Source organism: Microbacterium sp. IO18 (genome assembly GCF_049099505.1).
GTDB classification, from domain to species: Bacteria; Actinomycetota; Actinomycetes; order Actinomycetales; family Microbacteriaceae; genus Microbacterium; species Microbacterium aurugineum.
In genome coordinates this window covers 111,672-168,412 of the sequence record NZ_JBMJAF010000003.1, presented here as the reverse complement: position 1 = coordinate 168,412, position 56,741 = coordinate 111,672, and the positions used below count along the sequence as shown (strand labels likewise).

The 56,741-nt window shown below is 68.4% G+C and carries 51 protein-coding genes and 1 pseudogene (2 of these 52 cut by a window edge); 19 read left to right on the top strand and 33 right to left on the bottom strand.

The genetic code is table 11. From position 1 onward, the window contains the following. Nucleotides 1-433 carry the start of an alpha-mannosidase gene (locus ACLF6J_RS17220; protein ID WP_134352421.1) on the bottom strand. 2,588 nt of this gene lie to the left of the window's left edge, so 433 of the gene's 3,021 nt are visible here — the first part of the coding sequence; the start codon lies at nt 431-433; its stop codon lies off the left edge, out of view. Nucleotides 434-593: 160 nt separating this feature from the next. Between ACLF6J_RS17220 and ACLF6J_RS17215 the strand changes: the two genes are divergently transcribed. Then, nucleotides 594-1,625: a LacI family DNA-binding transcriptional regulator gene (locus ACLF6J_RS17215; RefSeq protein ID WP_134352422.1), complete on the top strand. Its 1,032-nt coding sequence runs from the start codon at nt 594-596 to the stop codon at nt 1,623-1,625. A 35-nt stretch (nt 1,626-1,660) separates the two neighbouring features. Here ACLF6J_RS17215 and ACLF6J_RS17210 read toward each other — a convergent pair whose 3' ends face one another. After that, nucleotides 1,661-2,971 (bottom strand): glycoside hydrolase 5 family protein, encoded by a 1,311-nt coding sequence (locus tag ACLF6J_RS17210; protein ID WP_134352423.1) that lies wholly within the window; start codon nt 2,969-2,971, stop codon nt 1,661-1,663. Nucleotides 2,972-3,147: 176 nt separating this feature from the next. Here ACLF6J_RS17210 and ACLF6J_RS17205 point away from each other — a divergent pair, with 176 nt between their 5' ends. The 4 genes from ACLF6J_RS17205 to ACLF6J_RS17190 are packed head-to-tail and all read left to right on the top strand — an operon-like array spanning nt 3,148 to nt 9,514. Further along, the gene (locus tag ACLF6J_RS17205) at nt 3,148-4,449 is read left to right on the top strand and encodes an ABC transporter substrate-binding protein (protein ID WP_134352424.1); all 1,302 of its coding nucleotides are present in this window, start codon (nt 3,148-3,150) and stop codon (nt 4,447-4,449) included. A gap of 3 nt (nt 4,450-4,452) precedes the next feature. Next, a complete protein-coding gene (locus tag ACLF6J_RS17200) occupies nt 4,453-5,379 on the top strand; it encodes a carbohydrate ABC transporter permease (protein ID WP_131493597.1) in 927 nt (308 codons plus the stop codon). Continuing rightward, complete coding sequence (locus ACLF6J_RS17195; RefSeq protein WP_134352425.1) at nt 5,376-6,311, top strand: carbohydrate ABC transporter permease; 936 nt, start codon at nt 5,376-5,378, stop codon at nt 6,309-6,311. Before ACLF6J_RS17200 ends, ACLF6J_RS17195 begins: the two co-directional genes overlap by 4 nt. Beyond that, nucleotides 6,308-9,514 carry a GH92 family glycosyl hydrolase gene (locus ACLF6J_RS17190; RefSeq protein ID WP_134352426.1) on the top strand — a complete coding sequence of 1,069 codons (3,207 nt, stop codon included), beginning with the start codon at nt 6,308-6,310 and terminating at the stop codon, nt 9,512-9,514. Before ACLF6J_RS17195 ends, ACLF6J_RS17190 begins: the two co-directional genes overlap by 4 nt. On the opposite strand, the gene ACLF6J_RS17185 is transcribed toward ACLF6J_RS17190, so the two are convergent. Then, entirely contained in the window at nt 9,515-10,648 is a 1,134-nt protein-coding gene (locus ACLF6J_RS17185) for an endo-beta-N-acetylglucosaminidase H (RefSeq protein WP_244093531.1), read from the bottom strand. Between the two features lie 301 nt (nt 10,649-10,949). On the opposite strand from ACLF6J_RS17185, the gene ACLF6J_RS17180 reads away from it, so the two are divergent. After that, nucleotides 10,950-11,195 carry a hypothetical protein gene (locus ACLF6J_RS17180; RefSeq protein ID WP_047524493.1) on the top strand — a complete coding sequence of 82 codons (246 nt, stop codon included), beginning with the start codon at nt 10,950-10,952 and terminating at the stop codon, nt 11,193-11,195. Between the two features lie 24 nt (nt 11,196-11,219). On the opposite strand, the gene ACLF6J_RS17175 is transcribed toward ACLF6J_RS17180, so the two are convergent. The 3 genes from ACLF6J_RS17175 to ACLF6J_RS17165 are packed head-to-tail and all read right to left on the bottom strand — an operon-like array spanning nt 11,220 to nt 16,908. Then, on the bottom strand, nt 11,220-12,854 hold the full coding sequence (locus tag ACLF6J_RS17175) for a fucose isomerase (RefSeq protein WP_134352427.1): 1,635 nt from the start codon (nt 12,852-12,854) through the stop codon (nt 11,220-11,222). Next, nucleotides 12,851-15,418: a GH116 family glycosyl-hydrolase gene (locus ACLF6J_RS17170; RefSeq protein WP_134352428.1), complete on the bottom strand. Its 2,568-nt coding sequence runs from the start codon at nt 15,416-15,418 to the stop codon at nt 12,851-12,853. The genes ACLF6J_RS17175 and ACLF6J_RS17170 overlap by 4 nt, the downstream gene beginning before the upstream one ends. Then, nucleotides 15,415-16,908, bottom strand: a complete 1,494-nt coding sequence (locus ACLF6J_RS17165) for an FGGY-family carbohydrate kinase (RefSeq protein WP_134352429.1) — start codon at nt 16,906-16,908, stop codon at nt 15,415-15,417. The genes ACLF6J_RS17170 and ACLF6J_RS17165 overlap by 4 nt, the downstream gene beginning before the upstream one ends. A gap of 194 nt (nt 16,909-17,102) precedes the next feature. Here ACLF6J_RS17165 and ACLF6J_RS17160 point away from each other — a divergent pair, with 194 nt between their 5' ends. Continuing rightward, complete coding sequence (locus ACLF6J_RS17160; protein ID WP_134352430.1) at nt 17,103-17,531, top strand: hypothetical protein; 429 nt, start codon at nt 17,103-17,105, stop codon at nt 17,529-17,531. 6 nt (nt 17,532-17,537) lie between these two features. On the opposite strand, the gene ACLF6J_RS17155 is transcribed toward ACLF6J_RS17160, so the two are convergent. Further along, nucleotides 17,538-18,521 (bottom strand): LacI family DNA-binding transcriptional regulator, encoded by a 984-nt coding sequence (locus tag ACLF6J_RS17155; protein WP_047519780.1) that lies wholly within the window; start codon nt 18,519-18,521, stop codon nt 17,538-17,540. 101 nt (nt 18,522-18,622) lie between these two features. On the opposite strand from ACLF6J_RS17155, the gene ACLF6J_RS17150 reads away from it, so the two are divergent. Beyond that, nucleotides 18,623-19,756, top strand: coding sequence for a glycoside hydrolase family 172 protein (locus ACLF6J_RS17150; protein ID WP_134352431.1), 1,134 nt, complete (start codon nt 18,623-18,625; stop codon nt 19,754-19,756). A 3-nt stretch (nt 19,757-19,759) separates the two neighbouring features. Here ACLF6J_RS17150 and ACLF6J_RS17145 read toward each other — a convergent pair whose 3' ends face one another. From ACLF6J_RS17145 to ACLF6J_RS17120, 6 genes are all read right to left on the bottom strand, one after another. Further along, on the bottom strand, nt 19,760-20,164 hold the full coding sequence (locus ACLF6J_RS17145) for a DoxX family protein (RefSeq protein WP_134352432.1): 405 nt from the start codon (nt 20,162-20,164) through the stop codon (nt 19,760-19,762). A 41-nt stretch (nt 20,165-20,205) separates the two neighbouring features. Continuing rightward, nucleotides 20,206-21,306: a DUF4185 domain-containing protein gene (locus tag ACLF6J_RS17140; RefSeq protein ID WP_134352433.1), complete on the bottom strand. Its 1,101-nt coding sequence runs from the start codon at nt 21,304-21,306 to the stop codon at nt 20,206-20,208. Nucleotides 21,307-21,336: 30 nt separating this feature from the next. Next, the gene (locus ACLF6J_RS17135; protein WP_134352434.1) at nt 21,337-22,233 is read right to left on the bottom strand and encodes a carbohydrate ABC transporter permease; all 897 of its coding nucleotides are present in this window, start codon (nt 22,231-22,233) and stop codon (nt 21,337-21,339) included. 1 nt (nt 22,234) lies between these two features. Beyond that, a complete protein-coding gene (locus ACLF6J_RS17130) occupies nt 22,235-23,161 on the bottom strand; it encodes a carbohydrate ABC transporter permease (RefSeq protein ID WP_134352435.1) in 927 nt (308 codons plus the stop codon). A gap of 70 nt (nt 23,162-23,231) precedes the next feature. Continuing rightward, complete coding sequence (locus ACLF6J_RS17125; protein WP_134352436.1) at nt 23,232-24,599, bottom strand: ABC transporter substrate-binding protein; 1,368 nt, start codon at nt 24,597-24,599, stop codon at nt 23,232-23,234. Between the two features lie 154 nt (nt 24,600-24,753). Further along, entirely contained in the window at nt 24,754-25,902 is a 1,149-nt protein-coding gene (locus tag ACLF6J_RS17120; protein ID WP_134352437.1) for a DUF4185 domain-containing protein, read from the bottom strand. 71 nt (nt 25,903-25,973) lie between these two features. Between ACLF6J_RS17120 and ACLF6J_RS17115 the strand changes: the two genes are divergently transcribed. Then, the gene (locus ACLF6J_RS17115; protein ID WP_244093532.1) at nt 25,974-26,906 is read left to right on the top strand and encodes a hypothetical protein; all 933 of its coding nucleotides are present in this window, start codon (nt 25,974-25,976) and stop codon (nt 26,904-26,906) included. Between the two features lie 66 nt (nt 26,907-26,972). On the opposite strand, the gene ACLF6J_RS17110 is transcribed toward ACLF6J_RS17115, so the two are convergent. The 10 genes from ACLF6J_RS17110 to ACLF6J_RS17065 all read right to left on the bottom strand — a co-directional run bounded on the left by ACLF6J_RS17110 (nt 26,973) and on the right by ACLF6J_RS17065 (nt 37,378). Continuing rightward, entirely contained in the window at nt 26,973-27,842 is an 870-nt protein-coding gene (locus ACLF6J_RS17110) for a dihydrodipicolinate synthase family protein (RefSeq protein ID WP_131493608.1), read from the bottom strand. Next, nucleotides 27,839-29,494 (bottom strand): tripartite tricarboxylate transporter permease, encoded by a 1,656-nt coding sequence (locus tag ACLF6J_RS17105; RefSeq protein WP_131493610.1) that lies wholly within the window; start codon nt 29,492-29,494, stop codon nt 27,839-27,841. Before ACLF6J_RS17105 ends, ACLF6J_RS17110 begins: the two co-directional genes overlap by 4 nt. Beyond that, nucleotides 29,491-30,054: a tripartite tricarboxylate transporter TctB family protein gene (locus ACLF6J_RS17100; protein WP_134352438.1), complete on the bottom strand. Its 564-nt coding sequence runs from the start codon at nt 30,052-30,054 to the stop codon at nt 29,491-29,493. The genes ACLF6J_RS17105 and ACLF6J_RS17100 overlap by 4 nt, the downstream gene beginning before the upstream one ends. A gap of 87 nt (nt 30,055-30,141) precedes the next feature. Further along, entirely contained in the window at nt 30,142-31,110 is a 969-nt protein-coding gene (locus ACLF6J_RS17095) for a tripartite tricarboxylate transporter substrate binding protein (protein WP_134352439.1), read from the bottom strand. Between the two features lie 121 nt (nt 31,111-31,231). Beyond that, nucleotides 31,232-31,894, bottom strand: coding sequence for a GntR family transcriptional regulator (locus ACLF6J_RS17090; RefSeq protein ID WP_047519800.1), 663 nt, complete (start codon nt 31,892-31,894; stop codon nt 31,232-31,234). Nucleotides 31,895-31,943: 49 nt separating this feature from the next. Next, complete coding sequence (locus ACLF6J_RS17085) at nt 31,944-32,357, bottom strand: heat shock protein transcriptional repressor HspR (protein WP_131493656.1); 414 nt, start codon at nt 32,355-32,357, stop codon at nt 31,944-31,946. Between the two features lie 40 nt (nt 32,358-32,397). Continuing rightward, entirely contained in the window at nt 32,398-33,381 is a 984-nt protein-coding gene (locus ACLF6J_RS17080) for a DnaJ C-terminal domain-containing protein (protein ID WP_131493616.1), read from the bottom strand. Between the two features lie 7 nt (nt 33,382-33,388). Next, nucleotides 33,389-34,042 (bottom strand): nucleotide exchange factor GrpE, encoded by a 654-nt coding sequence (locus tag ACLF6J_RS17075; protein ID WP_047519806.1) that lies wholly within the window; start codon nt 34,040-34,042, stop codon nt 33,389-33,391. A 2-nt stretch (nt 34,043-34,044) separates the two neighbouring features. Continuing rightward, nucleotides 34,045-35,910, bottom strand: coding sequence for a molecular chaperone DnaK (gene dnaK / locus ACLF6J_RS17070; RefSeq protein ID WP_047519808.1), 1,866 nt, complete (start codon nt 35,908-35,910; stop codon nt 34,045-34,047). Nucleotides 35,911-36,046: 136 nt separating this feature from the next. Beyond that, nucleotides 36,047-37,378, bottom strand: a complete 1,332-nt coding sequence (locus ACLF6J_RS17065) for an HNH endonuclease signature motif containing protein (protein WP_134352441.1) — start codon at nt 37,376-37,378, stop codon at nt 36,047-36,049. A 171-nt stretch (nt 37,379-37,549) separates the two neighbouring features. On the opposite strand from ACLF6J_RS17065, the gene ACLF6J_RS17060 reads away from it, so the two are divergent. Next, complete coding sequence (locus ACLF6J_RS17060; RefSeq protein ID WP_047519810.1) at nt 37,550-38,350, top strand: MerR family transcriptional regulator; 801 nt, start codon at nt 37,550-37,552, stop codon at nt 38,348-38,350. Nucleotides 38,351-38,379: 29 nt separating this feature from the next. On the opposite strand, the gene ACLF6J_RS17055 is transcribed toward ACLF6J_RS17060, so the two are convergent. Continuing rightward, a complete protein-coding gene (locus ACLF6J_RS17055) occupies nt 38,380-38,841 on the bottom strand; it encodes a DUF3817 domain-containing protein (RefSeq protein ID WP_134352442.1) in 462 nt (153 codons plus the stop codon). A 144-nt stretch (nt 38,842-38,985) separates the two neighbouring features. Between ACLF6J_RS17055 and ACLF6J_RS17050 the strand changes: the two genes are divergently transcribed. Then, complete coding sequence (locus ACLF6J_RS17050; protein WP_134352443.1) at nt 38,986-39,906, top strand: helix-turn-helix domain-containing protein; 921 nt, start codon at nt 38,986-38,988, stop codon at nt 39,904-39,906. Nucleotides 39,907-39,922: 16 nt separating this feature from the next. Here the strand turns inward: ACLF6J_RS17050 and ACLF6J_RS17045 are convergent, their stop codons facing one another. Beyond that, complete coding sequence (locus tag ACLF6J_RS17045) at nt 39,923-41,119, bottom strand: MFS transporter (protein ID WP_134352444.1); 1,197 nt, start codon at nt 41,117-41,119, stop codon at nt 39,923-39,925. A 283-nt stretch (nt 41,120-41,402) separates the two neighbouring features. Here ACLF6J_RS17045 and ACLF6J_RS17040 point away from each other — a divergent pair, with 283 nt between their 5' ends. Then, nucleotides 41,403-42,275, top strand: coding sequence for a serine protein kinase RIO (locus ACLF6J_RS17040; RefSeq protein WP_134352445.1), 873 nt, complete (start codon nt 41,403-41,405; stop codon nt 42,273-42,275). Here the strand turns inward: ACLF6J_RS17040 and speB are convergent. The 4 genes from speB to ACLF6J_RS17020 are packed head-to-tail and all read right to left on the bottom strand — an operon-like array spanning nt 42,269 to nt 47,902. Then, on the bottom strand, nt 42,269-43,225 hold the full coding sequence (speB, locus tag ACLF6J_RS17035) for an agmatinase (protein WP_047519816.1): 957 nt from the start codon (nt 43,223-43,225) through the stop codon (nt 42,269-42,271). The two genes, ACLF6J_RS17040 and speB, sit on opposite strands and share 7 nt — an antisense overlap. Nucleotides 43,226-43,273: 48 nt before the next feature. Further along, the gene (locus ACLF6J_RS17030; protein ID WP_134352446.1) at nt 43,274-44,890 is read right to left on the bottom strand and encodes a thiamine pyrophosphate-binding protein; all 1,617 of its coding nucleotides are present in this window, start codon (nt 44,888-44,890) and stop codon (nt 43,274-43,276) included. Nucleotides 44,891-44,900: 10 nt separating this feature from the next. Continuing rightward, nucleotides 44,901-46,568 (bottom strand): amidohydrolase, encoded by a 1,668-nt coding sequence (locus ACLF6J_RS17025; RefSeq protein ID WP_134352447.1) that lies wholly within the window; start codon nt 46,566-46,568, stop codon nt 44,901-44,903. Continuing rightward, nucleotides 46,565-47,902: an MFS transporter gene (locus tag ACLF6J_RS17020; RefSeq protein WP_047524243.1), complete on the bottom strand. Its 1,338-nt coding sequence runs from the start codon at nt 47,900-47,902 to the stop codon at nt 46,565-46,567. Before ACLF6J_RS17020 ends, ACLF6J_RS17025 begins: the two co-directional genes overlap by 4 nt. A 221-nt stretch (nt 47,903-48,123) precedes the next feature. Here ACLF6J_RS17020 and ACLF6J_RS17015 point away from each other — a divergent pair, with 221 nt between their 5' ends. Both ACLF6J_RS17015 and ACLF6J_RS17010 read left to right on the top strand, forming a co-directional pair. Then, the gene (locus ACLF6J_RS17015) at nt 48,124-49,020 is read left to right on the top strand and encodes an Lrp/AsnC family transcriptional regulator (RefSeq protein ID WP_047524242.1); all 897 of its coding nucleotides are present in this window, start codon (nt 48,124-48,126) and stop codon (nt 49,018-49,020) included. A gap of 145 nt (nt 49,021-49,165) precedes the next feature. After that, nucleotides 49,166-50,572 carry an MFS transporter gene (locus ACLF6J_RS17010; RefSeq protein ID WP_134352448.1) on the top strand — a complete coding sequence of 469 codons (1,407 nt, stop codon included), beginning with the start codon at nt 49,166-49,168 and terminating at the stop codon, nt 50,570-50,572. A 146-nt stretch (nt 50,573-50,718) separates the two neighbouring features. On the opposite strand, the gene ACLF6J_RS17005 is transcribed toward ACLF6J_RS17010, so the two are convergent. Continuing rightward, complete coding sequence (locus ACLF6J_RS17005) at nt 50,719-51,291, bottom strand: MarR family winged helix-turn-helix transcriptional regulator (protein ID WP_244093534.1); 573 nt, start codon at nt 51,289-51,291, stop codon at nt 50,719-50,721. Between the two features lie 103 nt (nt 51,292-51,394). Between ACLF6J_RS17005 and ACLF6J_RS17000 the strand changes: the two genes are divergently transcribed. Next, nucleotides 51,395-52,096, top strand: a complete 702-nt coding sequence (locus ACLF6J_RS17000) for a hypothetical protein (protein ID WP_134352449.1) — start codon at nt 51,395-51,397, stop codon at nt 52,094-52,096. A gap of 97 nt (nt 52,097-52,193) precedes the next feature. Here ACLF6J_RS17000 and ACLF6J_RS16995 read toward each other — a convergent pair whose 3' ends face one another. Continuing rightward, nucleotides 52,194-52,838: a TetR/AcrR family transcriptional regulator gene (locus ACLF6J_RS16995; protein WP_134352450.1), complete on the bottom strand. Its 645-nt coding sequence runs from the start codon at nt 52,836-52,838 to the stop codon at nt 52,194-52,196. Between the two features lie 73 nt (nt 52,839-52,911). Between ACLF6J_RS16995 and ACLF6J_RS16990 the strand changes: the two genes are divergently transcribed. Further along, entirely contained in the window at nt 52,912-53,973 is a 1,062-nt protein-coding gene (locus tag ACLF6J_RS16990) for an alpha/beta hydrolase family protein (RefSeq protein WP_134352451.1), read from the top strand. A 23-nt stretch (nt 53,974-53,996) separates the two neighbouring features. Here the strand turns inward: ACLF6J_RS16990 and ACLF6J_RS16985 are convergent. Further along, nucleotides 53,997-55,097 (bottom strand): annotated as a pseudogene (locus ACLF6J_RS16985) (MFS transporter); the annotation flags it as partial. Nucleotides 55,098-55,244: 147 nt separating this feature from the next. On the opposite strand from ACLF6J_RS16985, the gene ACLF6J_RS16980 reads away from it, so the two are divergent. Together ACLF6J_RS16980 and ACLF6J_RS16975 are read left to right on the top strand one after the other, a co-directional pair. Then, a complete protein-coding gene (locus tag ACLF6J_RS16980) occupies nt 55,245-55,607 on the top strand; it encodes a winged helix-turn-helix transcriptional regulator (protein WP_134352453.1) in 363 nt (120 codons plus the stop codon). Further along, complete coding sequence (locus ACLF6J_RS16975) at nt 55,604-55,918, top strand: NIPSNAP family protein (RefSeq protein WP_047524237.1); 315 nt, start codon at nt 55,604-55,606, stop codon at nt 55,916-55,918. The genes ACLF6J_RS16980 and ACLF6J_RS16975 overlap by 4 nt, the downstream gene beginning before the upstream one ends. A 63-nt stretch (nt 55,919-55,981) precedes the next feature. On the opposite strand, the gene soxR is transcribed toward ACLF6J_RS16975, so the two are convergent. Continuing rightward, on the bottom strand, nt 55,982-56,422 hold the full coding sequence (gene soxR / locus ACLF6J_RS16970) for a redox-sensitive transcriptional activator SoxR (RefSeq protein ID WP_047524236.1): 441 nt from the start codon (nt 56,420-56,422) through the stop codon (nt 55,982-55,984). A 115-nt stretch (nt 56,423-56,537) separates the two neighbouring features. On the opposite strand from soxR, the gene ACLF6J_RS16965 reads away from it, so the two are divergent. Next, nucleotides 56,538-56,741 carry the 5' portion of an MFS transporter gene (locus tag ACLF6J_RS16965; RefSeq protein WP_134352454.1) on the top strand. 1,245 nt of this gene lie beyond the right edge of the window, so 204 of the gene's 1,449 nt are visible here — the first part of the coding sequence; its start codon is at nt 56,538-56,540; its stop codon lies off the right edge, out of view.

Below are 56,741 nucleotides of genomic sequence, written 5' to 3'. Positions count from 1 at the left end.
ACAGCTCGACCGGCTCGTCGCCCGCTGCCGTCTCGACGATCGGGACCCACTGGTTTCGCGGGTTGATGCTCTTCACCGGGATCGGGTCGGACCCCGTGCCGCCCGGTCGGTAGGCGAGGGCCTCGCATTGGAAGCCCGTCATGTTCACGTCGAACCCGAGGTCGATCAGCGCCTCGACCTTGCGGCCGGCCCACTCGGACGGCACCCGCCCGGTGAGCTTGAACCAGGTGGTTCCCCAGGCCGGTCCCCACGGGGCGCCCACGGAACCGGCGGTGTAGTCGAGGGCGAGCCCTTCCGCCGGTGCGATCGGCTCCCCGGGCAGTTCGTGGATCTCGACCTGCAGCGGCACCGACGCCGAGTGGATCGACGGGCGGATGCGCTCCTCCAGCACACGCTTGACGCGGCCGACGGTGAGCGAGGTGTCGTCATGCATAGGGGATCTCCGACTCGACGGTGAGGGCAGGTTCGCGGGACGTCGCCGCGAACCCGTGTGATGAATGCTATCCGATTTACTAAAACGATCTAGTGAAGAGTCTAGAACACACCCGATCCGCCTTCCACGGGGCTAAACCGATCAAGTAGGGTGAGGGACTATGAGTCCGGCGAAGCGCGTCACGATCGCCGACATCGCGCGCATGGCCGGCGTCTCCCCCGGCGCCGTCTCCTTCGCCTTGAACGGGCGCCCCGGAGTGAGCGAGGAGACCCGGCAGCGGATCCTCGCCGTCGTCGAGGAGAACGGCTGGCAGCCGAGTTCGGCGGCCCGCGCCCTCGTCGGCGCGCGGGCGAACACCGTCGGCTTCGCACTCGCGCGCCCCGCCCGCTCCCTCGGATCGGAGGCCTTCTTCACCGACCTCATCGCCGGTATCGAATCGCGTCTCTCCGAGAGCAAGGTCAGTCTGCAGCTGCGTCTGGTGGCGGACATCGCGGAGGAGATGGAGGTGCATCGGCAGTGGCGCTCGTCCAACCAGGTCGACGGTTTCATCTTCATCGACCCGCGCGACGACGATCCCCGGGCCGACCGCATCGCCGCGCTCGACGCCCGCGCCGTGATGATCGGGTCGAAGCCGTCTCCCGACGGGACGGTGCCCAGCGTGTGGATCGGCGACGACACGGTGGCGGAGACGCTCTACTCCTATCTCGCCGCGCTCGGGCACGTGCACATCGCCTACGTGGCGGGACCGGCGGAGCTCGAACACACCCGGCTGCGGGCCGAGGTCTTGGAACGCCTGTCGGCCGATGGCGTGGAGGGCGATGTCATCACCACCGACTTCTCCCCCGCCCGCGCCTCCGCCGTCACGCGGGCGCTGCTCTCCGGACGGCGGCGACCCACCGCGATCGTCTACGACAACGATGTGATGGCGGTCGCCGGTCTCCGCGTCGCACAGGAGATGGGACGCAGGGTTCCCCGCGACGTCTCGCTGGCCTCCTTCGACGACTCGGTCATCGCGGGGCTCATCAACCCGTCGATCACGGCGATGACGCGCGACACCTTCGAACTCGGCGAGCGCGCGGCCACCCTGCTGCTCCAGCAGATCGAAGCGGGCGCGAACCTGCCGAGCGTCGAAGGCCCGACTCCCGTGCTCACGGCGCGCGAGAGCACGGCCCCGCCCACGCGCACCGACTGAACGTCAGGCGTCTTGAACGTCAGGCGTCCTGAACGTCAGGCGTCGACCACGGTGTTGACCGACCCGTAGGGATCGACCGCGCCCGCCCGCAGATCGGGGCGGATGAGCCGGCGGATGCCACGGGCCTCCCGCACGGCGGGATCGAGCGCGTCACGCGACGTGATCACGGCCGGGTCGAGCCCCGCGGCGCAGGCGTCGACCCAGGCCTGGAACACGGGACCACCCGGGCTCAGCGCCGCCCGGCTCACGGGCACCTCGCGCTCGTCGACCTCCACCACGATCGCCGTCTCCCGCGCCGGTGCCGCGACGCGCTGCCGCAGCTCGGGGATCACCTCGGCGAAGCGTCGGCCGAGGGGCTTCGCCGCACCGTTCTGATCGATCAGGCCGAGGGTGTACTCGAGTTCGGGAAAGTCACCCAGGTCGCGACTGACGTCGTGCGAGCACCACCACGTGACGCCCCAGAGGTTGTCGGTGCGCAGCGCGGAGCGCACGGTCGCCTCCAGGAAGTCCGGCATCTCGTCCTCCGTCAGGCAGTTCGACGGGGCGCCGACCTCCTGCAACCACACCACCCTGTCCGGATCGGTGGCGAACGCGCGGGAGAGCTCGATCAGGTACTCGGCGTGCCGGTCGGAGGCGATCGATCGTCCTCCGTAGCGCTGGGCGGTGCCGTTGAAGATCCAGGAGTGGATCGTGGTCATGGCGCCCAAGCGTGACGCGTGGGCCGGCGTGAAGCCGTGGCCGTCCATGTACCAGACGGCGTCGTACTCGCTGTGGACGTGCGGGAAGCCGGGCGCTGCGGCGTCGGCTGCCGACAGCAGGGCGGAGATCCAGCCGCCCGCCTCGTCCGGCGTCACCGGCCAGGGCGACGGATGGGTGTGCGCGGAGAACTGGTTCGTCTCGTTCCCGAGGGTGAGTCCGAGGAAGTTGGGGGCATCGCGCAGCGCCCGGCCGAGCCTGTCGACGAGCGCGACCTGACCCTCGAGCGCTCGGGGATCGGTGAACATGTTCTTGTCGTGCCACGTGTACAGCCACGACGGCACGAAGTCGAAGCTCGACAGATGGCCCTGGACCACGTCGATGCTCGCATCCATCCCGAACTCGCCCGCGATGTCGACCACCGCACGCACGTCGTCGACCGCCTTCTCGCGGATGAGGGTGCGATTCGGCTGCAGCACGGTCCACAGCGGGAAGACCCGGACGTGATCGAGCCCGAGCTCCGCGAGAGCCGCGAAGTCGCGACGCACATCGTCCGGGGTGAAGTCGAGCCAGGAGTGCATCCAGTTCTTCGACGGCGTGTAGTTCGCCCCGAATCTCAGGGGAGCATCGAGGGCGCCGCGCTGCGTCATGTAGGACCTTTCAGACAAGCCCCGAGGGGGACGGATCTGCACCACTATAACGCTTGAGCACCGGGGATCGCACACACTTCTTGACAGAAGGAGAATCGGATGGTTTCATCTGCTAAAGCGTTGTAGTCCATCGACCGGACACCACGCGGAATCGCCCGCCTCGAGGAAGAAGCACGATGAAATCTCCCACACGCATTGTCGCTCTGGCAGCCTTCAGCATCGGCGTTCTGGCGCTGACCAGTTGCACGGGAGGCGGAGGGGCATCCGGCGCCTCGGGCCCCATCGACACGTCTGGCGACCTGAGCGGCACGATCCAGTTCCAGACGTGGTCGCTCAAGAACGAGAAGTTCACCCCGTACTTCGAGGATCTGATCGATGCGTTCGAGAAGGAGCACCCGGACGTCACCGTCGAGTGGCTCGACCAGCCGGGAGACGGCTACCAGGAGAAGATCCTGAGCCAGGCGAACGCCGACACGCTCCCGGACGTGCTGAACCTGCCGCCGGACATCGCGTATCCCCTGGTCGCTGCGGGCAAGCTCGTCGACCTCCAGACCGCCGATCCCGAGCTGGAGTCCGCCTACAACGCCGGCGCGTGGGAGGCGTACAGCGCGTACCCGGGCATCGACGGCACCTACGGCCTGCCCTGGTACCTCTCCAGCGACGCCTCGTGGTGGAACCTCGCACAGCTCGCCCCGTACGGCGTCACGGAGGACAACCTCCCGACCACGGTCGACGAGCTCCTCACCCTCGCCGAGGAGGTGGCCACGGAATCCGGCGGCAAGGTCCAGCTCCTGTCCTCCATCCCCGCGCTCGACACCTTCACGGCGGCGGGCATGGAGGTCATCAACGCCGACGGCGAGTTCGGCTTCAACACCGACGAAGCCGCCGCGATCATCCAGAAGTACGCCGACGCCTACGCAGCCGGAGCCATGCCCGCCGAGGCCCTGACCGGCGACTACGGCGGAAACGCCGAGGCTTACATCCAGGAGAAGGTGGCCTTCACGACGGGCGGCACCGGCTTCACGACCGACCTGCAGAAGGATGCCCCCGCACTGCTCGAGAACACGGTGGCGACCCCTCGCCTCGGGGTCGCACCCCTCTACGTGCAGGGTCTCAACGTCTCGGCCGACTCCGACAACAAGGAGGCCGCACTCGCGTTCGCCGAGTTCGCGACGAACCAGGAGAACCAGGTGGCCTTCTCGTCGCTCGCCGTCGGCACGGCTCCCGGCACCGCGAACGGCGGGGATGAGGTCGTCGAGAACATCGCGTCCTCCGTCACCGACGAGAAGCAGCTCGCGGCGATCGACACCGTGTTCGGCGCGATGAAGGATGCGAAGGCCCTGCCGTTCCAGTGGACCTCCGACATGGCGACCTACATGACCCAGCAGATCGCCCTCGCCGTCAACGGTGAAGCGGACGCGAAGGCCCAGCTCGACAAGATCGTCGAGTACGCCAACGCCAACCGCGTGGACCAGTAAGCCATGCGCGCGAACACCGGCATCCGCGACCGCGGATCGTCGATGAGATCCCACCGATGGTTCACTCCGTGGCTGCTGCTGGGCCCCGCCGTCGCCTGGGTGCTGGTGTTCGCGCTCTGGCCGTTCCTCAACACGGTCTTCCTCAGCTTCACCGACGCCCGGCCGCTGCGGACGCCGGAGTTCGTGGGGGGAGCGAACTACGAGCGCATGTTCGGCGACGAGATGTTCTGGAATGCGCTGACCACGTGCCTCATCTACGTGGTCGTGTGCGTGCCCCTGCTCACGATCCTCCCCCTCCTCCTCGCCCTGCTGGTGCAGAAGAAGCTCCCGGGCATCTCGTTCTTCCGCACCACGTTCTATTTCCCCGTGATCGCCTCGGTGGTCGTGGTCGCCCTCATCTGGACCTGGCTCTTCGACAGCCGCGGCATCATCAACCAGACGCTGGAGTTCCTCGGTCTGATCGACAAGCCGATGGCCTTCCTCGTCGATCGCTGGCTGCTGCTGGGCTGCGCGATCCTGCTCACGGTCTGGAAGGGCTTGGGCTACTACATGGTCGTGTACCTCGCCGCGCTCGGGAACGTCGGCAAGGAGCTGCACGAGGCCGCGATGCTCGACGGGGCCGGGGCCTTCCGCCGCTTCCTCTCGGTCACGATCCCGTCGGTGCGAGGGGCCATGCTCCTCATCGCGGTGCTCATCGCCGTGTCCGCGATGCGGGTCTTCGCCGAACTCGACGTGCTGTCCAAGAGCACCGGAGGTCCCGGCGGGTACGACATGTCGCTCGTGATGCTCATCCGCCAGGTGGGGTCCGGCCTGAACGGGAACATCGGCTACGCCTCCGCGATCAGCGTGGCGCTGTTCCTGCTCACCCTCGTTCCCCTCGCCGCGATCGCCGTCATGAACCGCGAGAAGAAGGCGAAGGTCTCCGCATGAGCACCCTCACCCCGCAGCGCCCGGCCGACGACACCCGGTCCCCCGACGGCCCTGTGCCGCCCACGCGCGAGCGCATCTTCCGCCGTCGCGGCTCCGGAGACTTCAGCACACCGAGCCTCGGCGGACTGATCGGGCGCTATGCGCTGCTGCTGTTCGTCCTGTTCCTCGTGATCGGACCGTTCATCTGGCAGCTGTCCACCTCTTTCAAGGGCCCGCAGGAGAACATCTACTCCTTCCCGCCCGAGCTCATCCCCCGCGAACCCACGCTGCAGAACTACAGCAAGGTCGCCGACATCGTCCCGGTCTACCTCTACGCCTGGCACTCGCTGCTCGTCTCGGTCGGGACCGTCGTGAGCAACGTCGTGCTGTCGACGTTCGCCGGATACGCCCTGGGATGCATGCGATTCCGGGGCAAGTGGATCGTGATGGGGATCCTCCTGTCCACTCTGCTCTTCCCCGGCGAGGTGACGGTGACCAGCAACTTCCTCACCATCCGCGCACTGGGACTCGCGGACACCCTCTGGGGCGTCTTCCTCCCCGGAGCGATCAGCGCGATGAACGTGCTCCTGATCGCCACCGCGTGCCGCATGATCCCGAAGGACGTGCTGGACGCCGCGACGGTCGACGGGGCCACCACGTGGCAGCGCATCCGCCACATCGTCTGGCCGAACATCCGCGGCATGGTCTCCGTGGTCGCGATCTTCGCCTTCATCGGCGCCTGGGACGACTACCTGTGGCCGCTCATCGTCCTGTCCGATCCCTCGAAGTACACACTGACGGTGGGCATGGCCTACCTCAACAGCAGCTTCTCCGTGGATCCGCGCCTCATCGCGGCCGGCACCATGATCGCCCTCGTGCCGATCGTGGTCATGTTCTCCTTCACGCAGCGGTTCTTCTTCAAGGGCGTGCAGGAGGGCGCGATCAAGGGGTGAACGCCGTGCAGCTCCTCCCGGCGGACGGGCCGGCCGATCCCCCGTCCTCCCGCCCGCGCTCGGGAGTGCTCCCGGGTGCGGTGTTCGCCTTCGCCTTCGACCCGACCGGCGGGGTGCAGCGGATCGATGCCCCGGGTCTCGCCGACATCGAGATCACACCCCACACGGTGCTGCACTGGGCCTTCTACGCCGACGGGCCGGCAGCGACCCTGGCGCCGCACGCCGCCCTCGCGGTGTCGGCCGACGTGCGCTTCGACGACGGATCACGGCTGAGCGACGACTCCGCGGTCCGCGACCGCTACGACTTCCCGATCACCGCCGATGCCCAGTTCGCCGCGCGCTGGAGCATGCCGGAGCAGTGGAATGCGGACACCGTCTCACTCGCTCCCCGCACCGGAGGACGCGGCACGGTCGAACTCGTGCTCGGCGCCGACGCGCTGTCCGACGAGGCGGATACCGGAGGCGTCACCGGCTTCGTGCAGGTCCGGGTCGAGGAGCGGATCGCACCGGGCGATCCCACCCGCACCCCCACCCCCGTCGACCGCGTCGACACCCGACGCGGCACGCATGCGGGACCGCGCTTCTCGCGGGGCAACACCATCCCCGCCGTGGCTCTCCCGCACGGGTTCACCTTCGTCACGCCGGCCACCGACGCAGCCGACTCCCGGTGGCCGTACCGGCCCTTCGTGCACGACGACGCGCAGGGACGCCGACTCGAAGCCCTCCAGTTCTCCCACCAGCCGAGTCCCTGGATCGGTGATCGCTCGGTGCTGCAGCTGATGCCCTATCTGGCAGATCCTGTGTCGAGCCGCGAGCGACGCCGGCGCTGGATCGTCCCGGGGTCCGAACGCGCGCGTCCGCACGAGTACGCGGCGGACCTCGGCGATGGTCTGACCGTCGAGATGACCGCGACGATGCACGCTGCCGCCTTCCGGGTGCGGTGCGCGGACCCCGACGCCCCGATCGGCTTCGTCATCGATCAGCTCACCGGTGAAGGCCAGCTCGCCTGGACCGGCGCAGACGGGTTCGAGGGATGGATCCCGGAGGGCTCGGCGCACTGGGGCAACGCGCCCCGGTGCTTCTTCGCCGGCGCCGCCCTGCGCCGCACGGACGACGGCGTGATCGAGCGCGGCCCGCTCGATGACGACGGACGCGGTCGGGTCGCCGGGTATGTGGGCGGACGCGGATCGCTCGAACTACGGATCGGGATCTCCTTCCTCTCCGTCGCCCAGGCCCGGCACGCCCTGGAGACCGAGGCGCCCCCGACCCGTCCCTTCGAGGAGTTGCGCGCCGAGGGCGCCGCAATCTGGAATCGCCTGCTGGGCCGGGTGTCGATCCCCCCGCTGCCGGCGGAGGAGATCCCCTACCGCGGTCTCGCCGATGAGGAGCACCGCGCCCGGATCGCCGCAGCACTGCATCGGATGCACCTGTACCCCAACAGCGCCGGGGAGAACCTCGGGACCGCGGCGGAGCCGCGCTGGCGATTCGCGGATGTCTTCTCCGACTCCGTCGACACGGTCGCCGACGGAGAACTCGTCGTGAACAACGGCTACTGGGACACCTACCGCACCGAGTGGCCGGCGCTCGCCCTGCTCGATCCCGCATCGACCGGCAGGCTGCTCGACGGCCAGCTCGAACAGTATCGACGCGGAGGATGGATGGCGCGGTGGAGCGCGCCCGGTTACGTGGACAGCATGGTCGGCACGTCCAGCGACCAGATCTTCGCCGATGCCGCGCGCTGGGGTGTGAGCTTCGACCGCGAGACCGCGTTCGACAGCGGATGGCGCAACGCGTGCGAGCCGGGTCCGGATGCGCGACGGGGACGCAAGGGCATCGAACGCGGCCGATTCACCGGCTACATCTCGACGGAGACGCCCGAGGGCATGAGCTGGAGCATCGAGAACGCACTCAGCGATGCCGCCCTCGGCCGGTTCGCCCTGCAGCTCGCCGCCGGCGCCGGACCGGCCGAGGAAGCCGCTCGCTACCGTTGCTTCGCACGCTACTTCGCCAACCGCTCCCGGTCGTATCGGCAGCTCTTCGACGACGGCACCGGGTTCTTCCGCGGGCGGGATTCGCGCGGCGCGTTCGCTCCGGAGTTCGACCCGCGGGCCTGGGGCGGGGACAACGTCGAGACGAATGCCTGGGGGATGTCGGTGGGGGCGGTGCACGACGGAGCCGGGCTCGCCGCCCTCCACGGCGGACCTGTCGGACTCGGCCGTCACCTCGATGCTCTGTTCCGCGAACCCGAGACCGCGGACGAACGGTTCGCCGGCGCATACGGCACCGTGATCCATGAGCAACGGGAGGCCAGGGCCCTGCGCTCCGGGATGTGCGCGCTCTCCAACCAGCCGGCACACCACATCCCGTTCATGTACGCGTTCAGCGACCGCCCGTGGCAGTCCGCTCCGCTCGTCCATGAGTTCGCGGGGCGGCTGTTCGCCGGGGCCCACATCGGTCAGGGCTTCCCGGGCGACGAGGACAACGGAGAGATGAGCGCCTGGTGGCTGTGGGGCGCACTCGGGCTGTACCCCCTGGAGCTCGCATCGGGCCACCTGCGGATCGGATCGCCGCTCTTCGACGACATCCGGGTGGATCGGGGGGACGGCTCCTCCCTCCGGATCCGCTCCCGGCGACGGTCCGCCGGGGCCCACATCCTGCAGGAGGCATCTCTCGACGACGTGCCCCTCGTCTCCGCCGACCTCCCGATCGATGCGCTCGTGGAGGATGCCGTCCTCGACCTCACGTTCGGGGACGACCCGGCGTCCGCACTCGAGAAGTCCGGGCGCTCTCCCGTCCTCCCTGCGGTCCCGTGGTGCGCCGATCTGACCGCGACCGAGGGCGAGGTGATCGCCTCGGCTCTCGTCGCCCACCCCGAGCGGGTGTTCGACGACGGGGCCCCCTCGGGTCGTCCGGGCGTCGTCCTGCGCCCGGGCGACTGGGTGGGGTGGCGGTTCCCCGAGGCTCGCGGGATCAGCGACGTCACGGTGACGACGACCGCCTCCGCCTCCTCGGCCGCCCTGCACTGGGAGGCCCTCGGCCCGGATGGGCACTGGCGCACCCTGGCGCCGACGCATCGGGAAGAACTGCGGGCCGACCGCACGACGCCGTTCACCCTGGTCGAGCGGACCGTGACCCCGGCGCTCCGCGTGCGTGCGGAGTCCGAGGTCACGATCCGTCAGATCGAGCTCTTCGACCTCGTGTGATCACCCGGTGAGGGTGAAGGGCACCTCGGTGCGGTTTCCCGACGCGTCGAACACCTCGAGCACGTTGGTTCCAGCCACCGCACCGAAGACACCCGGCTTCACGAAGTTCAGGTCGCTCCAGGCGTTATCGGTCAGATCCTTCGGCACACCGTTGACCGACAGCCTGTCGACCTTGCCGGCGTCGTACAGCTTGAAGCTGACCTTCGAGTACGCGTCGGGAGATCCCGTCGTGAACGACTCCCCCGGCTTCACGGTCACGGTCGGAGCCGTGCGATCCCGCGGAGCGGCGCGATACTCGGTCCGCTCCCCCTTGAGCTCCTGCGTGATCCCCGAGAGGTACGCCGACTGATCCGTCGCGGTCAGGTTGTACGCCACGTAGACCCCGTATCCGTCGGCGACCGTGCGTCGGGCGAAGTCCGCGGCGGTCGCGGCGCTCGTGTTCGCCAGGTCGATCGCAGCGGCACCGAGGCGGGTGCGATCTTCGAGCCCGGGCACCGTGGGGGCGTCGTACGTCGGGTAATAGGGATTCCAGGCGTGGTCGATCACACCGTCGACGTCGAACGCATCGAAGTCGGTGGTGGTGTACGACGGGCCGATCGCATAGAGGCTGATGATCTTGTCCGATCCCAGGCGCTCGCGCAGCGCGGTCGCCAGCCAGCCGAACGACTGCGCGTTGGGCTGCGGGGTGCCATTCGCGCCGTAGTTCGTCCACTCGTCGTCGAAGTCGATCCCATCGAGGCCGTAGGTCGTCACCGCATCGGCCAGCTCTGCGGCGAAGGCGTCCGCCGCGGCGAACGAGGTGAAGTTCGCGAAACCCGCACCCTGGTGGTTGCCGAGCACGGAGAGCAGCACCTTCGTGCCCTGTGCCTGCAGCGGACGGATCTGGTTCTCTGCGTCCTGGAGCGTCTCGGTGACCCGATCATTCAGGTGCAGATACGCCTTCTCTCCGTCGTAGTTGATGTTGGCGGCGAAGATCATCGCGAGGTCGACGGCGGCGCGCCCGGAATCCGCGAGCGTGTAATCGGCGACGTTGGCTAAATCGTTCGAGTTCACCTCGACATAGACGGCGAGCTGGGGATCCGCCTCCGCCCCCTCGGCGGCGGTCGCGGGTGAGGCGGTCGCGACGAAGGACATCGCGATCACCGCACTCGCAGCGACAGTGAATCCCTGTCGTAGACGGTGAAGCTTCCTGGAATGTGGCCGACTCATGGCAGATCGTCTCCCTCTTCATCGAAATCGAGATCAGGCCGCATCAGCGCGACCTGCCGCCGACTATATCGCTTAAGTAGAGACCGGTACAGATCGGACGAAGGACGACACCTGTCTGTTCCTGCACCCGGTCAGCGATCCGTGGGTTGTGCACGTGCGCTGGGTTCTCCACGCGCCGGAACCGGAATACCGTGACATCGTGACCGTCCGGAACGACACTGGAGGCATGCGCTTGAACGACCCGCAGGTATGGACGCTGATCGGAGTGTTCGCCGCCGTCATGCTCGGCGGGATGACGCTCATGACCACGCAGCTCAGTCGCATCATCCGCGCCGAGACCGATCGCATCCACGGCACGCTCTCCGCGCGCATCGACGCGGTCGTCGACCGCCTCGACCGCATCGAGGCGAAGGTCGACGACCTCGACAAGGAGCTCACGAACCTCGCCGTGCGGTTCTGGCGCTCGCAGTGACCCCTTCAGGCTTCCCGTGATCTCTCAGAGGGTGACGTCGCCCACCAGATTCACCTGGATGCCCATCCCCGCGAACATCGAGGCTTTCGCGATGAGTGCCCGGTCGGCCGTCTCGGCATCCGGTGCGTAGACGAGCTGCGCGTGGTTGGCCTTGTGGCGGGCCATGAACTGATCCCGTGAGACGCCGTGCAGCACCACGTGCGCGATCGGCCACTCCGGGTTCGTGGCATCCTTCCGGCGCTGCGTCTCGTCGGCCGGGAGCTCGACGACCGAGGCACGGAAGATGTCGGCCTGCAGGACGCCGTCGGCGATGAACACCCGCGACAGCACGATCTCCCCCGGCTGGGAGACCCCGTTGATCGTCGCACCGCCCGCCGGGAAGAACACGTGGCCCTGACGCCATCCCTCCGCGTTCTGCCACCCGCCCAGGTGCGAGGCGGGGACGGAGCCGGAGATCTCGTAGACCCACACGAACTCCCCGTCGTAGTCCTCACCCCACCGCACGTCGTGCAGCGTGTTGTCCGGCACGAGTCCCATCGCACGCCACACGCGGTCGGTCACCAGCGCGTCGACCGCCACGCCCTCATCCGCTTCGTTGAAGTGCGGGAAGGCGCGTCCCTCGTGCAGCACCCGGGCACCGTCGCGCGACCTCACCGGCGGGCGCTCGGTCGAGTTCAGGATGCCCTCGGCCAGGTCGGACGCCGGCACCAGGTCCTTCAGACCCTGCTGGTATTGGATCCCGACGGCGTCGAGGCCGAAGTCGTCCGCGATACGAAGCGCGGCGATGTACATCTTCAACTGCCACTGCACCTGCTCGCGCGTGAGCTCGGTGGCGGCATCCGGCCCGAAGCGGAACGTCATGCCCGCATCGATCAGCCAGTCGTACGCGGCGTCCGCCTCGTCTTCGGTGACGGTGAGCATCTCGGCGTAGAGCGCCGACTGCGACAGCCGCTCCTTGTAGATGCCCGTCTTGTTGAGCAGCTCGTCGTCGAAGATCGCGTTGTACATGCCCATGCAGCCCTCGTCGAACACACCGATGATGGCCTTCTCGGCGAGCAGCTCCGCGGCGAGCGCCTCGCCCAGCTGCTTCTCGGGGCTGTCCGGCAGCTCCGGCAGGGGACGCACGTGCGAGGCGTCGTGCGCGATGGAGCCCGTCTCGGTCCACTCCCGGATGCCGTTGCGGAACCACTCGTCGGTGAAGTCGACCGACCAGGTCGTGGCGTAGGGCTTGCCCATCTTGGTGAGGCCCGCGTTCAAGCCGAGGAGGCCGACGAGGCCGGGCCAGTCGCCGGCGAAGTTCGCGACCGTGAGGATCGGGCCCTCGTGGGTGCGCAGACCGGCGAGCACATGGTGGGAGTACTGCCAGTTGGCGATCGCGACGATCAGAGGCGCGTCGACCGGGATGCTCCGGAAGACCTCGAGCCCCATGCGCTGACTGGAGATGAACCCGTGACCGGTGGCGGGATCGACGCCGAAGGGACGGATCACCTGCCATCCGAGGTCGTCGAGCACACCGGTGACCCCGGCCTCGAGCTCGACCTGGGTGGGCCAGCCCGCGACGTTCGCCGACTCTCGCAGATCGCCCGAGGTGATGAGGTAGGCCGTCTTCGGGGCAGCAGCCGGACGCGATGCCGGGGCCGGCAGGGTGTAGGTGGTCATGATTCCTCCGGTGTTGGGGTCGGGGTGAGCGGGGAGCGGTGCGACGCGCCCGCTCGGAGTCGGATATCGCGGCCGATGGTCTCGCCGGACAGCTGCAGTTCGCCGACGTCGAGGACACCGCCGTCGACATGGACGGTCAGAGCGTGGTCGTCGATCTCGACGCGGCCCCAGCCGGTACCCGTCGTGAACAGGCTGCGGAACGGCCCCGGGACCGCCGGGGCGAACGACAGCACACGCGTCGGGGCATCCCACTGCACTCCGCTCGCCGCGAGGAGCAGGGCCCAGGACGCGAGCGACCGGGCGTAATGGTTGCCGCATTCGATCTCGTTCCACGGATTGCGGTGGGTCCCGTCGTATCGGGCACGCAGGGAACGCTCGATGCAGAGCGCGTCCTCGATCCGACCGGTGTAGAGGAGCGAGGCGGCGACCTGATGCTCGATGCCCGTCCAGACCTCGTCGGAGTAGACGAACGGAATAGACGGTCGACCGCCGCGCGGCCACGACGCCAGCAGCAGTCCTCCTTCGTCGTTCAGGGCATACACCCGCTGCGTGCTCTCGTGGGCCGTCAGGTCGTCCCGATGGTTGTGCGCGACGATCGCGGCGAGTGCGGACCCGACCCGGTCGGCGGGGAGGATGTAGCCGAGTCCGTTCACGAAGGCGTGGAACTGACCGAGGAGCTGGTCCGTGAGGATGCCGTCACCATACTGGTAGCGGTGCGCGTCGACGTCGTCGATGACCTGGCGGTAGTACTCCCCGTTCCACAGGGTCTCGTCCATCGCCGCAGCGACGTGGTCGGCCCGCGCGGACCACCCTTCCGCGCGCTCGCGCTCGCCGAGGTGGACGGCCATCCGAGCCCCGGCGCGGAGGGCCGCGAGGTAGACGCCGTTGGCGAGCGGCTCGGCACCGTGGAACTCGATGTCGTAGGTGTTGTGCAGCTCCCCGTCGAGCAGTCCGTCCCCGTCGCGGTCCCATTCGCGGATCGCATAGTCGAGAGTGCGGGCGGCGACCGGCCAGAGCTCGCGGAGGAAGTCGTCATCACCGCTGAACCGCCACTCACGATGCAGGCGCAGGAGCGTGGCCAGCTGCCCGTCGACGGCAGGCCCCATGAACCAGGAGGGTCCGCCGAAGACGCGATTGCCGCGGAACTTCTGCGCGCCGGCCGCATCGGTCTCGAGCAGGTACTCCACGCGACGGGCGCTCCGCTCGAGAGAGGGGAACAGCCACGCGAGCGTCTGCGCGTACGACCAGACGTGCGTGCATGTGCCCTCGCAGGAGCCACCGTGGTCGAAGGATCCTTCCCACGCCGCGAAGACCGGCCCCTCCCCCAGCTCCGCGTTCGGCGACTCGACCACGAACCCGGTCGTGGATCGCACAGCGGCGATGTTCGCACCGACCGCGTCGGCCAGGACCGGATCGAGGCTCCCTCCGTACAGCGCTTCGACGAACGCCTCCGTCGTGTTCTCCAGCTCGCCGAGGTTCGTGTGCAGATGGGCGGCGGCCGCCCACGCATCGGGCCAGAGGACGGCGTAGCGGTTCCGCACTACCTCGTCGAGGTTCGGGTCGGCGAAGACGATGTGCCCGTTCCACCCGCGGCGGCGGTTCGGGAAGCTCCACGACAGCACGAACTCGAAGTCGCGGCTCTCGCCGGGCGCCACGGTGTGCACGACGCCGAGTGAGCCGGTACGCACCCGAGGGAGCTTGGCGAGCATCTCCTCCTCGGTGAGGGGCGCGGCCTCCGCGTCGGCATCGAGCTCGGCGAACAGCCCGCGAGGGCGATCCTCCAGGGTCAGCCGAGGCTCCGCCGCGAGCAGCCCGTCATCGGTCAGGTCGTTCCAGAAGAGACGCGCTCCGTCCGGCCAGTAGCTCGTGACCCACTGCGGCTTGACCGTCGTGGAGCGGTCCGTGGTGGTGAGGCTCAGCGTGCCGTAGCCGGGGTCGTCCTCCGGCAGGTCGATCCCGAAGTCGAGTCCGCGCACGTCGCCGTCGTCCCGCCATCGCACCGTCTGCGTCGCACGCATGCCCCACGGGGCGTCCGGTCCGGGGGCTCCTCGTCCCGCCGTGTGGGAGACGCTGCCCACCACGGTGACCGCGACAGGGACGGAACCGGGGTTCGTCACGTGGTACCGCAAGACCGCAGCAGGGATGCCCGAGGCGTCGGCGTCGAGCGGCACGAGCGGTGTGAACGCGTGCAACGACACATCCACCGGGAGCGTCCGGTCGGTGAAGTCGACGTCGACCACCGGGTACTCACCGTGCAGGGTCGCCGCGTCGAGGCGCGGAAGACCGGCGAGCTGGTCGAACGCGTATCCGGCGTCGGCATCGTGTCGCCCGCTGAGCCTCGCCTCGAGGACTCGGGTGACCGCCGCGCCTCCTTCCGGGGCGGCATGGATCGCGAAGAAGGAGTACGGATTGCGGCGTCCCTTGTCGGGAAGGTTCTCGAACTCCCAGTCGCGCAGTTCCCCGCGCGCGCCGATCGAGACGTTGCCCGTTCCGATGCCGCCGAGCGGGAAGGCCGTCGCCTGCGACGTGTGCGGGATGCCCGGGGCGCGTCGTTCGCGGGTCATGCGGATTCCCCCCGCTGCACGGCGGCGAGCTCATGCACCACATCTTTCGAGCCCTCGTACAGTCGCAGGTACTTGTCGAACAGGTCATCGTAGAGAGCGCGCCGTGTGTCGTCCGGCCTGACGGAGTGGACGATCGGATTCCAGTCCGTGATGACCGGTGCCCGACCCGGCGCGGCGGTCGCGCCCGCCGCGAGGAACGCCGCCCCGTAGCTCGCACCGATCGTGGTCTGCGGCACCTCTTGCACGAGGCCCGTGACGTCGGACACCACCTGCAGCCAGAGCCGTCCCTGGGTGCCGCCGCCGACCGCGACGATCCGCCGGATGTCCGCTCCCGCCGCACGCATGGTCTCGACGTTGTGCCGCACCCCCAGCGCCGTGGCCTCGAGCGCCGCCCGGTAGAGGTCACCGCGCGTGTGCTCCAGGGTCAGCCCGGCTATCACGCCGCGGGCGTCCGGGTCCTGGATCGGTGTGCGCTCCCCCGCGAAGTACGGCAGCAGGAGGAGCCCTCCCGCGCCCGGACCGGATTCCTCCGCCTCAGCGAGCAGTCGGGGGTAGTCCGCGCCGGTCAGCCCCTTCAGCCAGGCGGTCAGCGCTCCGGAGGTGGAGAGGCCGCCGGCCAGGTTGCGGGTGCCCGCGAAGGCGCCCGCCGTGGTCCACATCGACGGCGTGCGCAAGGTGTCTTCCCCCGTCGCGACGAGGAACATCGTCGTGCCGTACATGAGCATCAGATCGCCGAGCTCGTGCGCACCGACGCTGACCGCCTCCGTCCACGCATCGATCGTTCCGGTGATGACGGGCGTACCCGCCGGGAGACCGGTGAGGGCTGCGGCGGGCGCCGTCACCTCGCCGGCGACCTCCCCCGCCCACCGCAGCGTCGGCTTCTCGATGCCGCCCGCATACGTGTTCCACCACGGGTCGTACCAGTCCTCATGCTCGATGTCGTAGAGCGGTGAGAACTGGCTCGCGGACTGGTGGTCGAGGACGTATGCGCCGGTGAGCTTCCTGGCGAGCCAGGAAGCCGGCATGAACAAGCGCCGCGCCCGGGCCCACGCCGCCGGCTCCTCGTCGGACACCCACAGGAGTTTGGGCCCACCCGCCTGCGAGGTCAGGACGGATCCACCGACGCGCGTGATCGCGTCGGCACCGAGCTCGGTCGTCATGCGGTCGATCTGTGCGGCGGAGCGGGTGTCCACGCCGTAGAGGATGGCGGGACGCACCGGCAGGTCGTCATCGTCGGCGAGGAGGACGCACGGCCCCATGCCACTGACCCCCACCCCGACGACCTCCGCGTCCGGTGCTCCGCTGAGCAGTTCGCGGGTGATCGCGATGAACTCCTCCCACCACACGTCGCCGTCCATCTCCACCCAGCCGGTGCGGGGGCGGCTGACGTCGTGCGCGCGCGTCGCCGTCGCGATGATCTCGCCGTCGACGCCCACGAGCACACCCTTGCTGCTGGACGTGCCGATGTCGACGCCGAGGGTGCAGCGCATGGAGTCCTCCTCGAATCCTGAGCTCGGATATGAAGCCTGTGGCCACTGTACGCGAAATCGATTTCATGCCGCAAGGAGCCACGTCGTTCCTGCACATTTCGCGCATGGAGTGCGGTCTCCACAGAGCGTGGGTTCGCGTCGATGCGGCACCGGAATACCGTGACAATCTGGGCTTTCACTCGCAGGATGGAGATGTGCATTTGAACGAGCCCCAGATCTGGACACTGATCGGCGTCTTCGCCGCCTTCATGCTGGGATCGCTCACGATGGTGATCCGGCAGAACGACCGGATGATCACCTCCGTCCGCAGCGAACTGGACGCGAAGTTCTCGAGCATGGACGCGAAGTTCTCGAGCATGGACGCGAAGTCCGACGCGCGTTTCGAAGCCTTGGACGCGAAGTTCGACGCCCGTTTCGAGAGCATGGACGCGCGATTCGCGACGATGGACGCGCGATTCGAGACCTTGGACGCGAGACTCTCGGGCGTGGACGCGAAGTTCGAGGCGCGATTCGACGCGATGGATTCGAAGTTGGACTCGCGGCTCGGCGCGATCGACGGTCGCCTCGAAGACCTCGACAAGGAGGTCGCGAATCTCGCGACGCGCTTCTGGGGGTCTCGCTGATCCCACTCAGCCGCGCGGGCTGGCGGGCTGGATCTCGTTGCGCAGCACCACCGTGCGAGCGGGCTGGCGATCACCCTTGATGCGCTCGAGCAGCATCCGTGCTGCGGTCACTCCCATGTGCCGCGCGGGCAGTCGCACCACCGTGACCGCCGTGGGTGACAGCGTCGTGAACGGCAGCGAGCCGATGACCGCGACGCCGACCTCAGGAGGGGTGAGACCGTGCTCGGTGAGCACCTGGATCGCGCCGACCCCGATGAGGTTGTTGCCCGCGACGACCGCATCGGGCGGTTCGGGAAGCGCGAGCAGCTCTTCCATGGCGGCGCGCCCGCCGTCGACGCGGAATGTCGCGAAGCGTGCCAGTTCATCGAGGTCGAGCTCGGGGCGCGCAGCTGCGAGTGCGGCACGCCAGCCGGCTGCACGTTCCGCTGCGGTGTCGATGTGCTCCGGTCCGCCGATGTACGCGATGCGCCGGTACCCGGCGTCGATCAGATCCCGTGTCGCCGACGTGCCAGCCGCACGGTTCGCCATCACGACGCCGTCGATGTCATAGGTCGTGCTGCGGTCGACGGCGACCACCGGACGCCCGGTCGCGAGGATGCTGTCGAGATCAGACTGCTCGTCGGCCGTCGCGATGATGACACCGGACATGTGCTCGGCGATCGCGATCCGCAGGTACGTCGCCTCCTTCTCGACCTGCGCGTCGGAGTTGCAGAGCACGACCGAGTAACCGGCCTCGGAGGCGACATCCTCGACGCCGCGCGCCATCTCGGTGAAGTAGGGATTCTCGATGTCGGGAATCACGAGCGCGATGACCTCAGAGCTCTGGCGACGCAGCGTGCGGGCGGTGCGGTTCGGGGTGAACTTCAGCTTCTCCGCGGCGTCCCGAACGGCCGCCACCTTCTCTTCGGACACACTCGTTCCGTTGAACACACGCGAAACCGTCGCAGGAGAGACCCCGGCGAGTTCAGCGACGTCGTAGATCGTGGTCATTCACCCTCACAGCCTGTCCGGCCCCGCCGGACGTGAAGCAACAGTATCGCGGACGCATCGTTCTCTGGTGTTCCTTCATGAAATCGATTACATTGACGCCCATGACTTCTGCACCTTCTGATCTGGCCTCTCTCGCGGCGTTGCGACGGATCCAGACCCGTTCGATCTCGCCGGAGAACTTCGACGGTTCCGCTGGGGGCGGCGGCCGGGCGACCGAGGGAACGGGTGCCTCCTGCGCCCGCGACCTCGGCCCCGGTTGGAAGATCTCCCCGAGCATGGACATCAAGGCTGGGGAGACCCTGGAGCTCGCGAACATCGCCGGCCCGGGCAAGATCACGCACATCTGGATCACGACCCACACCGACAACTGGCGCACCCTGCTTCTTCGGGCCTATTGGGACGGTTCGGACGAACCCGCGGTCGAGGTGCCCTACGGCGACTTCTTCTGCAACGGCTGGGGCGTGTTCGCTCAGGTGAACTCGCAGACGATCGCTGCGAATCCGCACGGCGGGTTCAACTCGTACTGGCCGATGCCCTTCCGAGACGGCGCGCGACTGACCGTCGAGAACACGTCCGCCGTCGATGTGCGCGTGTACTACCAGGTGACGTACGAAATCGGCGGCGACCATTCGAACGATGCCTACTTCCACGCCCAGTGGCGACGGTCGAACCCGCTCGAGGACCTCACACCGCATGTGATCCTGGAAGGCATCGAGGGCCAGGGCCAGTATGTCGGCACCTACATCGCGTGGGGAGTGAACTCCAACGGATGGTGGGGCGAGGGCGAGATCAAGTTCTACCTCGATGACGACACCGACTACCCGACGATCTGCGGCACCGGCACCGAGGACTACTTCGGCGGCGCGTGGAACTTCGACATCCCGGGTCAGGGCTACACCGAGTTCTCGACCCCGTACCTCGGGATGCCGCAGGTCATCCGCCCCGACGGTCTCTACGTGTCGCAGCAGCGGTTCGGTATGTACCGGTGGCACCTGCTCGATCCGATCCACTTCGCGACGGGCATCCCGAAAGTCGACATCCAGGCGCTCGGATGGCGCAGCGGATGGCGGTACCTTCCTCTGCGCGACGACATCGCGTCGACCGCCCTGTTCTACCTCGACCGCCCGACCGCGCGGCGTCCGAAGACACCGACGGCCGACGATCTGGAGGTCCACCTAGGAACGGCACCGGTGCCGGACATCGGCGCGACGCCTCCGCGTGATCCGCGCGACTGAAGCTCAGGCGAGCCAGGCGGGGGCGCGTCCGCGCAGGGCGGCTCCGTCGATCGAGTATCTGCCCGCGCCGGTGAGGGTGAGCGCCAGCGCGGCGACCCCGAGCACGGCGACGAACTCGTAGCCGCCCTCAGCGACCCACAGCCCCGCAGGCAGATGCACCAGGGCCAGGGCCACGGCCATGTCGATCGTCAGCAGGATCCCGACCGGACGGGTGAGGAACCCGAGGATCAGCAGGATGCCGCCGACGAGCTCGAGGAACGCCACGACGGGGGCTGCGATCTCCGCCAACGGCACCCCCATGTCGGCGAAGCTGCCGATGGTTCCCGGAATCGTGAACTCGAAGATCTTCTGCGCGCCGTGTGCGGCGAAGATCGCGCCGACGACGACCCGGAGGACCAGGAGGCCCATCGAGGCAGCGGCGGAGGGGGCTCCGGTGGCGGGAAGGAGCGTCAGACCAGGCCCTGCACGCGGAACTGCTCGGAGTGGTAGACGCTGTTGTCCCCCGTGTTCCACTGGCTGACGCTCAGGTGCAGGTCCGACAGCGTCGATCCGGGGATGATGTAGCCACCGTAGAGCTGCGCGACGTGCGAGGCGTCCTCCGTGTTCCATTCGGTCCCGTGCAGCAGGGTGGTCTTCGTGGCGGTGTAGAGGTTGTCGGTCGGGGTGTTCAGCACCATGGCGTCGATCCGATACGCCCCCGAGTTGAACCAGGTGAGTATCCACTTGCCGCCCAGGGGGCGCAGACACATCTCACCGAACTGTCCAGACAGCACCTCGGTGACGGGTTTGCCCCACCCCCAGGAACCGTTCGCGAACCCCCAGGGCTGATAGGCAGACAGCGTCGTCATGTCGTTCGACGGCACCCGGTAGAGCACGATGCCCTTGTCGCGCTGGAACCCCGTGCCGTAGATGTACACGTAGCCGTCGTTGCCCTCACCCCAGGTGATGCACTGGAACCTGCCGCCGGCCATGTCGGCCGGGAACTGCAGGCCGGTGTGCTGCCAGGTCGCGCCGTTGTCGTCGGACTTCCACAGTTCGGTCCAGCGCACGGCGCCGAAATGCGGGCCGTTCACGATGGCGTGCAGATACATCCGCGAGCCGATCGTGATCACGTCCGAGGGGATGACCGTCGTGAAGTAGGCGTCGTGGGGGTAGTACCAGAGCTGCGGAGCGGTGCCTTGCGTGTTCGCGCCGGCTCCCGCGCATCCGTCGAAGGTGACGCCGGCGGCGAGGTTCGTCGTCGAGGAGTACAGCGCGACGGGCGAGCGCCAGTTCGTGCCACCGACTCCGTCCGCCCAGGTGTCGCCGAACATGAACAGCATCCGCCCGTCCGGAGTGGGAGCGGGGATGCCGAGGTCGGTCGCCCCGATCCCGTACTGCACGGGGCTCTGAGTGCCGGCGAGCACCTTGACCCGCGTGACGGTCAGCCCGGCGGCTGCGGCCGGACTCGGCAGGGCGGTCGCGGCGAAGAACGCCGCTCCCGCCGCCACCGCTCCCTGCAGGACTCCCCTGCGGCTGATCCGTGGTCCCTGCGTGTTCTCGGTCTCCATCGACCTCTCCTTTCAGTACCGCGCGTGTGGCTACTTGAGACCTGCCATCTTGATGTTGCCGATGATCTGTCGCTGGAAGATCAGGAACAGGATGATCACCGGGGCGGCGGCGAGCACGGATCCGGCCATCAACAAGCCGAGCTCGGTGCTGCGCTCGGACCGGAACGTCGCCAGATACTGCTGAAGCACGAACTTGTCGGGCGACGTGATCGTCAGGATCGGCCAGACATAGGAGTTCCAGTAGGCGAGGAACGCGGTGATGCCCATCACGACGAAGGGCGGCTTCGACAGCGGCAGGAAGATCCGCACGAAGATGCCGAAGCGACCGCAGCCGTCCAGCATCGCCGCCTCTTCGAGACTCTTCGGGATGTTCAGATAGAACTGGCGGATGAAGAACACCATGCCCGCGCTCGCGAGTCCCGGGATGACCAGCACTGCCAGGGTGTCGAGCATCGAGAGACGGGTCACGACGATGAAGCTCGTGAGCAGGATCGTCATCCCGGGGATGAACATCGTCGTGATCACGATGGTCCAGATCGCGCCCTTGAAGCGGAAGTCCAATCGGGCAAAGGCGTAAGCGGCGAGGGAATTGACCGCGAGACTCCCGACCGTGAACAGCACGGCGCCGAAGAACGTCCACGCGAGCGTCCTCAGGAACGTGGGGTCGGCCAGGATCTGCGTGTAGTTCTCCCACAGCCACACCTCGGGGAAGAACTGGAACGGCGTCTCGACGACCTCGGTCTTGGACTTGAAGCCGGCGATCACCATCCAGGCGAGCGGGAAGAGCGAAGCTCCGACGAAGAGGGCGCCGAGGATCACCTTCCCGAGGACGACGAGCCAGCCGCCGGGGGTGCGCGGAGCCCTCCGCGACGCGCGCGGCTCCTTGCCTGCGAGGACGATGCGGGTGGTCTCCTGCATGACGGCCATCTCAATCCACCAGCCTCTCGGAATTGACGAACTTGAACACGAGAGCGGAGATCGTTCCCAGCACGACGAAGAGCAACAGGGCCGCAGCGATCGAGTAGCCGACGTTCACGTCGTTGCGGAAGTGATTGAAGATGAAGAGGTTGGGCAGGGTCGTCGAGTCCAGGGGCCCGCCCTGGGTCATCACGAGGGGGAGTTCGAATTGCTGGATCGCGGCCACGAATCCGGTGATGAGCAGGTAGAGAACCACGTTCTTCATCTGCGGGATCGTGATGTACGCCGTCCTCTGTCCCCAGTTCGCCCCCTCCATCGCGGCAGCTTCGTAGTACTCCGCCGGGATGTCGACCATCGCGGCGACCATGATCAGCGAGGTCAGCCCCATGCCGAGCCAGATGGCGGGAACCGCGATCGCCAGCAGCGCCCACTTCGGATCCCCGATCCAGGCGATCGGTTCGATTCCGAAGACGCCGAGGAAGGCATTGAGGAGACCACCGGAGTAGTTGTAGATGAGCACGAAGATGATCGATGCGATCACGGCGGAGATGATCGTCGGGATGTAGATGCTCACCTTGAGCAGGCTGGCGGCGCGACGTGAGACGCTGACCACGAGACTCGCGAACAGGAAGGCGAGGACGAGCATGATCGGCACGGTGAGCAGCACGAAGGCGAATCCTCGCCCGATCGTCGCCAGGAACAGCGGGTCCTTCAGCACGTTGGTGTAGTTGCGGACGCCGACGAACTCCGGATCCTTGTAGAAGCTCCAGTCCTGGAAGGACAGGTATCCGGCATAGATCGCGGGCCAGATGACGAAGATCCCGAGCAGCGCCACGAGGGGCAGCAGGAACCAATACGCGGTCTTGTTGTCTCGATAGCGATAGCGATTCTGCCGCTGCCGGATCGCCCTACGCTCTTCCACAGCCTGACTGGCCATACCCACCTCGTCGTGTCTTCGGATGCGTGACCGTCCGGGGCCGGAACCCGACCCCGGACGGTGAGCGGTGTCAGTTCTTCGGCGCCTTGTCGGGCAGTCCGTCGCGATCGATGACGGTCTGGATCGCCGCGTTCGCGGTCTTGATCGCGTCATCCATCGAGGCGGAGCCCTTCATCACCGATTCCATCGCGGTTCCGACAGCGAGGTTGACGTCCCAGGGGTAGGTGGATCCGGGGATGGCATCCGGGGCGATGTCGTCGACGATGATGCTCGACCACGGTGCGTTCGCGGCTTCTTCGCTCGCGGCGACCGCATCCTGCACCGACTGCCGCACGGGGACCTTGGTGAACTGCGTGTTCACGAAGAACGGAACGAGGTTCTCCGGGTCGCCGGCGATGGCCCACGAGAGGAACTCGCCGGCAGCCTCCGGGGCCTTGCTCTTGGCGTCGACGACCCAGGTGAAGTTCCCCATCGTCGTGGCGGTGCGCCCGTCCGCGTCCGGGGAGCTCGGGAAGGCACCCACCCCGGTCTTGGTGAGCAGGTCGGGGTAGTCCGACCCGATCTCGGACATCATCCACGATCCGGAGACCTTGAACGCGACCTTCTGCTGGCCGAAGTCCTCGCCTGCGACGTAGGCGGCCAGCGGCTGCTTGGGCATGTACCCCTTGTCCCAGAGCTCTTTGTACTGCTCCATCAGGGAGCGGTAGCCGTCGTTGTCGATGGCAGGGGCGGTCCAGTCGTCCGTGAGTGCGAGGTGACCCGCGAAGTTGTACTGCTGCCCCACGGTGGACCAGGCCATGGTCACGGCATCCTGGGCCGGGGAGATGCAGTATTGCCCGTCGGACAGCGTCGGCTGGATCTTGGCGCAGGCCGCCAGCAGGTCCTCCCAGGTCTCCGGAGCCTTCGACGAGTCGACGCCCGCGGCGTCGAGGAGGTCGGTGTTCCAGAACAGCACGGTCTGCGGCTCGAGCAGCAGCGGGTAGGCATAGTGGGTGCCGTCGATCTCGGAGATGGAGGTGGCGTTGTCGAGGATCTCGTCCAGCGCCTCCTGGGGGACGATCGAGTCCAGCTCGTGCACGGAACCGGCGTTCACCAGGTCGTAGAGGTTGGCGGAGCTGGTGTAGATGTCGGGCGCCTTGCCGGCGGCCTGCGCGGCCTTCATCTTCTGATCCCAGGCGTCGGCGGGCACTTCGGTGTCGACGACCTTGATCTCGTCCTGCGAGGCGTTGAATTTCTTGACGATGTCGGCGTACCACTCGTTCTCCACGGGGGTGAACGTGCGATGCCAGAACTGGACGGTGGTGACGCCGTCTGCGCCGCCGTCGCCGCCTGCCGACTCGCCGGGTGTGCCGGAGCCGCAGGCGGCGAGCATGGCGCCCACGGTGAGCGCGCCGAGAGCGGCGAGCGTGACCCTGCGCGTACGAGTGGTGATTCTCATGGGTTCCTCCTCAGGAACGGACTCCTCATCGAGTCGCTGCTGTGTGTTCGGCTGCCGCCGACGAGCACCGGCCGTGCCCGTGGATCCTCAGTGACCGGGTAGCGCCAGAGTAGGCGAAATCGATTTCATGCGCAAGGCTCGATTCGCGCCTCGATCAGCGCGAGCGCTCCAGGTCGGCGGAGAACCAGAAGACGTTGTACGGGTCCCACAGCGATAGCGTGAAGTAGATCCGCCGACCGTCCTCGGTGACGTATCGCGGGTTCAGATACGGCGAGTAGAGCCCCGGATACTCGGCGCGGGGCACGAGCTCGATCGCCTCGCCCCACGGACCCCACGGCGTGAGGCCTTCGCGGATATAGGCGCTGCCGGCATCCGAGTAGGTCATGATCCAGCGCTCCAGATAGGTGGACCACATCACCGAGAGCTCGCCGATCGTTCCCTCCAGGATCGTCTCGGCATCGCTCAGCTCATCGCTCCATCGGGGCTTGTCGCCATCGAGGCCGGCGAAGTACGAGTAGGACGCCTGCTCCTCGACCGCGTCCTCGGCGGCGGGCACCCTCATCAGCTGCACCCCACCGAACCGCCCGGAGGGGATCGACCAGAAGTAGATCCAGTCCTGGCCGCCCTCTCTCACCTCGGCCGTCGCGAACTGCACGAAGTTCGAGTCCCCCGGCCACTCGACCCCCTCGACCGGAGACCAGGTGCGCCCGTCATCCCGCGAGACGATCAGGGCGGAATAGTTCGATTCCCACGCCCCCGGTTCCCCCCAGAACCGCACCGACATGTACGAGACATAGATCGTGTCGCCGATCGCGAAGCCGTACGTGGGGATCTTCGTGACCTCACCACCCGCCCCGTTCGCATCATGGTCGCCCTCGATGAGAGGGGCGGCGAGGCCGATGTCGTCCTCCACCCACCCGTCGAAGTCGATCCCGTCCGAAGGGTCGTCGTCCGTGGTCCACGCGGCGACGTTGGAACGCCAGAAGCCGCCCTGACCGCCGATCGACTCGGGGTCACGCTCGCCGAAGGTGTCACCGAAGAAGAAGAACGTCTTGTCACCGACATTCGTCATCGAGCCGAGGTCGGTACCGGCGACGGAGACCGCGGCGGTGTCGTTCATCGCGTCGGGGCCGGTGAGCTGAGCGATCTCGGTGAGATCAGAAACGCCGTCGAGGACGAAAGGCTTGTCCGGGTCGGAGTCGACGTTCACGGGTCCGTCTCCGGCGCACCCCGCGAGACCGAGGAGAACGACGACGGATGCCGCGAGTGCAGCGGGGCGAGATGCGGTGATGACACGGGGCATGATCCTCCTCGATCGATGACGAATGACCTCGAATCTAGCGAAATCGATTTCAACACACTAGGGTCTTCGGCATGTCAGACTCCTCTTTCGACCGGTGGCTGCGCCCCTCCAGCGACCCGGTGTCGGAGCCCCGCTGGGGACACGTCGAAGGTCTCCAGATCGGCATCCCGCCGCTCCCCGGTCCCCGAGGCCTGATCCGGATCTTCACCCCGTACCTCGACCACCCCCGCGAGCGGCTGATCAACTTCTTCGCCGTCGAGCCGATCCCCCTGGGCGCAGCCGAGCGCGGTTTCTCGGAGCTGGAGCAGAGCACTCTCGACACCGGCGAGCGAGGGAAGCGCTTCTGGTCAGCGGATGACGCCGCGAGTGCAAGGATCCCCTCGCCCCGGCCCCCGGCACGCGGGCAGATCGCCACGGTCGACGGCATCGAGACGCTCACCGTGTGGATCGGGGTCGAGCGATTCGACAACGGAGCGGACGTGAGCGTCCGGGTGCGCTTCTTCGCGGACCGCCCACACGAAGTGGAGGTGGCGGGCTTCGCCACTGAGAGGTCCGTCGCCCTCTCCCACCTGATCCTCACGGCGACGATGGGGAACTGGGCGCGATTGCGGCGACTTCAGCTCGCCGACCGTGCCGTGACACCCGCAGAGCTGTGGCCGAACTTCTCCGGCACCGGATTCACCCGGCACGGACGCTTCCCCCTCGCCGAACTCACGCGCGAGGGGAAAGCGGCGGTCGTGAGCGCGACGGGTGACGAGGAGGATCCCTGGTCGGTCGATCACTCCGCCGACACCGCGGAGCACTGGCGCTTCCTCGGCCGACGCGCGGTGCAGACGTGGCGGGTCGACGACCCCCACCCTGAGCTCGAGGCAGTGGTGAACGCGCGGTGGTCCTACTGGGCGAGCGCCTCGCCGATCCCTGGCGGTCCCGCCTACGAGAACTTCGAGATCATCGAGCCGTTCCGTCAGGGAGCGGCGTTCCGGTTCTCCGTCGAGCCCCTCTGAGGAGCGCGAGGCGCCCGCCGGACACCGGCCCGCGTCTCACCGGCAGCCGCCTCACCGGCAGCCGTCTCACCGGTGCGCGGCCACCACCTCGGCGACGGCGGTGCGCTCGGCGGCACTCGGCTCGGCGATCGCCATACGGCAGTGCGTGTCGACCACGTCGAGCACGCGGTAGGCCTCCTTCATGCGGGCCATGTCGCCGCCGATGAGGGCGACCACTTCGTCGACCGCGGCCTGCGCAGCGGTGATGGCTGCCGCATCCCCCGACCGCCCGGCGTCGGCGAGCGCGCGGAACGGTTTCGGCGTCACGGATGACACCCCGGAGACGACACCCTGGGCGCCCACCTCGACGGCGGCGATCAGGTCGCGGTCGGCGCCGGTGTAGAGCTCGAAGTCGGCGGGCACGACGGCGCGGTAGGCGGCGATGTCGTCGAGTGAGAGCTCGCTGATCTTGGCTCCCACGACGTTGGGCAGCTCCGCGAGCCGCACGAGGAGCTCCGGCGACACCGGGTTTCCACTCCGCGCCGGGTAGATGTACACGTACAAGCGCCCGTCGCCGACGGCGTCCGACACCGCACGGTAGTACTCGAAGATCGAGTCGTCCGTCGCCTTCAGGTAGTAGGGCGTGAGCGCGGCGAACTCGACGGCGCCCAGCTCACGGGCGATGCGGGTCAGGCGCACGGCCTCGAAGGTACTGGGCCGACCGACATGCACGACCACGCGCATCCGCTCCTTCAACTCGGCCAGAGCGGCTTCCACGATGGCCGCGAACTCGCCGGCGTCCACAGCAGGGAACTCCCCCGTCGTTCCGAGCACGAAGGCCCCCTCGTTCCCCGAGTCGGCGACGAATCGGAAGATCGCACGCGAACCCTCGATGTCGAGGGTGCCGTCGCGGTGGAACGCGGTGGGCACGGCGGTCAGGATGTCGTAGCGGGTCACTTCTCGGTCTCCTCGGAGTTCTTGCGGGACGTGCGGGCTCGACGCTTCGGGGCGTCGATGTTGCGGACGGTGGAGGTGAGCAGGTCGGGCTGCGCGGCGAGCTCGTCGTGCGCCTTCTCGATCTGCTGGATGCTGTCGTCGTGGAGAATCGAATCCGCGAGGGAGCCGCGCTCGGCACGGGGGCGACGAGCGGCACGGATCGCCGGCATCACGATCGAGAGCACGGCCAGGGCGAGGAGCACGAGCGCGATGGGGCTGACGACCTCGAAGAACGGACGCGTGGGCAGGATGGCCAGCGTGCGGGCGAGGTTCTCTTCGGCGAGCGGTCCGAGCAGGAGCCCGAGCACCACGGGGCCGGCCGGCACCTGCATGCGCTTGAGCATCACCCCGATCACACCGAAGACGAGCATCGTCACCACGGTCGAGAGGCTGTTGGAGGTGGCGTAGGTGCCGATGATGCAGAAGATCAGGATGCCGCTCCACAGGTACGGCTGCGGCACATCGAGCAGCTTCACCATGCCCTTCATCCTCACCAGGCTCAGAGCGAGGGACAGGATCGTCGCGATCAGCATGATGCCGACGATCGAGACGACCAGGTCGGGGCGGTTCGTGAAGAGGGTGGGTCCGGGTGTGATGCCCCAGATGATCATGGAGCCGATCATCACGGCCATCACGGAGTCGCCGGGGATGCCGAGTGCCATCGTCGTGGTGAGCGAGCCGCCCAAGGTCGCGCTGGAAGCGCTGTCGGACGCGGCGACGCCCTCGATCGATCCCTTGCCGAACATCTCCGGACGCTTCGACACCTTGCGCGCCCGTTCCCACCCGATGAGACCGGCGATGTCACCGCCCGCGGCGGGGATGAGACCGACACCGAGTCCGACCGCGCCGCCGACCGCCGTGGCACGACCGCTCTGCTTCAGCTCGGACCTGTTCGGCAGCCAGCGACCGAGGCTGGAGATGGGGCGCACGCGCGACGCGCGATGCGTGAGCAACTGGTCGAAGAGTTCCGCGATGCCGAAGAGTCCGATGATCACGGCGATGAAGTTCACGCCCTCGACGAGGTCGAGCACCCCGAAGGTGAAGCGCTGATCGGCCGTCGCGGCGTAGGTGCCGACGGTGCCGAGCATGAGGCCGAAGAGCCCGGCGAGGATGCCCTTGAGCATCGACTTCGACGAGATGCCGATCATGATCGAGATTCCGAACACCACGAGGGCGAACAGCTCGGGGGACTTGAAGTAATCGCGGGCGAAGCTGGCGATCGGGACGGCCGCGACCGCGAACAGCACCAGCGAGGCGAGGATCCCGACGGCCGAGACGATTGCGGAGATGGTGAGTGCGAGACCTGCCCTGCCCTGCTTGGCCATCGGATAGCCGTCGAGGGTGGTGGCGATGGAGGCGGGCGTTCCCGGGGTGTTGATGAGGATGGACGGCACCCGATCGCCGAAGTTCGCCGCGACGTAGATCGTCAGCAGCACGGCGAGGCCCTGCACGGGCTCGAGGGTCATGGTGAATCCCGCGGCGAGGGCGACGGCCATGGTCGCGGTGATGCCGGGGAAGGCGCCGACCATGAAGCCGAGCATGAGCCCGACGAGCATGTAGAGCAGGATCGAGATGTCGAGGAGCGAGTTCAGCCCCTCCAGGAGCGCGTTCACAGGGGGATCCTCAGGAGCAGCCCGAACACGATGTAGACGAACGCCGTGACGGAGGCGGAGTAGATGATCAGGCTCAGCCAGCGGCGGTGACCGTAGAGGAGCATGAGGGAGGCCATCAGCAGGGCTGCGGCGATCGGGAAGACCTCGATGCGGTACCCGAAGAGGATGACCGATCCCAGCGACCACAGCGCGATGAAGGCGCCCGTGATCACCAGCGTGGCGATCACGCGCAGGTAGCCTCCGGGCTGGATGCGCTCGAGGTCGTCACGACCGGGTGCGGGGCGGGTGATCGCGATGGCGAGCAGCGCGATGGCGACGACGACTCCGGTGACCCCGATGACGAGCGGCCAGAAGCGGGCATCGATCTGACCCGGAGCGGCCTCGCGGCGCAGCGGGATCTGCGTCGAGAGGAAGAGATATCCGGCGGTGAACGCCAGGGCGAGGACGGCGAAGACGATCTCGAGAGGTCGCGACGCGGTCGCACCCTGGTACTCGTCGCCCGCGGAGGCGTCCGATGCGGAGACGTCCGCTGCGGAGGCGTCCGATGCAGAGGTCGACATGATGCTCCTTTCGTGATCCGAGAACTGAAGGAGAGCACTGCGGGGCCGGTGATGAGCCCGGCCCCGCAGTCTTCTCTACCGGGCTCCTCAGCCCAGGAGGTCCTTGAAGAGGTCGAACTGCTCGTCGACGAACGTCGTCCATTCGGCGGAGTCGCGGTACACGACCAGGTTTCCGGCGTCGGCCTGGAACTTCTGGTAGCTGTCGGATTCGACGGCCTCCTTGACGGCGGCTTCGAGCGTCGACTTCACGTCGTCGGGCAGACCCTGGGGCGCGTAGATGCCGCCCCAGCCTCCGAAGACGACGTCTTCGCCGATGGCCTCTTCGACCGTCTCGACGTCTTCCGCGTCGGGGTGGCGCTCGTCGTTCATGACGGCGAGGATGCGCACGGCGTCGCCCTGGGCGAGTGCCTCGCCGAGGCCGGAGACAGCCGCGACGGTCTCGCCGGATGCGGCTGCGGCGACGGCCGTCGCTCCGCCGTCGTAGGGCACCGGAGTGAAGTCGGCGTCGGTCGCGGCACCGAGTCCGAGGGTCGCCGCCTCCCAGATGGAGCCGGCGCCGGAGTTCGCGACCGTGACGGCACCGGACTGCGCCTGGGCGACGAGGTCTTCCAGCGTCTCGATCCCGCTGTTCGCGCCGACGGTGACGACACCGGGGGCGAGCATGATCTGGCCGAGCAGGTCGAAGTCGTCCGGCAGCACGTCCGCGCTCTGCGTGGTGTTCAGCATCGCGATCTCGACGGGCGCGAATCCGATCACGTAGCCGTCGGGATCCTGCGCACCGACGTACTCCATCGCGAGCGCTCCGGCGGCACCCGGCATGTTCTCGGGGATGACGCTGACGTCGAGGATCTTCTCGAGCTCCGTGGCGAGTGCGCGCGACGAGAGGTCTGATCCTCCCCCGGGGTTGGCCTGGATGATGAGCCGGATGTCCTTCTCCGGGTAGGTCGATTCGGCGCCCTCGCCCTCTTCGACCTTGGTGCAGGCCGAGACGATGAGAGCGGTGGCTGCGAGGGCGGCGATCGCGGCAGCCGCCCGGGTGATGCGCTTGCGGGGCATCTTTGCTCCTCTACGTGGGTCGACCTTGTTGTCGACTCCCCCGACCGTAGCAGTGTTGACTGTTAACAGTCAACACTCGGACGACACGTGCGCCGCGAGGGCCGCAGGCACGGCTCCGCCCTCAGGCGTGGGTGGCGATCTCGCTCAGCATGCGTCGACGAGCACCGTCGAGATGCTCGGACAGCACCTTCGCCGCCTGCGCCGGCGTGCCCGTGCGCATCACCTGCATGAGCGTCACGTGATCATCGGAAGACTCGTGCAGGTCTTCGTCATGGTTGATCGTGACCTCGAGCAGCGCGGTGAACGTCGGGAGGTACTGATTCCATGCCCCCTCGAGACGCGGGTGATCGGCGAGCGCGTAGATCTGCGAGTGGAACTCGAGATCCGCGGTGACGAATGCGGCATGGTCGCCGCGGTCCGCGGCCTCGCCCATGCGGTCGACGGCCGCCGCCATCGCGGCCCAGCGCGCCTCGTCGTCGACGCGCATGGCCCGCGAGAGGGCGAGCTGTTCGAGCGCACCCCTCAGGCTGTACAGCTGATCGACGTCATCCCCCGTGAGTCCCACGATGTACACGCCGCGGGGACGCTGCACCTCGACGAGCTTCTCGAAGCTCAACTGGGTGAGCGCATCGCGTACGGGGCCACGGCTGACCGAGAACTCCTCGGCGAGCGCTTCCTCGGTGATCCGCGCGCCGGGGGCGAGTTCGCCGCGCACGATGCGCTGGCGGAGCACCCGTGCCACCTGGGCGCCGAGGGATTCTCCGCGCGTGACGGTCTGCGTCATGGTGACCTCCTGTTAACTGTTGACAGGATACACACCACGAGATTGGTGTCTAGGCGTGTCCGCGCGGATCCCAGAGCACGATGTCGGTCGAGCGGCGGATGCGACGGCCGCTCGGCACGGGCACCACCCCCGCGGATCCGGCGGCGAACACCCGCACGCCGGGGCGGTTCTCGCGCTCGGTGCGCAGAGCGCTCTCGAGTACCGCGATGCGGTTGCGCAGCGCCCGGTTCTCGTCTTCGAGGTCGAGCAGACGCGCGATCGCGGGGAGGCTCACACCTTCCGAAGAGAGCTGGGCGACCTCGCGCAGCTGTTCGATGTTGCGGGCGGAGTACCGACGCGAGCCGCCCGACGTCCGTCCGGGGACCACGAGTCCGATGCGGTCGTACTGCCGCAGGGTCTGCGGGTGGAGACCGGAGAGCTCGGCCGCCGCCGCGATCGCGAACACCGGGGTGTCAGCGTTCATCATGAACGCCTCCGACCCCGGTGCCCACTTCGACGCTCGGTCATCGACGCGCCTTCGCCATCAGCTCCGCCCGCGGATTCTCCGTGGGCTCGAGCTCCTGGAACTTCTCCAGGGCCTCCCGCGCGGCGTCGTCGAGGTGCGTGGGCACGGCGACCTGGAGTTCGGCGAGCAGGTCTCCGGTTCCCTTCGCCGTCGCCACACCACGGCCCTTGACGCGCAGCACCCGCCCGGAGGGGGTGCCGGGAGCGACGCGGAGCTTGACCACGTCACCGCTGAGCGTCGGGACCTCGATCGTCGCGCCGAGGGTCGCTTCAGTGAAGGTCACCGGGACCACGACGCGCAGGTTGAGCCCGTCACGCGTGAAGACGGGGTGCGGGCGCACCGAGATCTGCACCACGATGTCGCCGCTCTCCCCGCCGTCGGGCGAGGGACGGCCACGACCGCGCAGACGGATCTTCTGTCCGTCTGCCACACCGGCAGGGATCTTCACCTTGAACGGCTTGCCGTCATCGCCCTGCAGGGAGATGGTCTCGCCCTGCACGGCGGTGACGAAGTCGAGCGTCGTGCGAGCGGTGACGTCGGCACCACGCTGCGGTCCGCCGAAGCCGCGGTAGCCACCGCTCGGCTGCCCGAAGCGTCCGCCTCCGAAGCTCGCACCCTGCCCCTGGTTGAACATCGCGAAGATGTCCTCGAAGTCGGCCGTCTGCCCTCGGCCCTGCTGGCCGAACCGGCTGAACACGTCTTCGAAGCCGCCGGCACCCTGGCCGCCCGCCGTGAAGCGGGCGCCGGAGCCCATGGCGCGGATCTCGTCGTACTCTTTGCGCTGTTCGGCGTCGGAGAGCACCGAGTAGGCCTCGCTGATCTCCTTGAACTTCGCCTCTGCTTTGGCATCACCCTGATTGGAGTCCGGGTGGTACTTCCGCGCAAGCTTGCGATACGTCTTCTTCAGATCCGCATCACTGACGTCCTTGGAGACCCCGAGGGTCTTGTAGAAGTCCTTGTCGAACCAATCCTGGCTGGCCATCGATCACCTACTCCGCAGGGACAGCGACGACGACCTTTGCGGGGCGCAGCTCGATGTCACCGAGGCGGTAGCCCACCTCGACGACCTCGAGGATCGTCGTCTTCTCGGCGCCGGGGGTCGGCTGCTGGAAGATGGCCTCGTGGCGCTGAGGGTCGAATTCCTCACCCTTCTCGCCGTATGCGGCCACCCCGAGACGCTCCACGACCGCACGCACCTTCTCGGCGATCACGGCGAAGGGCGTGCCCTCGACCAGGTCGCCGTGCTGAGCGGCACGGTCGAGGTCGTCGAGCACCGGGATGAGGCCCTTGGCGGCCTCGCCCTTCGCCCGCTCGATCTCGACCTGGCGCTGCTCCTCGGTGCGACGACGGTAGTTCGCGTACTCGGCCTGGAGGCGCTTGAGATCGTTCAGCAGCGTCGACTCGAGGTCGGCGAGCACGGCATCCTCCGCTGCGGCCTCACCGGTCTGCGTCGCTCCGAGGATGTCATCGACCGTGAGGTCATCGACACCGTCTTCAGGAGTCTCGTCCGACCCCTCGGCGGCCTTCGCCTCGGTGGAGTCCGGGTTCTGCGGCGCGGGGCCGGACGCCTGAGCGTCCGACCCCTCGCTGCGACCTTCGGCGGACTCAGGATTCTGGTTCTCGTCGAAGTTCTTGTCCGTCATGATTACTTCTTCTCGTCCTCGTCGTCGACGACCTCGGCGTCGATGACGTCCTCGTCGGAGGAGGGAGCGTCACCGGTCGGGGCCTCGCCGTCAGCCGAAGCGTCGGCAGCAGCATCCGCCTGCGAGGAGGCGTAGATGGCCTCGCCGAGCTTGGACTGCGACTGGTTGAGCTTGTCGAACGCGGTCTTCACGGCCTCGTCGTCTTCGCCCGCCAGCGCCGTCTTGAGCGCTTCGACGTCGGCCTTGACCTCGGTCTTCACGTCTTCGGGCAGCTTGTCGTCGTTCTCGGTGATCAGCTTGTCGATCGAGTACGCGAGCGTCTCGGCCTGGTTGCGGACCTCGGCTGCCTCACGGCGCACCTTGTCCTCAGCCGCGTGCTCCTCGGCCTCGCGCACCATGCGCTCGATGTCTTCCTTCGACAGCGAGGAGCCGCCGGAGATGACGATCGACTTCTCGGTGCCGGTGCCCTTGTCCTTGGCGGACACGTGCACGATGCCGTTGGCGTCGATGTCGAACGTGACCTCGATCTGCGGGATGCCGCGGGGAGCGGGAGCGATGCCCGTGAGCTCGAACGTGCCGAGCGGCTTGTTGTCGCGGGTGAAGTCGCGCTCGCCCTGGAAGACCTGGATCGCGACGGACGGCTGGTTGTCGTCTGCCGTGGTGAAGGTCTCGCTGCGCTTGGTCGGGATGGCGGTGTTGCGCTCGATGAGCTTGGTCATCATGCCGCCCTTGGTCTCGATGCCGAGGCTCAGCGGGGTGACGTCGATGAGGAGGACATCCTTGCGCTCGCCCTTGAGGACACCGGCCTGGAGAGCGGCGCCGACGGCGACGACCTCATCCGGGTTGACGCCCTTGTTCGCGTCCTTACCGGTCTCGCGCTTGACGAGCTCGGCGACCGCGGGCATACGGGTGGAACCACCGACGAGCACGATGTGGTCGATCTCGGACACCTTGATGCCGGCTTCGCGGATGACATCCTCGAACGGCTTCTTGGTGCGGTCGAGCAGGTCCTTCGTGAGGTCCTCGAACTTCGCGCGGGTGATCGTCTCGGAGAGCGAGACCGGGCCGGACTCCGTCAGCGACAGGTACGGCAGGTTGATGCTCGTCGAGGTGGAGGAGGAGAGCTCCTTCTTCGCCTGCTCCGCGGCCTCCTTGAGGCGCTGCAGCGCGATCTTGTCGCCCGCGACGTCGACGCCCGTGGTCTCCTTGAACTGCTTGATCAGGTAGTCGACGAGACGCTGGTCCCAGTCGTCTCCACCGAGACGGTTGTCACCGGCGGTCGCACGCACCTGGATCGTGGAGAAGTCGTCGTCCTTGCCCACCTCGAGCAGCGAGACGTCGAACGTTCCGCCACCGAGGTCGAAGACCAGGATGAGCTCGTCTTCCTTGCCCTTGTCGAGGCCGTAGGCCAGAGCGGCCGCGGTCGGCTCGTTGATGATGCGCAGGACGTTGAGACCCGAGATCTCCCCGGCCTCCTTGGTGGCCTGACGCTCGGCGTCGTTGAAGTACGCGGGGACGGTGATGACCGCATCGGTCACGGTGTCACCCAGGTACGCCTCGGCGTCGCGCTTGAGCTTCATGAGGATGCGCGCGGAGATCTCCTGCGGCGTCCACTTCTTGCCGTCGACGTCGAAGCTCCAGTCGGTGCCCATGTGGCGCTTGACGGAAGCGATCGTCCGGTCGACGTTGGTGACGGCCTGGCGCTTCGCGGTCTCACCGACGAGCACCTCCCCGTCCTTGGTGAAGGCCACGACCGAGGGGGTCGTGCGGAAGCCCTCGGCGTTGGCGATGACCTTGGGCTCGCCACCCTCGAGGACGCTGACGACGGAGTTGGTGGTTCCGAGGTCGATACCGACAGCACGTGCCATGTGTTCTCTCCTTTGTTGGAAGTTCGTTGGGATCGGAAATCTGCGGCGATCAGGGAAACCTGAGTCGCGATGACTCAACTGTACGCCGGGGCTCCGCAGGTGTCAAATCAACTTGATACGAGTCGACTCAACTTTTTCAGAAGGGCGCGAGAATCGCCGGATCCTCCGTGAACGTGACGGTGTTCTGGGGAGGGGGCCGGTCGACGTAGACCTTGCCGGTCGGGCTCGTCCAGGCGTAGACGCCACCACCCAGGGGCTCGACCGCCCACGGCGAATGATGCTTGAGCACGTGATGGCGACGACACAGGTGACCGAGATTCGACTCCTCGGTGGCTCCCCCGAGCGCGGCCTCGTGATGATGGTCGATGTCGCAGTCCACGGACGCGTACCCGCAAGTGGGGAATCGGCACCGCTGATCCCTCGCCCTCAGATGCCGCTTCAGATCCGGACCGGGACGATAGCGGTCGACCGCGAGGACCGCGCCGGTGATGGGGTGGGTGAGGATCCGGTCCCAGCCCGCCGCCGCGCCGGCGATCCGGCGGGCGGTCGCGGGGTCGACCGGAGTGCGGCCGTTCAGCTCGGCCGGAGTCGAGCCCTCGCCGATCAGCGTCGTGACGGGGACCGTGATCGACACCGTTCCGCGAATCGCCGTCAGGAGCCCCTCGCCGCGATCATGTCCGGCCGGAGCGCCGGTGAGGAGCAGGTCGAGAGCGAGATCGGCGCGGCGCTGCGCGAGGGTGCGCTCGTCCGGCTCCGGAGCCGGGAGCTCCGTGAACTCACGCTCTGTGGATTCACGCTCTGTGGACTCATGCTCGGTGGACTCATGCTCCTGCACCGCCTCGGCCATCTGCGTGAGCCGTTCGAAGACACCGTGCACGAGCGCCGACGGACCGAGCAGGCCGAGCTGCGTCATCCCGTCTCCGACGTCTTTCACCCACACGGATCTCTTCTCCCGCGCATCGAGGTGCCGCTCATCGATCGACCGCGCCTGGAACCGTTCGGCCACCCGCCGAGCCATTCGACCGACACGAGCGGGAGACTCGGTCTCGGCGAAGGGGATGATCTGAGCCGCATAGGCGGCGCGGCTCGCCGCATCGGGGAGGTGCTCACCCGCTTCGCAGACGACTCGGGCGTGCGCCGCGCTGATGCGACCCGCCCCCTGCGCCTCCCAGACCAGCGGGAAGTGCTCCACGACCCAGGCCGCGTCGGCCATCCGGCGCTGCACCGTTCGATCACTCACCCGCAGGGCCGCGGCGAACTCCGCGGCGACCGTGCGGGCCGACATGTCTCCGTGGTCGGGATGCTCCGCCTGCGCGGCTACATCGAGCGCGAGCCGCGACCCGACCGCCAGGATGCCGTCTCGCGCGGCCTGCAGACTGCTGATCGTGCGCTCGACCTCGACGAGCATCTCGGTGAGCGCAGCGAGGGCGTCCACCTGCTCGAGGGTCGCATCCGCCAGCGCTGTCATACCTTCAGTGAACCAGGGACCACCGACATTGAAACACCCAGATCAGCGCCAGAAACCAAGATACCGGAATGGGGCGGGGAGCACCTTCCCCTCCGCCCTGGACGATCCGACCTCAGACCGGACCGAGGCGATACTTGACCCTGACACGGTGGCAGACGGGAGAACAGACACATGTTGTCCATCGGAGCGTTCGCGCAGATCGGCCAGGTGACTCACCGCATGCTGCGGCACTGGGACACGGCCGGACTGCTCGTGCCCGCCCACGTGGACGAGTTCAACGGCTACCGCTCCTACGACCCGTCGCAGTTGGAAAGGCTGCACCGGATCGTCGCCCTGCGCCAGCTGGGCTTCGGCCTCGACGACATCTCGGCCATCCTCGAACGGGGAGTCGATGCCGAGCGCATCGCCTCCCTGCTGCGGATCCGCCGCGCAGAGGTCGAGCAGGAGCATCGGATCGCCGCGGAGAGACTCGTCGACGTGGAGAGGCGCCTCCACCTCATCGAGAGAGAGAAGCACATGTCACGGATCGAGATCGTCGAGAAGCCCCTGCCTGCCGTCCGGCTCGCCGCCGTCCGCACGGTCGTCCCCGATCAGCCGGCCGTCGCCGGTGTGGTCGGTTCCGCCTTCGACGCGGTCGCGGACACCATCGGCGGCGAACATCCCCTGACCACACCGATCGCCCAGTACACGACGCTCGACGACGGACTGGAGGTCATCGTCGGCTACACCTATGCGGGCCCCGCGCGCGCGGAGTTCGACATCATCGAGCTCCCTGCGGCGGACGAAGCCGTCTGCGGCATCCACCTCGGCTCGATGGAGCACATCGCGGAGAGCTGGCAGGCGATCCACGCCGAGATCTTCGCGCGCGGCCTCGTACACGACGGTCCCTGCAGGGAGCTCTATGTCCGCGCCGTCGGCGACGACCAGTCCGATTGGGTCACCGAACTGCAGCAGCCCGTCCGACGCGCCTGAGCGGAATCACGCACTGAAGGTGTGCGGGCTCACTTACCGCCGGGAGGACCGATCAGCAGCAGGATGACGTACAGCGCGACGATGCCGACCACGAGCAGCACGGCGAGCACCCACGGCCGCTGCAGGAACCACCGCATCAGCCGGTCGTACCACCGTCGATCACGCGGATCCTCGGTCGCCTCGAGGCGCCAGGCTCCGGTGAGGCGGCCGGTACGGTGCAGCCAGATCTCCATCGGGATGGTCGCGTACGGGACCACCGCGCTCGCGACGGCGAGCACGCCGACCCCGACATGCCAGCGCTGGTTCAGGGCGACCAGGATCGCCGTCGCCGCATAGCTCAGGAAGATGAATCCGTGGATGCCTCCGCCCACGGTCACCACCACGCCGGGGGCGCCGACGGCGCGGGCGATGATCGCGCCGATCAGGATCGTCCAGGTGATCGCCTCCGCGATCGCGAGGACTCGGTACAGACGGTCGGGGGTGCGGAACACGGTACTCCTCGGGTGGGGTGCTTCCACCGTATCCGTCCCTCCATCCCCCTCGAATCAACCGAATGGTTGAGTCCGTCAAGACGGTGCGACCGTCTCGCGCACCGACATCGGAATAGCAGCCCGCGCGACGACGTTGCCGAAGGCATGGTGACAGTGGATGCGGATGCGCTCTCGCACGTGCTCGGTGCGGTCGATCTCCGCGTCGGCATCGGACGCCGATCGTCGCTCGCCGCGGGAGCGCTGCTGCCGATCCCCGCCGACGCCATCACCCTGGTCTACATCGTCGCGGGCGCCGTGCGGGGGCATCCTCCGCTCGGAGACGGCTGCCGTCTCGACGTCGATCCCGATTCGCAGCGACTCCGGCTCGACAACTCGCAGGCGCGCCATGACCTGCTCGTGACGGGCGACGCGTTCCTGACCCTCGGCCGGTCGCCGTTCGCGCTCGAGGCACACGACGAGACGATCCTCATGATCGCCGACATCGAGCTCGCAGATGTCGCGTCACCCCTGCCCGCACTGCTGCCCCCGTTCCTCACCGTGACCGGCTTCGACGCCGTGGAGCCCGCGGCCGCCGCCCTCGCCCTGAACATGGGGGTGATCGACCACACGGTCACACCCGCCCGCCAGGGGGACCCGGTGATCTGCCGCCTGATGGCGACGACCGTCCTGTTGTCGGTCATCCGTGCTTGGGCGGCGAACGGCTGCGCGCCCACCGGCTGGCCCTCCCTGTCGAGCGACCCCTTCCTCGACCGCGTGGTCGACGCCATCCACGAGGAGCCGGGGCGCGACTGGACGGTCGAGCGCCTCGCCGCGATCGGGGCGATGTCGCGCTCGACCTTCGCCGAGCGGTTCCGCAGCGCTGTCGGACGCTCACCCGCCGACTACGTCACCGAGGTGCGGGTCGATGCGGCGAAGCGGATGCTCGACGCCGGGCGCTCCGTCTCGGACATCTCCCGCGAGCTGGGCTACGCCTCGGACGAGGGATTCAGCCGCGCATTCCGACGCCGCACCGGACAGACCCCCTCGTCCTGGCGCCTCACCAACCGCACTCCCGTCCCGGCCTGAGCGGCACCCGCCCGGGTCAGGCTCTGCTGCTGACCCGATTCGATGCGCCGAACAGCACCGCGCCGGCGAGCAGCGCGACGGCACCGATCACGTAGACCAGTTCGACGCTCAGAGTGTCCACGAGCAGGCCACCGATGCCTGCGGCGAGCGTGATCGCGCCCTGGAACCCCACGACGACCAGGCTGCCCCCGGCTTCGAGCCGATCGGGCATCCGGTGTCCGACCCAGGTGTTCACGACGATCAGCCAGGACGAGAAGAAGAAGCCCCACACCAGCACGACGATGCCCACGCCGATGATCGATCCGGAGAAGAGGATCATCGCGGTCACCGACACGGCGATCACCAACGGCGCGAACACCGCGAAGAAGGCGAACGTGCGGTCGATGACGAGCCCGATCGTGATGTTGCCGAGCAGACCGCCGACGCCGAACAGCGCGAGCAGCATGACGATGGTCGAGGCGTCGACGTCGGGGATCCGCTCCAGCGCGAGGCGCACGTAGGTGTAGGCGAGGAAGTGCCCGAGGACCACGAGCACATGCCCGACCATGCCGAGGCCGATGCCCGGGCGGCGCAGGGTGTCGACGAGCAGTCGCAGACTCGACGCCTGCTCCGCCGGAACGGACGGCAGCGCGAACCGCAGCACGGCCGCGAGCACGACCATCAGCACGCCCGCGAGAGCGAAGACGGTCCGCCAGTCCATGAGCTCACTGAGCATGACGCCGAGGGGCACGCCCGCGACCGTCGCCAGCGACACCCCGGCGGAGGTGAACATGACGCCGCGGCCGAGATTCGCGGGTCCCGCGAGGCGCGCTGCCACGGTGATCGACATCGCCCAGTACGCGCTGATCGCGGCGCCCAGCAGGAAGCGCGCCAGCAGCACGATGATCAGATTCGGCGCGATCGCCACGATGAGGTTCGACACGGCCGCGGAGAGCGCCATCCACAGCAGCAGCGACCGGCGGTCGAGGCGCGGGAAGATCAGTCCGACCGTCGGGGCGACGACGAGTCCGACGAGCGCGGTCACGGTGACGGTCTGTCCTGCCTGGCCCGGGGTGACCCCGAGGCCGTCGGCCATCTCGGTGAGCACACCGTTGGGCAGGAACTCGGCCGTGACCAGCAGGAAGCCCATCAGCATGAGCACGATCAACCCGCCGTAGCGGATGCGGGGCGCCGCAGAGGAAGACACGGTGGGAACGGGGGCTGTCGTGGTCATGGTTCCACGCTCGCAGGATCCGGATACCGCCGCCCGACCAGGCGTCCGCGGCATCCGACCGATCGTCCGGAGCGATCCCGGCGGGTCGGGCGTTGACCACCGCCTCTGGACACGCTCGCCGGGGACGCCCTATGCTCGACGACGCACCGGGACGCGCCCGGGAAGCCCGAGCGGAAGGAGCCGAAGACATGAACACGGTCTTTGTCGCGCTTTCCGCCGACCACCTTCCCCTCGAGGCCACCCGCTCCTGATCCTGGCGTGGCCTCCCCTCCTGGAGCCACACTTGTCTGACCCCTCCGCTTCCTCGGAAGCCGCGTCGTTCGACGCCTCCTCCTTCGAGACCCTCGAAACCGAACTCTCCTTCGCCGACGTCGACCCCGGTGAGGGCCAGCGCTGGTCCACGTGGCCGGCGATCACCCCGTCCGAGCGCGGGCCCGAGCCGTGGCCCGCGTGGGTGGTGACCTCCGCCGGTGCGCTCGACACCGAACGGGGCGTCCTCAAGACCGGCAAAGAGGCCGACGTGTTCCTGATCGAGCGCGCCGTGCCCGGTGATCCGGCGCAGCACACCCTGCTCGCCGCGAAGCGCTATCGCAGCGCCGAGCACCGCAGCTTCCACCGTTCCTCGACGTACACGGAGGGGCGCAGCACCCGGAACACCCGTGACACCCGCGCCCTCGCCAAGAAGTCGAGCCACGGTCGCGACGTGGCAGCGGCGCAGTGGTCCTTCGCCGAGTTCGAGGCGCTGTGCCGGATGTGGGAGCTCGGCGCGCCGGTGCCGTATCCCGTGCAGGTGAACGGCACCGAGGTGCTGATGGAGTTCCTCGGCGACGCCGACGGCACGGCTGCACCCCGGCTCGCCCAGTCACGCGGCGACCGTGCCGCGCTTCAGGAGTGCTACGCGCAGGTCGTCGATCTGATGCGGATCTTCGCCGCAGCCAGCTTCGCCCACGGCGACCTCTCCGCGTACAACCTGCTCGTGCATGAGGGCCGGGTGCGGGTGATCGACCTGCCGCAGATCGTCGACATCATCGCGAACCCGCAGGGGCTCGACCTGCTGCATCGCGACTGCGTGAACATCTGCGACTGGTTCACCCGACGCCGCGTCGACGCCGACCCCGAGGAACTGTTCGCCGAGCTTCTCGCGGCGCTCTACTGAGAGTCAGACGCCACGCGGGCGGCCAGCAGCGTCACGAGCTCGTACACCACATGGCTCGCGGCGATGCCGGTCATCTGCGCGTGGTCGTAGGCGGGCGACACCTCGACCACGTCCGCGCCGACGATGTTCTGCGACGTCAGGGCACGCAGGATCCGCAGCAGCTCCCGGCTCGTGAGCCCCCCGGCCTCGGGCGTACCGGTGCCGGGCGCGTGGGCGGGGTCGAGCACGTCGATGTCGATCGACACGTACAGCGGCTTGTCGCCGATGCGCTGGAGGATGCGGGCGATGCCGGCCTCGACCCCGTGCTCCTCGATGTATTCGCTCGACACGATCGAGAAGCCCAGGCGCTCGTCGTCCTCCAGGTCCTGCTTCGAGTACAGGGGGCCTCGCGTGCCGACGTGGCAGCTGGAGGTGAGGTCGATCAGTCCCTCCTCGCTCGCGCGGCGGAAGGGGGTGCCGTGGGTGACGGGTGCCCCGAAGTAGGTGTCCCACGTGTCGAGATGTGCGTCGAAGTGCAGCACGGCGACGGGGCCGTGCTTCGCGGCGACCGCGCGCAGCAGGGGCAGCGCGACCGTGTGGTCCCCGCCGATCGTGACGATGCGCTGCACCTGCTCGCCGAGGGCCAGGGCCGCGCGCTCGACCTCGGTCACGGCTTCCGTGAGGTCGAAGGGGTTGACCGGGATGTCACCCGCATCCACGACCTGTGCGATCGCGAACGGCGACACGTCCTGCGCGGGGTTGTACGGTCGCAGCAGTCGCGAGGACTCGCGCACGTGCGACGGACCGAACCGCGTGCCCGGTCGGTAGCTGACGCCCGAGTCGAACGGGATGCCCACGACCGCGATGTCGGCGCGCGGAACATCTTCGATCCGCGGCAGCCGCGCGAAGGTGGCGATGCCGGAGTAGCGGGGGTTCACGGACGCGTCGATGGGGCCCACGTTCTCGGTCATGGCTCGTTCCTGTTCGTCGGGGAGGTCAAGAGAGGGAGGTCACGGAGTTCAGAGGGCGCTCTGCGGGAGGTGCACCAGCTGCACGCCGCCCTCGGCGATCGCGGCCCGGATGCTCGAGGCGATGTCCTCGCGGCGCTCCACCCGGCGCCCGGTCGCGCCGAAGGCCGTGGCGAGCGCCGCCCAGTCGGGCTGCACCAGGTCGACGCCGATGGGGGTCATGCCCCGATCGACCTCGTTCTGACGGATCTCGGCGTACCCGCCGTTGTCGACGCACACGATCGTGACGTCGAGACGCTGCTCGACCGCGGTGACCAGCTCGTTCACGCAGAACATCAGCGCGCCGTCGCCGATCACCGTGACGACCGGATGCTCCGTCTGCGCGACTCTGGCGCCGATCGCCGCCGGCAGCCCGTAGCCGAGCGTCGCGTAGGTGGGGGTATAGAGCAGCGAGTGCGGATGGGCCGACTGCAGCACGCTGCCGAGGGCCAGATAGACGATCTGGGACGAGTCGCCCGCGACGATCGCATCCTCGGGAAGGGCGTCGGCGATGATCTCGGCCAGGGCGACCGCCTCGGGTGCGGTCTCGCGCATCTCGGCGGCGATCGCGCTCCGCTCGGCGGTGAGGTCGCGCGGCGGGCGGGCTTCGTGCGGGACGACGGCCAGCAGCGCCTCCACGACGGCAGCCGCGTCGCCCGTGATCCCCACCGTCGCGGCGAGGTTCTTGTCGTGCTGCGTCGGCGAGATGTCGATACGGATCACGGATCCGCGGGCTTCGAGCCGCGGCGCCCACAGCTCTGCCTCACCGAGCTTCGAGCCGACGACGAGCAACACGTCGGCATCCTCCGCGACGGCGCGGGCCGCGGCGAGGCGCAGATTCGAGCCGAGCGAGAGCGCGTGCTGCTCATCGACCACGCCCTTGCCGTTCAGGGTGGTGAGCACCGGAGCGCCGAGTCGCTCGGCGAGGGTCGTGACCTCGTGCGCGGCATCCACCGCTCCCCCACCGGCGACGATCACCGGGGTCTTCGCGGCGACGAGCAGACGTGCCGCCTCGGCGAGCGCTGCCGGATCCCCGGACGCGCGCGCCGCGACCGGGCGGGGCCTGCGCGCCTCGGCGGAGACCTCGGCCGGCGCCTCCAGCACGTCGAGGGGGATCTCGATGTGCACGGGCCGGGGACGCCCGGTGCGGAACAGCGCGAACGCATCATGGACGGCATCCACCGCCTCGGCGGCACTGGTCACCCGACGCGACCACTCGGCGATCGCGCCGACCATGGCCGTGGCATCCTTCGTCTCGTGGAGCGTGCCGACGTCGGCGAACTCTGCGCCGAGCGGCACTCCCGGGGAGAGGACGATGAGGGGTCGCGATTCGCAGAACGCGGTGCCGATCGCGCTCATGGCGTTCTGCAGGCCGGGACCGGACGTGGTGATGACCACGCCGGGGAGTCCGGTCTGCTGCGCCCAGCCGTCGGCCCCGTAGCCGGAGCCCTGCTCGTGACGGTTCGTGACGGCACGGATCCCGAGCTCGGCGAGCGGCCGGTACAACTCGAGGTTGTGGGTGCCGGGGATGCCGAAGATCGCGGTCACACCGTAGGCGCGGATGGTCTCCAGGACCGCCCGGCCCGCGGTGTCGGCGTACTGCTCGGCCGTCGTGGTGTCGGAGTTCATCGGATCATCCTCACACCCGGTGACGACGAACGCCGTCGACCCAGGTCTCGCGCACGGTGATCGCCGAGATCTCCTCGGCCGGAACGGACAGCGGATCGCCGGACAGCACCGCGAAGTCGGCGTACTTCCCGACTTCGAGGGAGCCCAGATCGTCGTCGCGGCCGATCGACGCGGCGCCCTCGATCGTGTGGGCGCGCAGGGCGGCGAGCGCGGAGATCCGCAGGTCATCCGGTCCGAGCGTGTGTCCGCGCCGGGTGACGCGGGTGACGGCGGTCTGGATGGCCTCGAGCGGGATCGGCTCCGCGACCGGCGCATCCGAGGAGATCGTGATCGGCACGCCGGCCCGTTCGAACTCCCCGAGCGGGTTGAAGCGCTCACCCGGGGTCCCGATCGCCTCCTCGACGCCCTCGCCCCAGTTGAAGTAGTGCTGCGTCTGGTTGACCGGACGGATGCCCGAGGCCGCCATCCGCTCGATCTGCTCGGGAGTCGGCAGACCGCAGTGCTCGATGCGGTGCCGGGCATCGGCATCCGGATGCTCGGCGAGCGCGGACTCGATCGCTGACACGACCATCTCGATCGCGGTGGGCGACTGCGCGTGCGTGGCCGTCTGCAGGCCCGCGGCGTGCGCCTTGCGGATGAGCCCGGCGTACTCGGCAGGCTCGTGGTACAACTGCCCGGTGCGGCAGGGGTCACCCACGTAGCCGTCCGGGAAGTACGCGGTCCAGCCGCCCAGCGTCCCGTCGGCGTAGAACTTGATGCCCGCGAAACTCAGGTGCGCGTTGCCGAACTGACCGACGAGCCCCATCTCGAGCGCCTCGTCGAGCAGGTGCGACAGCAGGTACATCGACACCCGCAGCTCGAGGCGCCCGGCCTCGGCGAGACGCAGGTACATGTCGAACTCGCGGCGCGTGACCTGGCAGTCGCCGATCGAGGTGACACCACCGGCAAGGAAGCGCTGCGTCGCGGCATCCAGCTGGCGCAGGTGCTCCTCCGGTTCATCCGCGAGATGGAAGTTCGGGCCGTGGTGGCCGATCTTCACGCCGTGCACGCCCGTGAGGATGTTGCAGGCGGCGTCCGACAGTTCACCCGTCAGCTCGCCCTCCGCGTCGCGGAAGAACTCGCCGCCGTCCGGGTTCGGGGTGTCCCGGTCGACGCCGCCCGCCTGCAGGGTGTACGAGTTCACGACGCCGCCGTGGCCGGACGCGTTCATGAGATACACCTCGCGATCGCTCGCGACCTCGTCGAGCTCGAAGCGGGTGGGGTGCCGCTTCTCCGCCAGGTTCCGCTGCTCGTAGCCGTAGCCGCGCACCGGCCGTCCTGCGGGCAGGTCGGCGGCCGCCGCCTTCAGCAGTGCCACGATCTCGGGGATGCTGCCGGCCTTCTCGGGTCCGCAGTCGACCCAGGTCATCATCTGCCCGAACATGAGCGGATGCGCGTGGGCGTCGACGAACCCGGGGACCACGACCGCGTCACCGAGGTCGATGCGCTCCGGGGAGAGCCCTGCCCGTTCGACCGCCGCCTCGCACTCCGCGGGGGTGCCGATCGCGAGGATCCGTCCCCGGTCGGTCAGCATGGCCGTGGCCGTGGTGGCTTCGGCATCCGCGGTGTGGATCGCCTGCGCCGTCAGGAGGACGGGTGTCTCCTGCGCGGAGCGGTCGAAGGGGGTGAGCTTTCTCATGGCAGCCTGTTCGCGGTCGTGTCGGTGCGGGCGGTGAAGGAGGCGGTGACGGGGGCCTCGTCGGAGTGCTGCGGCGCGAGACGCGTGCAGACACCGGCGATGAGGGCCATACCGATGAACATCGCGATGACCGACCAGATGCTGCCCGTCCAGGCGATGAGCTGGGTCGCGAACCACGGGGAGAACCCGGCCCAGACCGCCGCGCCGACGCCGTAGGACAGCGCGATCGAGGTGTAGCGGGCCTGCGGACGGAACATCTGCGAGAGCAGGGCGGCGATCGGCGCGTAGGTGGCGCTCATCGCGATGCGCACCAGGGAGGCGAACAGGAAGATGAGCGGTTCGACTCGGCCGGGCAGGATCAGCAGGAACGGCACGAAGGTGAGCACCGAGGTGAGCAGGCCGAGGTACATGACGTTCTTCCGGCCCCACTTGTCGCCCAGCCAGGCGACGGGAAGCGTCACCACGAATTCCACGAAGGAGGCGATCGTCATGGCGTCGAGGATGACCTGCTCGCTGATCGCGACCGTGTCGCCGGTGGCGTACGCCGTGGCGAAGGTGGTGGCCAGGTAGTAGCCGCCGGTCGAGATGGGCAGGATGCCGATGCCGAGGAGGATCGGACGCCAGTTGGTGCGCAGCGCGAAGGCGAGCGGCATCGACTGCTTGCGGCCCTCGATCTTCGCCTCGAAGACCGGGGACTCCTCGACGCGGTAGCGCACCCAGAAACCGACGCCGACCAGCACGATCGAGAGCAGGAAGGGGATGCGCCATCCGCCGTTGATGATGAAGTCGTCGCCCATGCGCGTCATGATCGCGAAGATTCCCGACGCCAGCAGCGCGCCGGCCGGGTTGCCGAGCTGCGTGAAGCCGCCGTAGAAGGTCTTGGACTTCTCGGGGGCGTGCTCGACGCTCATGAGCACCGCGCCGCCCCACTCGCCGCCGACCGCGAGGCCCTGCACCGCACGGAGCAGGATCAGGAGGATCGGGGCGAGGATGCCGATGTTCTCGTACGTCGGCAGGCAGCCCACGAGCACCGTGGCCGCGCCCATCATCAGCAGCGTGATGACGAGCGACACCCGGCGTCCGAGCTTGTCGCCGATGTGGCCGAAGATGATGCCGCCGAGGGGCCGGACGAGGAAGGCGACCGCGAAGGTCGCGAAGGCCGCTGCGGTCTCGGCGAGTCGGTCGCCGCTCGGGAAGAAGAGCGGACCGAAGACGAGCGCCGCCGCGGTCGCGTAGACGTAGAAGTCGTACCACTCGATCGTGGTGCCGACGAAGGCGGCGATGCCGGCGCGTCGTGCCCGGCTGTGGGTACCGGTGCTGGGTGTGGAGGTCATGAGGGTGCCCGCTCCTTTGCGGAAGATGTCGGATAGCGAAGGATGCTACGGACGTGCGGAGCCGTCGGCAAGGTCAGAACTCCAGCGAGAATGAGCATTCACTGGATTTCTGATCATGAAACCATGCAATGCTTCCCTTCTCGACGGCACAAGCGCTTCTAGACTGAACAAGCGCGCGGCGATCCGTGCGTTCGCGGGAATCTGACGAATCGAGGGCGACCATGGATTTCGACGCCGAACTCATCCGCGCGCTGCAGGAAGACGGTCGTGCCAGCATCCTCTCACTCGCCGAAAGGCTCGGACAGTCGCGGGCGGCGGTCGCGGCGCGGTTGCGGACGATGCTCGCCGACCGCACGGTCCGGGTCGTCGCGGCCGTCGATCCGGTCTTCCTCGGGCAGCACGTACTCGCCCACGTCTCCCTCCGCACCGACGGCACGGTCGAACACGTCGCCGAGCACCTGCGCGACATGAGCGAGACCGTGCTGGTCTCGGCGGTCGGGGGCTCGCACGACGTGGTCACCGAGGTGCGCGTCGGGTCGATGTCGGAGCTGCACGATCTGCTCGCGCTCATCCGTGCGATCGACGGCGTGCACGACATCAGCACCATCATCTACTCGACCGTGATCAAGGGCTTCTTCGTCTCCGAGTACCACGGTGACGTCACCCTCGACGTGATCGACGAAGCCCTGATCGAGCGACTCCAGGCGGACGGACGGGAGAGTTTCCGCGCGCTGGGTGAAGAGGTGCGCCTCTCCCCCTCGGCCGTCGCCACCCGGGTGCAGCGACTGATCGACGCCGGGGTCATCAAGATCAGCGCCGTCGAGGCACGCGGGCTCGCGCACCGGCAGCTGTCGATGGGAGTCGGGATGACGCTCGGAGACGACGACGGGGCCGTGATCGACGAGCTCCGGCGCGGACGCGGGGTGGACTTCGCCGCACGAACGCTCGGGCGGTTCGATGCGGTGGCGACGCTGGTCGAGCCCTCGGCCGGTGCGCTGTATGCGAGCCTCGAACGCCTGCGCGCGCTGCCCGGCGTCACGCGGATCGAAGCCTGGCTCCACCTGGCGGTGCTGAAGGAGGACTACGCCCGCACGCTCCGCCCCCTCCGTACGGACTGAGCCCCCTCCGCGCGGCCCCCGCACCGGTGCGGGCTCGAAAACGCGCCGCTGCGGGCCGTCGGAGGCGCACTTCTGATCCCGCACCGGGCGTGTCGACGCGGCGCGCCGTCACCGGACGTTCACCGGAGGCCGCCAGACTTCCCCCATGAGCGAACCCGAATCTCGCCCTGGCGTCCCCGAGCCCGCAGCGACCGCCAACAGTGGTGCCGTCGCCGTCGTCGGCCTCGATCTGCGCGGCGAGACCCCCGCCCCCAGGAAGCAGGTCTACTCGTGGGCGCTGTGGGACTGGGCGACGCAGCCGTTCAACACCGTCATCCTGACGTTCGTCTTCACCGCGCTCTACCTGGTCAGCGAGTCCTTCCTCCCCGCCGACATCGCGGCATTGAGCGAAGACGATCCGGCCCGGCTCGCGGCGGAGGCGGACCTCGCATCCGGGCTCGGCCTCGGATCCACCATCGCGGCCTTCGGCATCCTGCTCCTCGCGCCGGTGCTCGGGCAGCGCGCCGATGCCGCGGGTCGGCAGAAGCTCTGGCTCGGGATTGGCACCGGCGCCCTGATCCTGTGCATGCTGGGTCTGTGGTTCGTGGAGCCGGCCCCGAGTCTGTTCTGGCTGGGCGTCGCGCTCATCTCGGCGGCGACCGTGTTCCAGGAGATCGCGGCGGTGAACTCCAACGCGATGCTCATCGGCATCGCCACCCCGCGGAACGTCGGCCGCATCTCCGGTCTCGGATGGGGCTTCGGCTACCTCGGAGGCATCATCGCGCTGGTGATCGTCGTGGTGCTGGACACCTTCGACTGGTTCGGGATGTCCACCGACGACGGACTCGCCTACCGGTTGATCGCGGTCGGATGCGCGGTGTGGGCGATCATCTTCAGCATCCCGATCTTCCTCAACGTGCCGGAGCCCTCGCTCGGACGCCCGGAGCGCAAGGTCGGCTTCTTCGCCTCGTACCCCCTCCTGGTCAAGGACGTCGCCGGGCTCTACCGCAATGAGGAGACCCGGCCCACTTTCTGGTATCTGCTGGCGAGCGCGGTGTTCCGTGACGGACTCGGCGGTGTCTTCGCCTTCGGTGCGATCATCGGGACGGCCGTCTTCAACTTCGGCACGCAGGACATCATCATCTTCGGCATCGCGGCGAACCTGATCGCCGGAGTCTCGACCATCGCCGCAGGGCGACTCGACGATCGACTCGGACCGAAGCGGATCATCCTCGCCTCGATCGGCTCGATGATCGTCGCGGGCCTCGCGGTGTTCTTCCTGCGGGACGCCGGGTCGATGGTCTTCTGGGTCGGCGGCCTCATCCTGTGCGCATTCGTCGGACCGGCTCAGGCAGCGGCCCGGTCGTTCCTGGCCAGGGTCACCCCGGCCGGCCGCGAGGGCGAGATCTTCGGCCTGTACGCCACGACGGGCCGCGCGGCGAGCTGGATGGCCTCCGGCGCCTGGACCCTGCTGATCGTGCTGACGAGTCAGACCGCCTTCGGCATCCTGGGCATCGTGATCGTGCTGCTCGCCGGCTTCCTCCTGCTGCTGCCGGTGAAAGCGCCGCGCTGACGGGAGGCCCCCGTTCACAACTCCGGACAAACGGGCCGAAACCACACCTTCAGGGGCATTCAGACGGCGGGTCGCCGATTTCTTCCTGAGTTGTGCACGGATCGTCGGTCGGGACCGTCGGTCGGGATCGCGTCGGCCTGACCGGCTCAGCGCTGCCAGTTGTCGGCGAGCTTGGTGAGCAGCCGGGCGAGTTCGACGCGCTCCTCGTCGGTGAATAAGGTGAGCGCGGTCGTCAGCATCTCGCGACGCTCACCACGCATGCCGCGGGCGAGGCGGCGGCCTTCGTCGGTCAGTGCGATACGCGTGCGCCGCGCGTCGTCGGGGTCGGCCTCGCGGCGCACATAGCCGCGCTCGACGCCTTGCTGGACGAGCCGTGACGCTCGCGGCTGATCGACGCCGATCGCGGCACCGAGGTCGCTCACGCTGAGGGGAGTCGCCGCCGCGGCCAGCGCCTCCAGCATCCGCATGCGGGCAGGACCACCGAGGCGCCCTGACGGGTCGGCCATCCACGGCGGCATGCCCGGATGGCCGCGGTGGTGATCGAAGTGGTCGTGCACGTGGTCGCCGCGAGTCCCCTGCGGTCCGCCGTGCCGACCGTGGGGACCGCCTCTCCCGCCGTGCCCCCGATCGCCCGGACGACGTCCTCGCAGGCGGGACAGCGCCTGCGCGATGGCTTCGGCCGGATCCGATTCCGCGGGTTCGTTCTTGTCGGTGGTCACCCTCTGATTTTACATGCGACTTGACATGCATCACGACTGCATGTCACACTACATGTACATGCACTGTGACATACACATGCACCCCGACAACGAAGGACTTTCCATGAACACCTCTGAATCACAGAACCCTGTAAACACCACCCGCCCCTTCGGCTACTGGCTGAAGGCCGCCGACCGCCTCATGGCGGCCGAGTTCGCCACCGCCTTCGACCGCGAGCACGCGAACCGCCGCGACTGGCGGATGCTCAATGCCGTCGACGGCACCGTCGCCCCGGATCGCCCACTCAAGGCTCACAAGCTGCGTGACCTGATCGAGCGCGGCTGGATCGCCGCCGACGGCGAGGGCTGGACGCTCACCGACGAAGGCCGCGCGGCGAAGGATCGCCTCGGCACCATCGTCGACGAGATCCGCGCGAAGGTCGCCGATGCCGTATCCCCCGAGGACATGGCCACCACCCTCGCGTCGCTGGAGAAGATCGCGCGCGCGTTCGGCTGGGACGAGGAGACCCCTCTGCCCCGCGGACGTCGGCACGGCTTCGGCGGCCCCCGGCATGGTCGCGGAGCCCGGCACGGCTTCGGACGCCCGTTCCGCCGGGGCTTCGGCCCGGGCATGGACGCCGAGTACGGATGCCGTCACGACGACGGCCACGGCGAACGGCACGCCCACGCGCAGAGCCACGGCCACGGACACGCCCACACCCACGGACAAGGACACAGCCACGGACACCCCCGCACCGGACGGATGGCGCAGCACGCGTTCGAACGCGGCTTCGAGGCGGGCTTCACCCGCGGTCGCGACGCCTGACGCTCCGGCCACCATCGACGAGACGCCTCATCCGACAGCGGGTGAGGCGTCTCGTGCGCCTGGGGTCGGCGTCCGAGGTCGGCGCCTGGGGTCGACGTCAGAGGTCGAGGAGCGCCACCGCGGACTCCGCCGCGCCGGCAGCACGGAGGCGAGCGCGGATCGCGGCGGCCGCGAGCGCGTAGGGGCGCTCATCGTCCATCAGCAGCGAGCGCGCATTGGCCTCCTCGTTCAAGGCGACCAGCTCGAAGGCGAGAATCTCCGCATCGGCATCGATCTCCCCCACGGCGACCGCGTGGCGGATCTGAGCTTCGAGGTAGCCGTACCAGTCGACCAGTGCCGCACGCACCGCATCGCTCACGGGCCCGGACTTCGAGTCGACGTCGGCTGCCGTGGCGGCGAAGAAGCACCCACCGGCGAAGACCCGTTCCTTCGAGTACGCGAGGGAGTTGCGCAACAGCGCGGCGAGGCGGTGGACACCCCGCTGATGCTCCCGGGCGGGCTCGACGATCTGCGCGGTGAAGATCTCCCGCGCGGCCTCGACCGTGGCGAGCTGCAGGCCCTCCTTGCTTCGGAAGAGCGTGGCGATGCTGCTCTTGCTCGACCCGGAGGCTTCGGCGAGCCGGCCGATGGTCAGCCCGTCGAGTCCTTCGACGGAGGCGAGGTCGGTCGCACTGTCCAGCACGATGCGGCGCGAGGCATCACCACGCGCTCGCCGTCCGTCCTGCACCGCATGAATCGACATGCCCCCTAGTATACGAACGATCGTTCGCCTAGTATACGTATGATCGTTCGTATTGTTTGGCGAAGGAGTTCCCATGCCGTCCCTCCCCGCACTGCTCACCCGCAGCATCCATGCCGCCGCCCGCGTCTCGCCCACGTTCGCGGGCGAACTCGCCTACCGCCTCTTCTTCGCCACCTCCCCGCGGATGCCGGTGCGCGAGGCCGATGCCCCGACACTCGACGACGCGCGCCGCGGGACCCTGCACGTGCGAGGCATCGAGGTGTCCACCTACGAGTGGGGCGGCGGCCCTCACGCGGTGCTGCTCCTGCACGGTTGGCGCGGCCGAGCCTCACAGTTCGCCCCGCTCGTGCGCGAACTGGTCGCGGAGGGGTTCCGTGTGATCGCGTTCGACGCACCCGCGCACGGCGCCTCCGGCGGCGGTCGCACCGATGTGCGTGACTGGGTCGACGCCGCCGAGCAGCTGCACGCTGTGCACGGACCCTTCGCCGCGATCGTCGGGCACTCGTTCGGCGCCTTCGCCGCGTTGACCGTGGCCCGGTCGACCGTGCCGACCGGCGCCGTCGCCGCGATCGCCGGTGCGGCCGGCCCCGACGCATTCCTCGCGGAGTTCGCGAGAGAGCTCCGCCTCGATCCCGCGACGACCGCGAGGCTCACGGAGCGATTCCATCGGCGGCTCGGTCTGGACCGGGCCACGGTCTCGGCGCGCTACGACGCCGCGCGGCATCCGCTTCCGAGGGAGACCGCACTGCTGGTCGTGCACGATCGCGATGACCGACGGATGCCGGATTCCGACTCCCTGCGTCTGCACGAAGCCCACGGCGAGCGCTCCCGCCTGCTCCGCACCGAAGGGCTCGGCCACACCCGCGTGCTGTCGGCGGATGCGACCCTCGATGCGGTCGTCGCACTGGTGACGGGCGGGCTCGAGGCCGTCGATGCCCTCGGGTCGATCGCACCGGATGAGACTCAGGCCCGTCGACGGACTCCGCGCCGCACCACCGGAAGAACCGCGGCCGCCACGACCACGACAGCGGCCACGAGCACTGCCACGACGAAGCCGCCGGTGACGAGGACGGCGGCGATGGTGCCGAACACGGCGATCCCGAGCCCGCCTCCGAGCGCGAATCCAATTTCCTGAATCGCTCCCACCTGTCCGGCCTGGTCCTCGGTCGTCGCCTCGAACAGCGCCGTCGCGGCGAGTGTCGCACCGACGCCGAACCCGAGGCCGACGAGCACGAGCGGGATCGCCACGACGGCCGGGTCGAGCGCGAGCCACCCCAGCCCCACGGCCTGCAGGACGAGCGCCAGCACCGTGAGGGAGTTCGCCGACAGCACGCGCAGCGCCAGCGGCGCCAGCACGCCCCCGATCGCGATGGCCGCGGCCTGGGGCAGCAGCGCGATGCCCGCCTCGGCCGCACTCTGCCCGCGGGTGTCCTGCAGGTGCAGACTCACCAACAGCACGGAGGCCGCCGACGCACCGCTGCTCACGACGATGCGGATGATCGCAGGGCTGAAGCCCGGGATCCGGAAGAGTCCCATGTCGATGAGCGGATCGCGGAGCCGACGCTGCCGACGCACGAAGAAGATCAGGCTCGACGTCGCGATGAGGGCCGCGATCCCGGCCGAGAAGGGCGCGGCGAGGGCCTCGTGGAGCGCGAAGACGAGAGCGCCGAGCGCGAGGATCGAGGACAGGATGCTCAGCACATCCCAGGAGGGCAGCAGGGCACTGCGTGAGTCCGGAACGAGCCACAGGGCCAGCACTCCGGCGATCACCGCGAGCGGAACGCTGCCCAGCATCAGCCAGCGCCATCCCGGCCCCTCGGCCAGCAGCCCACCGAGCACCGGACCGAGTGCGCTTCCCGTGCCGAACGTCGCCGTCCACAACCCGTAGGCGAGGACACGCTCGCGCGCCTGGAACTTGGCACCGATCGTCGAGACCACTCCCGCGACCACGAAGGCCTCCGCGACCCCCAGCAGAGCACGGACGATGATGAGCAGCAGGCCGCTCGTGGCCATCCCACCCACGGCGTTGAGTGCGGCGAAGGCCGCCAAGCCGATCAGGACGATGCTCTTGCGTCCGAACGCGTCACCGATCCGGGAGGCGAGGATCAGTGTCGCCGCCAGGGAGAGGGCGTACACGTCGACGAGCCAGAGTCCCTCGATATCGGTCAGTCCCAGGTCACCCCGGATCGCGGGGAGGGCGGTGGAGACACTGCTGATCGCGAGAGCGCCGATGAGGATCCCGAGCCGGAGCGGGACCATCGCGAGCCAGAGGCGGACGGACGAACGGGACGGGACACGGATGGGGGTTGTGGTCACACCCTCAGTCTGCGAAGGTACACACACAAGCCACAAGTACGGTCATCTCTGATACGTACGGACATTTTGGATACTGTGGAGGGCCGACAGGTGAGAGAGAAGACGGAACGGATCGTCCGCGAGTGGACCGAATCGTGCGACGCCGAGGTGTCGATCGCGGTGCTCGGGGGCGCCTGGAAGCCCAGCATCCTCACCCTCCTCGGCGAACATGAGGTGCTTCGCTTCGGCGAACTCGGACGGCTGCTGCAGGATCCGACCCCGCGCGTGCTCACGCGTCAACTGCGCGAGCTCGAGGCCGACGGCCTCATCATCCGGACCGTCTACCGCCAGGTGCCACCGAAGGTCGAATATCGACTGAGTGAACTGGGTGCGAGCGCCGGGCAGCTGCTGACCGAGCTCACCCGCTGGGGGACTCTCTACGCAGGACGACAGCGCACGGCGGTGGACGCATGATCACGTGTGTCGTGACGTACACGATCGATCCGAAGAAGATCGACGCCTTCGAGTCGTTCGCGCGCGCATGGATCGAGCTCGTGGGACGCCACGGGGGTGTCCACCACGGCTACTTCCTCCCGTCCGAGGGAGCGAGCGACGAGGCCCTCGCCCTGTTCACCTTCCCCTCCTTCGCCGACTACGAGGTGTACCGGGCGAGGTTCGGGGTCGATCCGGAGTTCATCGAGGCCGACCGCATCAGGGATGAGAGCGGCTGCGTGCTGCGCTACGAGCGCACGTTCATGCGCCCCCTGCTGCCCTCCGACCTCTGACGTCCCGGGCCCTGACGTCCGGGCTCTGACGTAGGGCCTCTGACGTCCGGGCTCTGACGAGGTTCAGATCCGGCGCGGGCCCGGACCGTCGTCGGCGAGCGCATCCTCGGGGTTCAGCAACCGGCAGGCCTTGAGCGACAGGCACCCGCAGCCGATGCAGCCGGTGATCTCGCGACGGAGGTGCTCGAGCTGGGTGCGACGGATGTCGAGCTGCTCACGCCACAGCCTTGCGACCCGCTGCCAGTCCCGCTGAGAGGGCGACTCGTCGGCAGGCAGGCTCTGGAAGACCTCGTGCACATCGGTGAGGGGGATGCCGAGACGTTTCGCGACCACGATCAACGAGATCCGCCGCAGCATGTGCCGCCGGTATCGGCGTTGATTCCCTGCGGTCCGGGTCGACGAGATCAGCCCCAGCTGCTCGTAGAAGTGCAGGGAAGTCGCCGGGACGCCGGTGCGCCGGACGACCTCGCCGATGGCGAGCAGATCGTCGGGTTCCAAAGACATCGCCGCCTCCTCTTGACCTCGAGTTTACTCGAGGTATTAGCGTGACGATCGGCCGCCGAGAACCGGCGCCGACGGGCGAGACCAGCGCCCGCTCCGACGCCACGAAGGGCAGCCGATGACTCAGACACCGCACCGCACGCACCCCGCCGGAAGCTGGCGCGAACTGCTCGGCAGCCGCTACGCGCCGATCGCCTCCGTGCTCGCGGGAGGCGTGCTCCTCGAGGCGAGCAACGTCTACCTCACGACGAGCCTGCTCCCCACGATCGTCGGGGACATCGGCGGCGCGGAGTTCTACGCCTGGACGATGACGACCTTCCTG

Coding starts and splice junctions, on each gene's coding strand:
- ACLF6J_RS17215 (WP_134352422.1), top strand. CDS start 594: ATGAGTCCGGCGAAGCGCGTCACGATCGCCGACATCGCGCGCATGGCC.
- ACLF6J_RS17210 (WP_134352423.1), bottom strand. CDS start 2,971: ATGACGCAGCGCGGCGCCCTCGATGCTCCCCTGAGATTCGGGGCGAAC.
- ACLF6J_RS17205 (WP_134352424.1), top strand. CDS start 3,148: ATGAAATCTCCCACACGCATTGTCGCTCTGGCAGCCTTCAGCATCGGC.
- ACLF6J_RS17200 (WP_131493597.1), top strand. CDS start 4,453: ATGCGCGCGAACACCGGCATCCGCGACCGCGGATCGTCGATGAGATCC.
- ACLF6J_RS17195 (WP_134352425.1), top strand. CDS start 5,376: ATGAGCACCCTCACCCCGCAGCGCCCGGCCGACGACACCCGGTCCCCC.
- ACLF6J_RS17185 (WP_244093531.1), bottom strand. CDS start 10,648: ATGTCCTTCGTCGCGACCGCCTCACCCGCGACCGCCGCCGAGGGGGCG.
- ACLF6J_RS17180 (WP_047524493.1), top strand. CDS start 10,950: ATGCGCTTGAACGACCCGCAGGTATGGACGCTGATCGGAGTGTTCGCC.
- ACLF6J_RS17175 (WP_134352427.1), bottom strand. CDS start 12,854: ATGACCACCTACACCCTGCCGGCCCCGGCATCGCGTCCGGCTGCTGCC.
- ACLF6J_RS17170 (WP_134352428.1), bottom strand. CDS start 15,418: ATGACCCGCGAACGACGCGCCCCGGGCATCCCGCACACGTCGCAGGCG.
- ACLF6J_RS17165 (WP_134352429.1), bottom strand. CDS start 16,908: ATGCGCTGCACCCTCGGCGTCGACATCGGCACGTCCAGCAGCAAGGGT.
- ACLF6J_RS17155 (WP_047519780.1), bottom strand. CDS start 18,521: ATGACCACGATCTACGACGTCGCTGAACTCGCCGGGGTCTCTCCTGCG.
- ACLF6J_RS17150 (WP_134352431.1), top strand. CDS start 18,623: ATGACTTCTGCACCTTCTGATCTGGCCTCTCTCGCGGCGTTGCGACGG.
- ACLF6J_RS17145 (WP_134352432.1), bottom strand. CDS start 20,164: ATGGGCCTCCTGGTCCTCCGGGTCGTCGTCGGCGCGATCTTCGCCGCA.
- ACLF6J_RS17140 (WP_134352433.1), bottom strand. CDS start 21,306: ATGGAGACCGAGAACACGCAGGGACCACGGATCAGCCGCAGGGGAGTC.
- ACLF6J_RS17135 (WP_134352434.1), bottom strand. CDS start 22,233: ATGGCCGTCATGCAGGAGACCACCCGCATCGTCCTCGCAGGCAAGGAG.
- ACLF6J_RS17130 (WP_134352435.1), bottom strand. CDS start 23,161: ATGGCCAGTCAGGCTGTGGAAGAGCGTAGGGCGATCCGGCAGCGGCAG.
- ACLF6J_RS17125 (WP_134352436.1), bottom strand. CDS start 24,599: ATGAGAATCACCACTCGTACGCGCAGGGTCACGCTCGCCGCTCTCGGC.
- ACLF6J_RS17120 (WP_134352437.1), bottom strand. CDS start 25,902: ATGCCCCGTGTCATCACCGCATCTCGCCCCGCTGCACTCGCGGCATCC.
- ACLF6J_RS17115 (WP_244093532.1), top strand. CDS start 25,974: ATGTCAGACTCCTCTTTCGACCGGTGGCTGCGCCCCTCCAGCGACCCG.
- ACLF6J_RS17100 (WP_134352438.1), bottom strand. CDS start 30,054: ATGTCGACCTCTGCATCGGACGCCTCCGCAGCGGACGTCTCCGCATCG.
- ACLF6J_RS17095 (WP_134352439.1), bottom strand. CDS start 31,110: ATGCCCCGCAAGCGCATCACCCGGGCGGCTGCCGCGATCGCCGCCCTC.
- ACLF6J_RS17090 (WP_047519800.1), bottom strand. CDS start 31,894: ATGACGCAGACCGTCACGCGCGGAGAATCCCTCGGCGCCCAGGTGGCA.
- ACLF6J_RS17085 (WP_131493656.1), bottom strand. CDS start 32,357: ATGAACGCTGACACCCCGGTGTTCGCGATCGCGGCGGCGGCCGAGCTC.
- ACLF6J_RS17080 (WP_131493616.1), bottom strand. CDS start 33,381: ATGGCCAGCCAGGATTGGTTCGACAAGGACTTCTACAAGACCCTCGGG.
- ACLF6J_RS17075 (WP_047519806.1), bottom strand. CDS start 34,042: ATGACGGACAAGAACTTCGACGAGAACCAGAATCCTGAGTCCGCCGAA.
- dnaK (WP_047519808.1), bottom strand. CDS start 35,910: ATGGCACGTGCTGTCGGTATCGACCTCGGAACCACCAACTCCGTCGTC.
- ACLF6J_RS17065 (WP_134352441.1), bottom strand. CDS start 37,378: ATGACAGCGCTGGCGGATGCGACCCTCGAGCAGGTGGACGCCCTCGCT.
- ACLF6J_RS17060 (WP_047519810.1), top strand. CDS start 37,550: ATGTTGTCCATCGGAGCGTTCGCGCAGATCGGCCAGGTGACTCACCGC.
- ACLF6J_RS17050 (WP_134352443.1), top strand. CDS start 38,986: ATGGTGACAGTGGATGCGGATGCGCTCTCGCACGTGCTCGGTGCGGTC.
- ACLF6J_RS17045 (WP_134352444.1), bottom strand. CDS start 41,119: ATGACCACGACAGCCCCCGTTCCCACCGTGTCTTCCTCTGCGGCGCCC.
- speB (WP_047519816.1), bottom strand. CDS start 43,225: ATGACCGAGAACGTGGGCCCCATCGACGCGTCCGTGAACCCCCGCTAC.
- ACLF6J_RS17030 (WP_134352446.1), bottom strand. CDS start 44,890: ATGAACTCCGACACCACGACGGCCGAGCAGTACGCCGACACCGCGGGC.
- ACLF6J_RS17025 (WP_134352447.1), bottom strand. CDS start 46,568: ATGAGAAAGCTCACCCCCTTCGACCGCTCCGCGCAGGAGACACCCGTC.
- ACLF6J_RS17020 (WP_047524243.1), bottom strand. CDS start 47,902: ATGACCTCCACACCCAGCACCGGTACCCACAGCCGGGCACGACGCGCC.
- ACLF6J_RS17015 (WP_047524242.1), top strand. CDS start 48,124: ATGGATTTCGACGCCGAACTCATCCGCGCGCTGCAGGAAGACGGTCGT.
- ACLF6J_RS17010 (WP_134352448.1), top strand. CDS start 49,166: ATGAGCGAACCCGAATCTCGCCCTGGCGTCCCCGAGCCCGCAGCGACC.
- ACLF6J_RS17000 (WP_134352449.1), top strand. CDS start 51,395: ATGAACACCTCTGAATCACAGAACCCTGTAAACACCACCCGCCCCTTC.
- ACLF6J_RS16995 (WP_134352450.1), bottom strand. CDS start 52,838: ATGTCGATTCATGCGGTGCAGGACGGACGGCGAGCGCGTGGTGATGCC.
- ACLF6J_RS16990 (WP_134352451.1), top strand. CDS start 52,912: ATGCCGTCCCTCCCCGCACTGCTCACCCGCAGCATCCATGCCGCCGCC.
- ACLF6J_RS16975 (WP_047524237.1), top strand. CDS start 55,604: ATGATCACGTGTGTCGTGACGTACACGATCGATCCGAAGAAGATCGAC.
- soxR (WP_047524236.1), bottom strand. CDS start 56,422: ATGTCTTTGGAACCCGACGATCTGCTCGCCATCGGCGAGGTCGTCCGG.